Annotated in this window: 53 protein-coding genes and 3 pseudogenes (1 of these 56 cut by a window edge); 36 read left to right on the forward strand and 20 right to left on the reverse strand. The window is 71.9% G+C overall.

Features of this window, described 5'->3' with window-relative positions:
* The 3 genes from ABTX62_RS21345 to truA form a co-directional block, all read left to right on the forward strand.
* Window positions 1–476: DNA-directed RNA polymerase subunit alpha C-terminal domain-containing protein (locus ABTX62_RS21345; RefSeq protein WP_303049969.1), on the forward strand; the 476-nt coding region annotated here is incomplete at its 5' end.
* Between the two features lie 200 nt (window positions 477–676).
* Window positions 677–1,171: a 50S ribosomal protein L17 gene (gene rplQ, locus ABTX62_RS21350; protein ID WP_352117638.1), complete on the forward strand. Its 495-nt coding sequence runs from the start codon at window positions 677–679 to the stop codon at window positions 1,169–1,171.
* Window positions 1,172–1,313: 142 nt separating this feature from the next.
* Window positions 1,314–2,168: a tRNA pseudouridine(38-40) synthase TruA gene (gene truA, locus ABTX62_RS21355; protein ID WP_352117639.1), complete on the forward strand. Its 855-nt coding sequence runs from the start codon at window positions 1,314–1,316 to the stop codon at window positions 2,166–2,168.
* A 17-nt stretch (window positions 2,169–2,185) separates the two neighbouring features.
* Here truA and ABTX62_RS21360 read toward each other — a convergent pair whose 3' ends face one another.
* On the reverse strand, window positions 2,186–3,175 hold the full coding sequence (locus ABTX62_RS21360; protein WP_502997989.1) for a hypothetical protein: 990 nt from the start codon (window positions 3,173–3,175) through the stop codon (window positions 2,186–2,188).
* Window positions 3,176–3,216: 41 nt separating this feature from the next.
* Between ABTX62_RS21360 and ABTX62_RS21365 the strand changes: the two genes are divergently transcribed.
* The 5 genes from ABTX62_RS21365 (at window position 3,217) to ABTX62_RS21385 (ending at window position 10,016) form a co-directional block, all read left to right on the forward strand.
* Entirely contained in the window at window positions 3,217–4,374 is a 1,158-nt protein-coding gene (locus tag ABTX62_RS21365) for a CapA family protein (protein ID WP_352117641.1), read from the forward strand.
* 204 nt (window positions 4,375–4,578) lie between these two features.
* Window positions 4,579–6,825: a HAMP domain-containing protein gene (locus tag ABTX62_RS21370; RefSeq protein WP_352117727.1), complete on the forward strand. Its 2,247-nt coding sequence runs from the start codon at window positions 4,579–4,581 to the stop codon at window positions 6,823–6,825.
* Window positions 6,826–6,832: 7 nt separating this feature from the next.
* Window positions 6,833–8,320 carry a poly-gamma-glutamate synthase PgsB gene (gene pgsB, locus ABTX62_RS21375; RefSeq protein WP_352117642.1) on the forward strand — a complete coding sequence of 496 codons (1,488 nt, stop codon included), beginning with the start codon at window positions 6,833–6,835 and terminating at the stop codon, window positions 8,318–8,320.
* 87 nt (window positions 8,321–8,407) lie between these two features.
* Window positions 8,408–8,890 carry a poly-gamma-glutamate biosynthesis protein PgsC/CapC gene (locus ABTX62_RS21380; RefSeq protein ID WP_150482528.1) on the forward strand — a complete coding sequence of 161 codons (483 nt, stop codon included), beginning with the start codon at window positions 8,408–8,410 and terminating at the stop codon, window positions 8,888–8,890.
* A gap of 40 nt (window positions 8,891–8,930) precedes the next feature.
* Entirely contained in the window at window positions 8,931–10,016 is a 1,086-nt protein-coding gene (locus tag ABTX62_RS21385) for an NlpC/P60 family protein (RefSeq protein WP_352117643.1), read from the forward strand.
* A 22-nt stretch (window positions 10,017–10,038) separates the two neighbouring features.
* On the opposite strand, the gene ABTX62_RS21390 is transcribed toward ABTX62_RS21385, so the two are convergent.
* Entirely contained in the window at window positions 10,039–10,908 is an 870-nt protein-coding gene (locus ABTX62_RS21390; RefSeq protein ID WP_352117644.1) for a hypothetical protein, read from the reverse strand.
* 74 nt (window positions 10,909–10,982) lie between these two features.
* On the opposite strand from ABTX62_RS21390, the gene ABTX62_RS21395 reads away from it, so the two are divergent.
* From ABTX62_RS21395 to glmM, 4 genes are all read left to right on the forward strand, one after another.
* Window positions 10,983–11,294, forward strand: a complete 312-nt coding sequence (locus ABTX62_RS21395) for a hypothetical protein (protein ID WP_352117645.1) — start codon at window positions 10,983–10,985, stop codon at window positions 11,292–11,294.
* Window positions 11,295–11,511: 217 nt separating this feature from the next.
* The gene (rplM, locus tag ABTX62_RS21400; protein WP_010036634.1) at window positions 11,512–11,955 is read left to right on the forward strand and encodes a 50S ribosomal protein L13; all 444 of its coding nucleotides are present in this window, start codon (window positions 11,512–11,514) and stop codon (window positions 11,953–11,955) included.
* Between the two features lie 42 nt (window positions 11,956–11,997).
* On the forward strand, window positions 11,998–12,510 hold the full coding sequence (rpsI, locus tag ABTX62_RS21405) for a 30S ribosomal protein S9 (RefSeq protein ID WP_018564827.1): 513 nt from the start codon (window positions 11,998–12,000) through the stop codon (window positions 12,508–12,510).
* 165 nt (window positions 12,511–12,675) lie between these two features.
* Complete coding sequence (gene glmM, locus ABTX62_RS21410; RefSeq protein ID WP_352117728.1) at window positions 12,676–14,034, forward strand: phosphoglucosamine mutase; 1,359 nt, start codon at window positions 12,676–12,678, stop codon at window positions 14,032–14,034.
* Between the two features lie 132 nt (window positions 14,035–14,166).
* Here the strand turns inward: glmM and ABTX62_RS21415 are convergent.
* Window positions 14,167–14,262, reverse strand: a pseudogene (locus tag ABTX62_RS21415) (DUF389 domain-containing protein); the annotation flags it as partial.
* A gap of 32 nt (window positions 14,263–14,294) precedes the next feature.
* On the reverse strand, window positions 14,295–15,263 hold the full coding sequence (gene coaA / locus ABTX62_RS21420) for a type I pantothenate kinase (protein WP_352117729.1): 969 nt from the start codon (window positions 15,261–15,263) through the stop codon (window positions 14,295–14,297).
* 209 nt (window positions 15,264–15,472) lie between these two features.
* Here coaA and glmS point away from each other — a divergent pair, with 209 nt between their 5' ends.
* Window positions 15,473–17,320 carry a glutamine--fructose-6-phosphate transaminase (isomerizing) gene (gene glmS, locus ABTX62_RS21425; RefSeq protein WP_352117646.1) on the forward strand — a complete coding sequence of 616 codons (1,848 nt, stop codon included), beginning with the start codon at window positions 15,473–15,475 and terminating at the stop codon, window positions 17,318–17,320.
* On the opposite strand, the gene ABTX62_RS21430 is transcribed toward glmS, so the two are convergent.
* Window positions 17,281–17,502 (reverse strand): DUF397 domain-containing protein, encoded by a 222-nt coding sequence (locus ABTX62_RS21430; RefSeq protein WP_352117647.1) that lies wholly within the window; start codon window positions 17,500–17,502, stop codon window positions 17,281–17,283. The genes glmS and ABTX62_RS21430 overlap by 40 nt on opposite strands.
* A gap of 7 nt (window positions 17,503–17,509) precedes the next feature.
* Window positions 17,510–18,361: a helix-turn-helix domain-containing protein gene (locus ABTX62_RS21435; protein ID WP_352117648.1), complete on the reverse strand. Its 852-nt coding sequence runs from the start codon at window positions 18,359–18,361 to the stop codon at window positions 17,510–17,512.
* Window positions 18,362–18,582: 221 nt separating this feature from the next.
* Here ABTX62_RS21435 and ABTX62_RS21440 point away from each other — a divergent pair, with 221 nt between their 5' ends.
* The 4 genes from ABTX62_RS21440 to ABTX62_RS21455 all read left to right on the forward strand — a co-directional run bounded on the left by ABTX62_RS21440 (window position 18,583) and on the right by ABTX62_RS21455 (window position 20,853).
* Window positions 18,583–19,002 (forward strand): ATP-binding protein, encoded by a 420-nt coding sequence (locus ABTX62_RS21440; RefSeq protein ID WP_352117649.1) that lies wholly within the window; start codon window positions 18,583–18,585, stop codon window positions 19,000–19,002.
* Window positions 19,003–19,082: 80 nt separating this feature from the next.
* Entirely contained in the window at window positions 19,083–20,024 is a 942-nt protein-coding gene (locus tag ABTX62_RS21445; RefSeq protein WP_352117650.1) for a hypothetical protein, read from the forward strand.
* Window positions 20,025–20,027: 3 nt separating this feature from the next.
* Window positions 20,028–20,471 carry a hypothetical protein gene (locus ABTX62_RS21450; protein WP_352117651.1) on the forward strand — a complete coding sequence of 148 codons (444 nt, stop codon included), beginning with the start codon at window positions 20,028–20,030 and terminating at the stop codon, window positions 20,469–20,471.
* Between the two features lie 10 nt (window positions 20,472–20,481).
* Window positions 20,482–20,853: a holo-ACP synthase gene (locus ABTX62_RS21455; protein ID WP_352117652.1), complete on the forward strand. Its 372-nt coding sequence runs from the start codon at window positions 20,482–20,484 to the stop codon at window positions 20,851–20,853.
* A 91-nt stretch (window positions 20,854–20,944) separates the two neighbouring features.
* Here ABTX62_RS21455 and ABTX62_RS21460 read toward each other — a convergent pair whose 3' ends face one another.
* Complete coding sequence (locus tag ABTX62_RS21460) at window positions 20,945–21,217, reverse strand: hypothetical protein (RefSeq protein ID WP_352117653.1); 273 nt, start codon at window positions 21,215–21,217, stop codon at window positions 20,945–20,947.
* Between the two features lie 127 nt (window positions 21,218–21,344).
* The gene (locus tag ABTX62_RS21465) at window positions 21,345–22,499 is read right to left on the reverse strand and encodes a right-handed parallel beta-helix repeat-containing protein (protein WP_352117654.1); all 1,155 of its coding nucleotides are present in this window, start codon (window positions 22,497–22,499) and stop codon (window positions 21,345–21,347) included.
* Window positions 22,500–22,674: 175 nt separating this feature from the next.
* Here ABTX62_RS21465 and ABTX62_RS21470 point away from each other — a divergent pair, with 175 nt between their 5' ends.
* From ABTX62_RS21470 to ABTX62_RS21490, 5 genes are all read left to right on the forward strand, one after another.
* The gene (locus ABTX62_RS21470) at window positions 22,675–24,105 is read left to right on the forward strand and encodes an NAD(P)H-hydrate dehydratase (protein WP_352117655.1); all 1,431 of its coding nucleotides are present in this window, start codon (window positions 22,675–22,677) and stop codon (window positions 24,103–24,105) included.
* Between the two features lie 537 nt (window positions 24,106–24,642).
* Complete coding sequence (gene alr / locus ABTX62_RS21475; RefSeq protein ID WP_352117656.1) at window positions 24,643–25,812, forward strand: alanine racemase; 1,170 nt, start codon at window positions 24,643–24,645, stop codon at window positions 25,810–25,812.
* 108 nt (window positions 25,813–25,920) lie between these two features.
* Complete coding sequence (locus ABTX62_RS21480) at window positions 25,921–27,180, forward strand: alpha/beta fold hydrolase (RefSeq protein ID WP_352117657.1); 1,260 nt, start codon at window positions 25,921–25,923, stop codon at window positions 27,178–27,180.
* A complete protein-coding gene (gene tsaE, locus ABTX62_RS21485) occupies window positions 27,149–27,667 on the forward strand; it encodes a tRNA (adenosine(37)-N6)-threonylcarbamoyltransferase complex ATPase subunit type 1 TsaE (RefSeq protein WP_283969219.1) in 519 nt (172 codons plus the stop codon). The genes ABTX62_RS21480 and tsaE overlap by 32 nt, the downstream gene beginning before the upstream one ends.
* Before the next feature lie 151 nt (window positions 27,668–27,818).
* Window positions 27,819–27,986 (forward strand): hypothetical protein, encoded by a 168-nt coding sequence (locus tag ABTX62_RS21490; RefSeq protein ID WP_352117658.1) that lies wholly within the window; start codon window positions 27,819–27,821, stop codon window positions 27,984–27,986.
* Window positions 27,987–28,236: 250 nt separating this feature from the next.
* Here the strand turns inward: ABTX62_RS21490 and ABTX62_RS21495 are convergent, their stop codons facing one another.
* On the reverse strand, window positions 28,237–28,797 hold the full coding sequence (locus ABTX62_RS21495) for a hypothetical protein (RefSeq protein WP_352117659.1): 561 nt from the start codon (window positions 28,795–28,797) through the stop codon (window positions 28,237–28,239).
* A 112-nt stretch (window positions 28,798–28,909) separates the two neighbouring features.
* Here ABTX62_RS21495 and tsaB point away from each other — a divergent pair, with 112 nt between their 5' ends.
* Genes tsaB through ABTX62_RS21515 form a run of 4 tightly spaced genes read left to right on the forward strand, consistent with a single transcriptional unit; the run spans window position 28,910 to window position 31,398 of the window.
* Window positions 28,910–29,563, forward strand: a complete 654-nt coding sequence (gene tsaB, locus ABTX62_RS21500; protein ID WP_352117660.1) for a tRNA (adenosine(37)-N6)-threonylcarbamoyltransferase complex dimerization subunit type 1 TsaB — start codon at window positions 28,910–28,912, stop codon at window positions 29,561–29,563.
* Window positions 29,560–30,066, forward strand: coding sequence for a ribosomal protein S18-alanine N-acetyltransferase (rimI, locus tag ABTX62_RS21505; RefSeq protein WP_352117661.1), 507 nt, complete (start codon window positions 29,560–29,562; stop codon window positions 30,064–30,066). The genes tsaB and rimI overlap by 4 nt, the downstream gene beginning before the upstream one ends.
* A complete protein-coding gene (gene tsaD, locus ABTX62_RS21510; RefSeq protein ID WP_352117662.1) occupies window positions 30,059–31,144 on the forward strand; it encodes a tRNA (adenosine(37)-N6)-threonylcarbamoyltransferase complex transferase subunit TsaD in 1,086 nt (361 codons plus the stop codon). Before rimI ends, tsaD begins: the two co-directional genes overlap by 8 nt.
* Entirely contained in the window at window positions 31,141–31,398 is a 258-nt protein-coding gene (locus ABTX62_RS21515; RefSeq protein WP_283969225.1) for a hypothetical protein, read from the forward strand. The genes tsaD and ABTX62_RS21515 overlap by 4 nt, the downstream gene beginning before the upstream one ends.
* On the opposite strand, the gene ABTX62_RS21520 is transcribed toward ABTX62_RS21515, so the two are convergent.
* Together ABTX62_RS21520 and ABTX62_RS21525 are read right to left on the reverse strand one after the other, a co-directional pair.
* Window positions 31,349–31,738 carry a hypothetical protein gene (locus ABTX62_RS21520; protein ID WP_352117663.1) on the reverse strand — a complete coding sequence of 130 codons (390 nt, stop codon included), beginning with the start codon at window positions 31,736–31,738 and terminating at the stop codon, window positions 31,349–31,351. The two genes, ABTX62_RS21515 and ABTX62_RS21520, sit on opposite strands and share 50 nt — an antisense overlap.
* A gap of 307 nt (window positions 31,739–32,045) precedes the next feature.
* Window positions 32,046–34,364, reverse strand: a complete 2,319-nt coding sequence (locus ABTX62_RS21525; protein WP_352117664.1) for a beta-xylosidase/alpha-l-arabinosidase — start codon at window positions 34,362–34,364, stop codon at window positions 32,046–32,048.
* A 172-nt stretch (window positions 34,365–34,536) separates the two neighbouring features.
* Between ABTX62_RS21525 and ABTX62_RS21530 the strand changes: the two genes are divergently transcribed.
* The 4 genes and pseudogenes from ABTX62_RS21530 to ABTX62_RS21550 form a co-directional block, all read left to right on the forward strand.
* The gene (locus tag ABTX62_RS21530) at window positions 34,537–35,601 is read left to right on the forward strand and encodes a LacI family DNA-binding transcriptional regulator (RefSeq protein WP_352117665.1); all 1,065 of its coding nucleotides are present in this window, start codon (window positions 34,537–34,539) and stop codon (window positions 35,599–35,601) included.
* 429 nt (window positions 35,602–36,030) lie between these two features.
* Window positions 36,031–36,330: a cellulose binding domain-containing protein gene (locus ABTX62_RS21540; RefSeq protein ID WP_352117666.1), complete on the forward strand. Its 300-nt coding sequence runs from the start codon at window positions 36,031–36,033 to the stop codon at window positions 36,328–36,330.
* Window positions 36,331–36,383: 53 nt separating this feature from the next.
* Window positions 36,384–37,433, forward strand: coding sequence for an LCP family protein (locus ABTX62_RS21545; RefSeq protein ID WP_352117667.1), 1,050 nt, complete (start codon window positions 36,384–36,386; stop codon window positions 37,431–37,433).
* A gap of 146 nt (window positions 37,434–37,579) precedes the next feature.
* Window positions 37,580–37,804 (forward strand): annotated as a pseudogene (locus ABTX62_RS21550) (YciI family protein); the annotation flags it as partial.
* On the opposite strand, the gene ABTX62_RS21555 reads toward ABTX62_RS21550, so the two are convergent.
* Window positions 37,798–38,964, reverse strand: a complete 1,167-nt coding sequence (locus ABTX62_RS21555; RefSeq protein WP_352117668.1) for a THUMP-like domain-containing protein — start codon at window positions 38,962–38,964, stop codon at window positions 37,798–37,800. The pseudogene ABTX62_RS21550 and the gene ABTX62_RS21555 overlap by 7 nt on opposite strands.
* Before the next feature lie 119 nt (window positions 38,965–39,083).
* Between ABTX62_RS21555 and ABTX62_RS21560 the strand changes: the two genes are divergently transcribed.
* From ABTX62_RS21560 to groL, 4 genes are all read left to right on the forward strand, one after another.
* Window positions 39,084–40,022, forward strand: coding sequence for a polysaccharide deacetylase family protein (locus tag ABTX62_RS21560; protein WP_352117669.1), 939 nt, complete (start codon window positions 39,084–39,086; stop codon window positions 40,020–40,022).
* Window positions 40,019–40,762, forward strand: a complete 744-nt coding sequence (locus tag ABTX62_RS21565) for a polysaccharide deacetylase family protein (RefSeq protein ID WP_502997990.1) — start codon at window positions 40,019–40,021, stop codon at window positions 40,760–40,762. Before ABTX62_RS21560 ends, ABTX62_RS21565 begins: the two co-directional genes overlap by 4 nt.
* 169 nt (window positions 40,763–40,931) lie before the next feature.
* Complete coding sequence (gene groES / locus ABTX62_RS21570; RefSeq protein ID WP_003974211.1) at window positions 40,932–41,240, forward strand: co-chaperone GroES; 309 nt, start codon at window positions 40,932–40,934, stop codon at window positions 41,238–41,240.
* Window positions 41,241–41,356: 116 nt separating this feature from the next.
* A complete protein-coding gene (groL, locus tag ABTX62_RS21575; protein WP_352117670.1) occupies window positions 41,357–42,982 on the forward strand; it encodes a chaperonin GroEL in 1,626 nt (541 codons plus the stop codon).
* Between the two features lie 277 nt (window positions 42,983–43,259).
* Here groL and ABTX62_RS21580 read toward each other — a convergent pair whose 3' ends face one another.
* Genes ABTX62_RS21580 through ABTX62_RS21595 form a run of 4 tightly spaced genes read right to left on the reverse strand, consistent with a single transcriptional unit; the run spans window position 43,260 to window position 53,507 of the window.
* Window positions 43,260–45,404 (reverse strand): DEAD/DEAH box helicase, encoded by a 2,145-nt coding sequence (locus ABTX62_RS21580; RefSeq protein WP_352117671.1) that lies wholly within the window; start codon window positions 45,402–45,404, stop codon window positions 43,260–43,262.
* Window positions 45,401–46,753 (reverse strand): BREX system ATP-binding protein BrxD, encoded by a 1,353-nt coding sequence (gene brxD / locus ABTX62_RS21585; protein ID WP_352117672.1) that lies wholly within the window; start codon window positions 46,751–46,753, stop codon window positions 45,401–45,403. The genes ABTX62_RS21580 and brxD overlap by 4 nt, the downstream gene beginning before the upstream one ends.
* Window positions 46,750–49,482 (reverse strand): BREX-2 system phosphatase PglZ, encoded by a 2,733-nt coding sequence (pglZ, locus tag ABTX62_RS21590; protein ID WP_352117673.1) that lies wholly within the window; start codon window positions 49,480–49,482, stop codon window positions 46,750–46,752. Before pglZ ends, brxD begins: the two co-directional genes overlap by 4 nt.
* The gene (locus tag ABTX62_RS21595) at window positions 49,482–53,507 is read right to left on the reverse strand and encodes a DUF6079 family protein (protein ID WP_352117674.1); all 4,026 of its coding nucleotides are present in this window, start codon (window positions 53,505–53,507) and stop codon (window positions 49,482–49,484) included. Before ABTX62_RS21595 ends, pglZ begins: the two co-directional genes overlap by 1 nt.
* 216 nt (window positions 53,508–53,723) lie before the next feature.
* Between ABTX62_RS21595 and ABTX62_RS21600 the strand changes: the two genes are divergently transcribed.
* Together ABTX62_RS21600 and ABTX62_RS21605 are read left to right on the forward strand one after the other, a co-directional pair.
* The gene (locus ABTX62_RS21600) at window positions 53,724–54,002 is read left to right on the forward strand and encodes a type II toxin-antitoxin system Phd/YefM family antitoxin (protein WP_352117675.1); all 279 of its coding nucleotides are present in this window, start codon (window positions 53,724–53,726) and stop codon (window positions 54,000–54,002) included.
* The gene (locus tag ABTX62_RS21605) at window positions 53,999–54,256 is read left to right on the forward strand and encodes a Txe/YoeB family addiction module toxin (RefSeq protein ID WP_352117676.1); all 258 of its coding nucleotides are present in this window, start codon (window positions 53,999–54,001) and stop codon (window positions 54,254–54,256) included. Before ABTX62_RS21600 ends, ABTX62_RS21605 begins: the two co-directional genes overlap by 4 nt.
* Window positions 54,257–54,278: 22 nt before the next feature.
* Here ABTX62_RS21605 and ABTX62_RS21610 read toward each other — a convergent pair whose 3' ends face one another.
* From ABTX62_RS21610 to ABTX62_RS21625, 4 genes and pseudogenes are all read right to left on the reverse strand, one after another.
* Window positions 54,279–54,749 (reverse strand): ATP-binding protein, encoded by a 471-nt coding sequence (locus ABTX62_RS21610; RefSeq protein WP_352117677.1) that lies wholly within the window; start codon window positions 54,747–54,749, stop codon window positions 54,279–54,281.
* Window positions 54,750–54,890: 141 nt separating this feature from the next.
* Window positions 54,891–55,010, reverse strand: a pseudogene (locus tag ABTX62_RS21615) (prevent-host-death family protein); the annotation flags it as partial.
* A 20-nt stretch (window positions 55,011–55,030) separates the two neighbouring features.
* The gene (locus ABTX62_RS21620; RefSeq protein ID WP_352117678.1) at window positions 55,031–55,495 is read right to left on the reverse strand and encodes a type II toxin-antitoxin system VapC family toxin; all 465 of its coding nucleotides are present in this window, start codon (window positions 55,493–55,495) and stop codon (window positions 55,031–55,033) included.
* Window positions 55,482–56,083, reverse strand: the 3' portion of a protein-coding gene (locus tag ABTX62_RS21625) for a hypothetical protein (RefSeq protein ID WP_352117679.1). The gene runs 220 nt beyond the window's last position; the window shows 602 of its 822 coding nt (coding positions 221–822); the start codon falls outside the window, past its right edge — the gene reads right to left on this strand; it ends in the stop codon at window positions 55,482–55,484. Before ABTX62_RS21625 ends, ABTX62_RS21620 begins: the two co-directional genes overlap by 14 nt.

Genomic DNA, 56,083 nt, shown 5'->3' on the forward strand with positions numbered 1-56,083 from the left:
TCGAGCAGCGGACCGACTTCGACAAGCTGATCGTCGATGTCGAGACCAAGCAGGCCATGCGTCCGCGTGACGCCATGGCGTCGGCGGGCAAGACCTTGGTCGAGCTGTTCGGTCTGGCCCGTGAGCTGAACATCGACGCCGAGGGCATCGACATGGGCCCCTCGCCCACGGACGCCGCCCTGGCCGCCGATCTGGCCCTGCCGATCGAGGAGCTGGAGCTCACCGTTCGGTCGTACAACTGCCTCAAGCGTGAGGGCATCCACTCCGTGGGTGAGCTCGTCGCCCGTTCCGAGGCGGACCTGCTCGACATCCGCAACTTCGGTGCGAAGTCGATCGACGAGGTCAAGGCCAAGCTCGCGGGTATGGGGCTTGCGCTGAAGGACTCGCCCCCCGGCTTCGACCCGACCGCCGCGGCGGACGCGTTCGGCGCGGACGACGACGCGGACGCCGGTTTCGTGGAGACCGAGCAGTACTGAGCGCTCCGCGGGGAGGCCGTACTGTGTCTGCGGGCCGGTTGTGGCCGGTCGCGCCCACGCGACGGAGTCGCATGTCGATACCGTCCCGCGCCCCTTCCAGCTGCCCCTTCGGGGCGGCTGGATCTCCGACGGGCAACCGCTCGCTCGGATACTGACCCCGGTACCTGATACGGCCGGGGCAGACACCTAGGAGAAACACCATGCCGAAGCCCACCAAGGGTGCCCGTATGGGCGGCAGCGCCGCGCACGAGAAGCTCCTCCTCGCGAACCTCGCGAAGTCGCTCTTCGAGCACGGTCGTATCACCACCACGGAGGCGAAGGCCCGCAAGCTGCGGCCGTACGCCGAGCGTCTGGTCACCAAGGCGAAGAAGGGCGACCTTCACAACCGCCGTCAGGTGCTCCAGGTCATCACGGACAAGAGCATCGTGCACACGCTCTTCACCGAGATCGGCCCGCGCTACGAGAACCGCCCGGGTGGCTACACCCGCATCACCAAGATCGGTAACCGTCGTGGCGACAACGCGCCCATGGCGGTCATCGAGCTGGTCGAGGCGCTGACCGTGGCGCAGGAGGCGACGGGCGAGGCCGAGGCCGCGACCAAGCGTGCCGCCAAGGACACCGAGGCTGCCGAGGCTGCCGAGACCAAGGTCGACACGACCAAGGCCGAGGACGCCGAGGAGTCCAAGGACGCGTAAGCGTCTGCCGGGGACTGTGCGTCGCTCGCGGCCGCGGGTTCGTGGTGGCCTGTCGCGCGGTTCCCCGCGCCCCTGAGGGCGTTGGCGGGTCCGTTCCCTGTCGGGGACGGGCCCGCCTTTGTGCTGGTGAGAGGAGCCTGGGGTGAATGACGAAGTACAGGCCGACCGTGTCCGGGTCCGGCTCGATCTGTCGTACGACGGGAGCGAGTTCTCCGGGTGGGCCAAGCAGGCCGGGGGGCGGCGGACCGTACAGGGGGAGATCGAGGACGCCCTGCGGACCGTGACGCGGTCGCGGGAGACGTACGAGTTGACCGTCGCGGGGCGTACCGATGCGGGCGTGCACGCGCGGGGGCAGGTCGCCCATGTCGATCTGCCGCGTGAGGTGTGGGCCGAGCACCACCAGAAGCTGCTCAAGCGGCTCGCCGGGCGACTGCCCCGGGACGTGCGCGTCTGGGCCCTGAGGGAGGCGCCCAGTGGCTTCAACGCCCGCTTCTCGGCGATCTGGAGGCGCTACGCGTACCGGGTCACCGACAACCCCGGGGGCGTCGACCCGCTGCTGCGCGGGCATGTCCTGTGGCACGACTGGCCCCTCGACGTGGAGGCCATGAACGAGGCCGCCCGCGGGCTGCTGGGCGAGCACGACTTCGCCGCCTACTGCAAGAAGCGCGAGGGCGCCACCACCATCCGCACGCTCCAGGAGCTGAGCCTGGTGCGGGGCGACGACGGGATCATCACGGCCACCGTGCGGGCCGACGCCTTCTGCCACAACATGGTGCGCTCCCTCATCGGGGCGCTGCTGTTCGTGGGCGACGGCCACCGGCCGGCCGACTGGCCGGGGAAGGTGCTGGCGGCCGGCGTACGGGACTCGGCCGTGCACGTCGTACGGCCGCACGGTCTGACGCTGGAGGAGGTCGGCTACCCGGCCGACGCGCTGCTCGCCGCGCGCGGCAAGGAGGCGCGCAACAAGCGGTCGTTGCCGTCGGCGGGGTGCTGCTGACCGGCTTCCACCGTTCCTCACCGGCGGGCCGAGTTCCAGGTGGTCAGCAGCCCCGAGAGGGCCGTGGCGGCGGCGTCGGCGTCGGTGCCGTCGCCGCGTGCGTCAGGGGAGAGTTCCACGTGCAGGAACGTGGCGTGGTGGCGCTCCGCGGCCTTGCCCTGGACGTTCGTGGTGCCTTCCAGGGGGCAGCGGGCCGACCAGCCCCGGCAGACCCGCAGCCCGTCGGCCTGCATGCCGTCGGCCAGGGCGGCGGCCTCGGTGAGGGCGCTCCGCGCGGCTCCGGTGGAGAGGACGGCCTCGTAGGGGTGGTCCGAGTCCTTGCCGAAGCCGTGCAGTTGCAGGCCGGGGACGTCGCGTTTCTGGAGCTCCACGACGATGGCGTGGAAGAGGCTGTCCTTCCGGTGGGCGACGTCGGCGGCGTCGCCCCGGCCGGCTCTGCGGTGCGCGCCGGCCACGACCAGCGAGCCGCCGGGGTTTTCCTCCAGGAGCCGCACGCCGAGGTGTTCGGTGTCCCGGTCGGAGACCGGGTGCGGTACCTGGGCGTTCCAGCGGACGTCGGAGTCGGCGGTCAGGTAGAGGCGTCCCCAGCGTGCGGCGCGGCCCGGCCGGGCGGCGGCGATCTCGTCGTACCTGCGGCCGGACTCGGTGTCGGTGAGACGGGTCAGCTTGAGGCCGAGGGGAGTGAGCAGTCGTTCGGCCTGCGCGGTGTCGCCGTCCAGGAGGTGGCCGACGCCTTCGGCGACGCGTTCACGCTGGGTGTCGTCCGGCGGGGCGTACGCGGCGTCGGGTTTCAGGCCGGCCGTGTACGTGAGGATCCTGTCGCGGAGGTCCACCAGCTCCCGGGCGTGCGGGGTGGGGTCGTCCGTTGACCGGTCTGGTGCCGACTGACAGCCGAACAGGGCGAGAAAAAGTCCGAATTGGATCAGAATGCGCGTCAAGTGTGACTGTCTTGTGACGGTAACGGACGTGGTGCTTGTGTGCTTCATGTGAATATGATGCGGTGACATTTAGTGATCCTCTCCGGGTCGCCCGGACGGCAACCGCTTTCGTGGCCACCCTCGCCGTGGCGACCGCGTGCACCTCCGCGGCCTCGGCGCCGCAGGTGAAGCCGGGCGGGCGCTCGTTCACCGTCGCCGCCGCCGGTGACGTGCTGATCCACCCCGAGCTGGTCGACCAGGCTGCCAAGGATGCCAAGAAGACCGGTGAAGGAGAGGCCGGGCTGGACTTCGGGCCGCTGCTCGCCGGGGTGAAGCCGGTCGTCAGCAAGGCCGATCTGGCCATCTGCCACATGGAGACGCCCGTCGGAAAGCCGCAGGGTCCCTTCGAGGGATACCCGGAGTTCCTCGTCCCGCCGCAGATCCTGACGACGCTCAAGGACGTGGGTTACGACACTTGCTCGACGGCCTCCAATCACACCTACGACCACGGCCTGGGCGCGGTTCGGCGCACCCTGAACGCCATGGACAAGGCCGGCCTCGGGCACACCGGCTCCGCCCGCACGCCCGAGGAGGCGGAGCGGGTCAGCATCCGTGACGTCAACGGCGTCAAGGTCGCCCACCTCTCGTTCTCCTGGATGTCGTTCCTTAACCCGACGCCGGAGAAGGAGAAGTGGGCGCTCAACCAGCTCGACACGGACGCGATCAAGGACGCAGAGGCCCGGGCCCGCGAGAAGGGCGCCGAGGTGGTCATCCTCTCGGTCCACTGGGGGCTCGAGCACTACAACGAACCGAGTGTTCCCCAGCTGCGGTTGGCGGAGCGGCTCACCACGGAGACCGGGGTCGACCTGGTGATCGGGCACCACGCCCATGTGGTGCAGCCGATCCAGAAGGTGAACGGCACCTGGGTCGCCTACAGCCTGGGCAACCAGGTCGCCCGGCACTCCTCGCCCACCGGGCTCACCGAGGAGGGCGCGATCGGCTGGTTCGAGTTCCGCGAGGCGACCGACGGCTGGGACGTCTCGGCCCGCTACGCCACGACGCTGGTGGATATCCCGCCAGAGGTGGAGGCCGGTGAGAAGCCGCCCCCCGGCGCAGTCGAGGACCACCGGGTGGTGGACGTACGGCGGACGCTCGACGCGCCGGGCGACCTCTCCGAGGAGCGGCTGGCGCGCTACCGGCTGGCGGCCGACCGCACACGGGGCTTCCTGTACAACCGCGGGGCGCCGGGGGGCGACGGCCTGAAGGAGCTCGCGCTGGAGCGTGACTAGGGCCACAGCACACAGGGGGGCGAGCGGCACAACCTCGGCCCTCCCCGACAGTCTTGTATACGGCGGTTCGTGCCCCTCCCCCGGGAGCGGTGTTCTGTGCGGCCGTTCTTCACCCAGAGAGGCCGGAGGAGACCACCGGTGACACCCACCCGCGCCGTGCGCCCCGTGAAGGGAGGGCGGCGGCGCAGCCGGAGACGCGCGGACATGCCGCTGCTCGGCGGCGTCCGTCCCCCGATCGCTCTGCTGTGCGTGCTGGTGCTGGCCCTCGCGGGCCTCACCGCCCAGGTGCTCGGCCCCGCCGGCGAGCAGGCCGTACCGCAGGCGGTGCTCTCCTCGCAGCGGCACTTCGCGGAGGACGGCGCCATCGCGCTGCGCGCCTCGATCGACGAGCGGGTCACCGACCTGAACCGCACCGCCGCCGCGCTGAACGCGGGGGCACCGGTGAAGCCCGAGCGCGTTCTGTCCGACCTGGGGAAGACGTACCAGAAGTGGACGGGCACCACGGTCCTGGACCTGGAGAGCGGGAAGGTGCTGGCCGCCAGGGGTGAAACGATTCCCCTCGGGTGGCTGGACAAGGACGTCCTCACCGGGGACACGGCCCTCAAGCCCCGCATGGTGCGGCTGGAGACCGGCGACGTACGCCTGATGACCATGGCGGTCCTCGACTTCGAGGACCGGCCGCAGCAACTGCTGCTCGCCTCCAACAGCCTGTCCGTCCCCGCCATCAACCTGGGCCAGTTCCGCTCCATGGCAGTCGTCGCCACCGGCGGGGAGATCCTCGCCACGGCCGGCTTCGAACAGTCCGAGGCGCTCAACTCCGACCAGGAGCGCAAGGAGCTGGGCTTCCTCCAGAAGCAGATGAGCGGGTTGTCCGCGCAGGCGGCACGGGAGACCGAGCAGGACCCGGTCAGCGCCAGGGAACCGGGCTCCCGCGGCTACCCCGGTGTCAGCGGGTCCCTGGTCGGCGGGACCTACAACGGCCGGGTCGCCACGGCCGGTTACGCCTCCCTCTCCTCCGCCGACCCGGAGGAGAAGCAGAGCGTGGGCGCGGGCCTCGGGCTCACCGTCGTCGCCCTGCTGCCCGTGGTCCAGCAGCAGGCCACCGGTCCGGGCCGGGAGCTGTACGGGCTGCTGGCGGCCGGTGCGCTGGTGGTGCTCGGACTGCTCGCCGCGGGCGTGCTGTGGACGAACGTGCAACGGCCGCTGCTGCGGCTGTTCCTGGAGTCCCGCCGACTGGCCCGGGGCGACCTGACCCGCCCGGTGGCCGTGCCCCGCTGGGGTGAGGCGGCGCGCATCGGCTCCGCACTGGAGAGGCTGCGCACGCAGCTGGGCGGCCCGGCCGACGAACCAGGCGGGCGCCAGCGCGTCAAGGGCCGGTTCGGGGTGCGCGGACCGCTCGCGCTGACCGCCGTCCTGCTGCTGCTGTGGTGCGTGCCCGTCGGCCTCCTGCTGAACCGCACCGACGACTCCGTCAGCATCCCGGCCAGCATGGTCGCCGACCAGCGTGACCGCACCGACCTGGTCGCCGACCGGGTACGCCGGGCGCTCAACGAGGCGCAGGCGGACCTGGTCTCCACGTCCCGGCTGGTCGACCCGGACGACGCCGACGCCGGCCGGGTGCTGCTCGAGAAGACTCTGCGCGAGCACACCCGCTACCAGGCGCTGTACCTCCTCGACGAGGCCGGCGAGGTCGTCGCCCGCGCCGGCGAGGAGCCGCGCGCCGGATTCGCCGACGCGGACGAGCAGCCGCTGGTCCGGGTCGGCGGCAAGGGCGGCAAGAAGCCGGTCGTCCAGGCCGGGGCGCCCCTGCCCGACCACAAGGGCATGACCCTGGTCGGCGAGGTCCGGATCGAGTTCCTCAACTCGCTGCTGAAGCGGCCCGGACTCGGCGAGGTCCGCGTGGTGGACGCCAAGGCGGAGACCCTCGCCGCCAGCGACGGCTTCCTGGCCTTCGAGGAACTGCCGCGCGACGCGCTCGCCGACCTCGTCCGGGCCGGCAGCGTCCACGCCGGCGCCGGTCCCGTCGAGAACGGGCTGCTGATCCGCGAAGGCCGCGGGACCACGGTCGCCGCGGCAGCCCCGTTCTCCGGCGGCGGCGTGGCGGCCGACCTCGGCTGGACCGTGGTCAGCTGGCAGAACGCCAAGGACTTCCAGATCAGCGCCTACCAGCGCGAGGACCGCAGCGTCCTGGCCGGACTGCTCGGTCTGGCCCTGATCGTCGTCTGCCTCGGCTGGGTGCACCTGGTCGTGGCCCGGCCGATGCGGGCCCTCGCGGCCAATGCGGAGAAGCTGGCCGACGGCGACCTCAAGTCCGTGCTGTACCCCCGCTACCAGGACGAGGTCGGCGCGGTCGTGCGCAGCCTCGAACTGCTGCGCCAGCAACTCCAGGCCCGTAAGCAGACTCAGGCACGCCGGCTCGCGGAGCCGGAGGCCGGCGTTCGGGGAAGGTGACCCAGCCGTGCTCTATCTGTACGTCGTCCTGCTCACCGGCAGTGTGCTGCTGCTGGTGGCAGGCATCGTGGAACAGCGCCGGCACTACGCCGGCCTGCACAGCATCCCGTCGCGCGTGCTCGTGAACGGCATCCGCGGCAAGTCCTCCATCACCCGGCTGTGCGCCGGGGCGCTGCGCGGCGGCGACCTGGTCACCGTGGCGAAGACCACGGGCACGGCGGCCCGGTTCATCCACCCGGACGCCACCGAGGAACCGGTCTACCGCAAGTTCGGCATCGCCAACGTGGTGGAGCAGATCGGCATCGTGCGCCGGGCCGCCACCTACCGGCCCGACGCCCTCGTCATCGAGTGCATGGCCGTCATGCCGGCCCTGCAGGAGGTGAACCAGAGCAAGCTGATCCGCTCCACGATCGGCGTGCTGTGCAACGTCCGCGAGGACCACCTCGCCGAGATGGGACCCACCCTCGACGACGTGGCCCGCTCGCTGTGCCGTTCCATGCCGGAGGACGGCATCTGCGTCACCGCCGAGAAGGAGCGCTTCCACATCCTCCAGGAGGAGGCCGACGCCCGTAACTGCCAGCTGGTCTACGCCGACCCGGAGACCGTCACCGACGAGGAACTGCGCGGCTTCAGCTGGTTCACGTTCAAGGAGAACGTCGCGATCGCCCTGGTCGTGGCCGAGCTGCTCGGCGTGGAGCGGCGGGTCGCCCTGCAGGGCATGTACGACGCCCCGCCGGACCCGGGCGTGCTGTCCGTCGAGCGCTACGCGACGCCCGAGGGCAAGCGGCTCGCCTTCGCCAACGTCTTCGCGGCCAACGACCCCGAGTCGACGCTGATGAACATCAACCAGCTGCTCGACCTCGGAGCCATCCACCGGCCGCTGAACGTCGTGATCAACTGCCGGCCCGACCGCGTGGAGCGCAACGGCCAGATGGGCGAGATCATCCCCGACCTCCAGCCGGACCACGTCTTCGTCATCGGGCACCCGTCCAAGAGCGCGATCGACGCCATCCCCGCCGAGTGGCGCGACCGCGCGATCGACCTCGGGGGCGAACGGCGGTCGGCCGAGGAGTTCATGCCCGCCCTGCTGGATCGCCTGGCCGCCGACTCCTCTCTGGTCGCCATCGGCAACATCCACGGCCAGGGCGAGGAACTGCTGGAGTACCTGGCCGAACTCCCGGCGGACGAGTCCGCCCCCGCCGACGCCGCCCGGCCCTCGGACCCGGCCGCACCGGCCCAGCCGGCGCGCCTGGACCCCTACGCCTCGTACCCCATGGCCTATGAGGAGCGCTACCAGGCCTCCCGTACCCAGGAGATCCCGGTGGTCCGCGTCCCCGCCCAGCCGTCGGGGCCGTACCCCGGCGCCGGACACCCCGGCCCGGCTCCCCACCCGCAGGGACCGTACGCCGCTCCGGCCCGGCAGACGTGGCAGTACGCCGACGAGCCCGACGGGTACGCCCCGGCCGACGACGGAGGACGGCCTCCCCGTTCCTGACGTCCACGGGCGGGGCGGGCGCCGCCCGCAGGACCGCCGATCGCCCCGCACCGAACCCGCACCCGCATCCCGTGCCCGGAGACCTCGTTGACCACCGCAGCCCTGACCCCCGAGATGGCCGCCCTCGGCATCGCCATCGGCCTGTTCTTCTCGTTGCTGTGCTACCTGACCACCAACCTGTCGCCCGGCGGCATGATCACGCCGGGCTGGCTGGCCCTGACCCTCATCGAGGACCTCCAGCGGGCGGCCATGGTGGTCGGCGTCACCGCCCTCACCTACGCGGGCACCAAGGTCATGCAGCGACTGGTGATCCTCTACGGCAAGCGGCTGTTCGCCGCGGTGGTCCTGCTGGGCGTGCTGCTCCAGGCCACCGTGATGATCGTGCTCTCGATCGAGTTCCCGCTGCTGTACGGCAACCAGACCCTCGGCTTCATCGTGCCCGGCCTGATCGCGTACCAGATGGTCCGCCAGCCCAAGGGGCCGACGCTGCTGGCGACCGGCACCGTCTCGCTCATGGCCTACATCGTCGTCGCCGCCGGACTGCTGCTCGGCATCATGCCCACCGTCTGAGCACCGGTGTCCCGGCGACCGAGAACCCAGGAGACAACACATGGCAGGGAAGAAGAAATCGCGGCCGGTCCTCTCCGGCCTCGTGGTGCTGGCGCTCGTCGCGACCTCCGGCTACCTCACCGTCGAGCTCCGCAAGCAGGAGGACAAGGGCGTCCCGGAGATCACGAACGTCGGCGTGCTGGACGGCTCGGACCGGGCCGGCGGCGCGACGAAGGCCAGGGGCAAGGGCGCCGAGAGCTGGTCCCGGCTGGAGAACCCCGCCCGCTCCGTGCTGCGCGGATCCGACGGCCAGGTCAGGGCGGTGTTCACCGACGGGGCGCGCACCGCGACCCTGACCGGACCGGCCCGCACCTTCGCCGAGCCCTCGTCGACGAGCTCCAAGGTCTCCACGACCGACTGGGTCCGCCTCATGCCCGAGCCCTGGAAGAAGGGCGCGGAGAAGCAGAAGTGGTTCAAGGACTGGTACGCGGAGTACGAGACCGGCAAGGAGGACGACCTGCTGGCCATCGCCTTCCAGTACGTCGCGGGCGCCAAGCAGAAGAAGGACGGGCAGGGCACCGTCTACGCCGGTGACGCCAACTTCGGGCCTCTCAACACGAGCGGGGCCGAGGGCGGCGACCTGCGCCTGGAGCAGTCCGACTTCTACGACTACCTCGGCCTCCCGTACCCCTTCCGCGACGGCGTGATCGGGCAGCCGGAGACCGCGCGCGCCCGGTCGATCGACTGCTCGGGCTACATGCGGATGGTGTTCGGCTACCGCGCCCGCTACCCGCTCATGTCCTCGGACAAGTCGGGTGACGGCCTGCCGCGCACCGCCAACGGCATGGCCCGCTCCGAGGAGGGGGCCGACATCCTGCCGCTCACCGGCGTCTCGTCCGAGGACCGGCCCTCCGGCATCGACCAGCTCCAGCCCGGGGACCTCGTCTTCTTCAAGCTCGACGCCCGCACCGAGCAGCGTCTGGACCACGTGGGCATGGTGCTCGGCTACGACACCGAGGGCCACCTGCTCTTCGTCTCCAGCCGCGAGGAGGTCAACGGACCGACCATCGGCGATGTCGGTGGAGTGTCCCGGCTGGACGGCAACGGCTACTACGCCAAGACGCTGCGCAGCGCGAAGAGGCTGTGACCGGGCGCGCGGCGGCGGCAGGTCACCCGTTGGCCGCGGCCGAGGCCTGGGCTTCGCCGCGGCGGCGGATCTGGTTGAACGTGAACTGGCCCAGGTCGTTCCCGGTCTTGAAGACCGCGGTGTCCTTGGGCGTCACGTCCTTGCCGTCGGTGAAGCCGGCGTTGGTGAAGTAGGCGTAACGGCCGTAGGAGTTGCTGGTGGTGCGGCAGACGCCCGACTCGCAGAAGGGCTTGACGCCGCCGCCGGAGAGCGACTTGACGAAGCTCCTCTTGTCGGACTGGCCCTTGGCCTTGAGGGCCTGTGCCTCGGTGTCGAAGACGGCCACGCCGACCGTCACCGCGATGCCGTCCTTGACGTAGGTGGCGCGTATCAGGCGTGTGCAGTCGTTCGCGGTGAGGACCTCGGGGAGCGTGCCGCCGGCCGCCGAGGCGCAGTTCCTCGTGTCCGCCGTGGGGCCCTTCTCGTAGACCGTCTCGCCCATGGTGAGCTGGGTGCCCGGGAAGAGGGCGGCCGGGCTGAGCGGGGCCTTGTCCTTCTTCGCGCTGGCGATGAAGTCCTTCGGGTCCAGCGGGGGAGGGGCGCTGGTCGGGGCGAACGACGGGGCCGAGGCGGACTGACTCGGGATGTCGGCCGACGGCAGGGAGGTCGGGGTGCCCTTGCTGTCGCCGCCCGCCGAGACGACGGCCACCGCGACGGCGGTGCCGATCGCGACGGTGGCGAACGCGCCGCCGCCGATCAGCAGCAGCCGGCGTCGCCTGTTGCGGGCCTCGGAGGCCTCGGCGAGCGCCGCCCAGTCCGGAGCGTGGCCGCCCCCGCTGTTCCAGGGCTGCTGTGACGGTGGATTCCAGGGATCCCACTGAGACTGAGGTCCCCCCTGCTGCCCAAAGCTCATGGGCCGCATCTTAGACGGGACAAGGGGTGTGCTGGTCCGCCCGGATCGGCTCTCCAGCCCCTAGCGTTCCTCCCATGGGCACGGGCAAAGGCGACATCTCCGGGTGGTTGGGGCGACTGCTGCCGGCCGTGGTGCTGCTGGTGTTGCCGCTGTCGTGGCAGGGCCTCGCGGCCGGGGTGTGGCCGTCGGTCGTGGTGGGGGCGCTGCGGGGGTTCGGTCGTCCGCGCGGTGGCCGTTCCGCGGTGCGGTGGTGCGCCGCGGTCGCCGTCGACGTGCTGCTCTGCCCGGTCGTCCCCTGGGTCCGGCCGGTGCGGCGCGGGACGCTGCGGAGGGCCGTCACCTTCTGTGCCGTCCTGTATGTTTCGGTGACCGGGCGGCCGCGGTGATACCGCGTTTTGACCCTTGTGGTGTACCCCGGTATTCTGCTTGTTCGTTGTGTATTGGCTTGCTCATTCTCACGGGACGGGCCCTTACACCGGTCCACCGGGCCGATGACCAGCGACCCCACGTACGCGGTATGCGTCGCCGCAGTGCGGTCCAGGCTGTCGTGATCGTTTCGGTGACCAGTTATGGACCATTCACTCGAAGCGAAGGCTACGAACCGTGCGTACGTACAGCCCCAAGCCCGGCGATGTGACGCGCCAGTGGCACGTCATCGACGCTCAGGACGTTGTCCTGGGTCGTCTCGCCACCACTGCCGCGACGCTCCTCCGGGGCAAGCACAAGCCGATCTACGCGCCGCACGTCGACGCTGGTGACTTCGTCATCATCATCAACGCCGACAAGGTGCACCTCTCCGGCAACAAGCGGACCCAGAAGATGGCGTACCGCCACTCCGGCTACCCGGGTGGTCTGCGCTCCGTCCGTTACGACGAGCTGCTCGACAAGAACCCCGAGAAGGCCATCGAGAAGGCCGTCAAGGGCATGCTTCCCAAGAACACGCTGGGCCGTCAGATGCTCTCGAAGCTGAAGGTCTACAAGGGTGACCAGCACCCGCACGGCGCGCAGCAGCCGCAGCCGTACGAGATCACCCAGGTCGCGCAGTAAGTCCGGCCACCCCCTAAGACTGAACAGAATCTGAGGAGAATCGTGGCCGAGACCACTGCCGAGCAGCCGCTCGAAGAGCTTGACATCGACAGCTACACCACCGAGTCCGAGGTGCCCGTCGAGGGCGAGTACACCTCGGAGTCCATGGCCTCCCGCTTCGGCGAGCCCCAGCCGGCCGCCGGCCTGGGCCGTCGCAAGAACGCCATCGCCCGCGTCCGGATCGTCCCGGGCACCGGCAAGTGGAAGATCAACGGTCGCACCCTCGAGGACTACTTCCCGAACAAGGTGCACCAGCAGGAAGTCAACGAGCCGTTCAAGGTTCTCGAGCTCGAGGGCCGCTACGACGTCGTCGCCCGCATCTCCGGTGGCGGTGTCTCCGGTCAGGCCGGTGCGCTCCGTCTCGGTGTCGCCCGTGCGCTGAACGAGGCCGACGTCGACAACAACCGCGGTCCGCTGAAGAAGGCCGGCTTCCTCAAGCGCGACGACCGTGCGGTCGAGCGCAAGAAGGCCGGTCTGAAGAAGGCCCGCAAGGCTCCGCAGTACAGCAAGCGCTAATCGCGTCGCCTGTCCTTGCGACTGGCTTCGCAACGATCGCCCCGGCGGCACGGACGTGCTGCCGGGGCGGTTCGTTTACACAACCCCTACAGCTCCCGGACAGTCTCAGGGGGGTGTACTGGGGATGTGAGCCGCATTCTCTTCAGCAATTCGGAGGACACCACAGTGGGACGACTCTTCGGCACGGACGGCGTGCGCGGTGTCGCCAACGCGGATCTGACGGCGGAGATGGCCCTCGGCCTCTCCGTGGCCGCGGCACACGTACTGGCCGAGGCGGGCACGTTCGAAGGACACCGGCCGAGGGCCGTGGTCGGGCGTGACCCCCGTGCGTCCGGGGAGTTCCTGGAAGCCGCCGTCGTCGCGGGACTCGCCAGCGCGGGCCTGGACGTGCTGCGGGTCGGCGTGCTGCCGACGCCCGCCGTGGCGTACCTCACCGGAGAGCTCGGCGCCGACCTCGGTGTGATGCTCTCCGCGAGCCACAACGCCATGCCCGACAACGGCATCAAGTTCTTCGCCCGCGGTGGGCACAAGCTCGCCGACGAGCTGGAGGACCGGATCGAGTCCGTCTACGAGGAGCACCGCACCGGCGCCCCGTGGGACCGCCCGACCGGCTCCGGCGTGGGCCGCGTGCGCGACTACGACGAGGGCTTCGACCGGTACGTCGCGCATCTGCTGGGTGCCCTGCCGAACCGGCTCGACGGGCTGAAGATCGTCCTCGACGAGGCGCACGGCGCCGCCTCCCGGGTCTCGCCCGAGGCGTTCCAGCGGGCCGGTGCCGAGGTCGTCACCATCGGGGCCGAGCCGGACGGGCTCAACATCAACGACGGGTGCGGTTCGACGCACCTGGACAAGGTCAAGGCCGCCGTCGTGGAGCACGGAGCCGATCTGGGCATCGCGCACGACGGGGACGCCGACCGGTGCCTCGCCGTCGACCACACCGGCGAGGAGGTCGACGGGGACCAGATCCTCGCCGTGCTCGCGCTGGCGATGCGGGAGCACTCCGCGCTGCGGTCCGAGACGGTCGTGGCCACCGTGATGTCCAACCTCGGGTTCAAGCTGGCCATGGAGCGCGAGGGCATCCGGCTGGTGCAGACCGCCGTCGGCGACCGGTACGTGCTGGAGGAGATGAAGGAGCACGGGTTCGCCCTCGGGGGCGAGCAGTCCGGGCACGTCATCGTCCTCGACCACGCCACCACCGGCGACGGGACGCTGACCGGGCTGCTGCTGGCGGCCCGGGTCGCCGAGAGCGGACGTACGCTGCGCGAACTCGCCGCCGTCATGGAGCGGTTGCCGCAGGTGCTGATCAATGTGCCGGACGTCGACAGGTCGCGGGTGGGGATGTCCGCGGAGCTCGCGACGGCCGTCGCGGACGCGGAGCGGGAGCTGGGAGCGACCGGGCGGGTGCTGCTGCGGCCCTCCGGAACCGAGCCGTTGGTGCGCGTGATGGTCGAGGCGGCCGACATCGAGCAGGCCCGGTCCGTCGCGGGGCGGCTCGCCGACGCGGTGAAGTCCGCGCTGGGGTAGTCGGCCGCGCGGGCAGGGGGCGGGGGCGCTACGGTTCGCGGGCCGCGGCGCCCTCATGGCTTGTCGCGCGGTTCCCCGCGCCCCTGAGGCCGCTGCCCCCGGCCCCCTTCAGGAGCCGTCGGCGTTCTTTTGCAGCACGACGAGATGGGTGGTGCCGACCGTCTTCCCGATCAGCAGGACCACGTCGTCGGTCCGGTCGGACGGCGTGAGCAGACGCAGATGGAGCATGGCGCTCATCCAACCCGTCTTCCTTCCCGGCGTCACAGCTTGCGCAGGCTGAGCCGCTGCACCTTGTGGTCCGGGCCCTTGCGCACGACGAGGGTGGCGCGGCCCCGGGTGGGGGCGATGTTCTCCACCAGATTGGGGCGGTTGACGGTGTGCCACATCGTCCGGGCGTAGTCCAGGGCCTCCTCCTCGGAGACCTGGGTGTACTTGCGGAAGTACGAGGACGGGTTCTGGAAGGCGGTCGCGCGCAGCTTGCGGAAGCGGTTGAGGTACCAGGTCTCGATGTCCTCGACGCGGGCGTCGACGTACACGCTGAAGTCGAAGTAGTCGGCGAGACCCACGCGGGTGCGGCCGTCCTTGCCGGGCAGGGCCGGCTGGAGGACGTTCAGGCCCTCGACGATCAGGATGTCGGGGCGGCGGACCGTGAGCCTCTTGTCCGGGACGATGTCGTAGATCAGGTGGGAGTAGACGGGCGCGGTGACCTCGTCCTTGCCGGCCTTGATGTCGGCGACGAAACGGGTCAGGGCCCGGCGGTCGAAGGACTCCGGGAAGCCCTTGCGGGACATCAGGCCCCGGGCCTGGAGCTCCCGGGTGGGCAGCAGGAAGCCGTCGGTCGTGACCAGTTCGACGCGCGGGTGCTCGGGCCAGCGCGAGAGCAGGGCCTGAAGGAGGCGGGCGACCGTCGACTTGCCCACGGCGACCGAGCCGGCCACGCCTATGACGAACGGGGTGCCCGACTGGGAGCCCTTTTCGCCCAGGAAGGTGTTCAGCGCGCCTCTGAGGCCGTCGGTGGCGCCGACGTAGAGGTTGAGAAGCCGGGACAGCGGGAGGTAGATGTCCCGCACCTCGTCGAGGTCGATCACGTCGCCGAGACCGCGCAGCTTCTCGACCTCCTCGGCCGTCAGTGGCAGCGGCGTCTTGTCACGCAACGCGCTCCACTCGGCTCGGGTGAGGTCGACGTAGGGAGTCGCCTCCGGGCGGGGCCGGTGGGCGCTCCGGGGCATCGAGGAGACCGGAGAGATCACAGTCCATTGTTACGGGCGTACGAACGGATGGTGGGGTGGGATCCGTCACGCGGGCTCTTCCTCGTCCGACGGCGATGGAAACCGGCCGGGCGCCTCGCGGGCCGCGGGGTTCGTACCCCGGTGGGAATTTCCGATTTCGGGCACGCTGCGACCGGTTCGGCGCGTGAATCGACTCTAAGCTGCCGCCCATGTGTGGAATCGTGGGATACGTGGGGCCGCAGTCCGCGCTCGAGGTCGTGATGGCCGGGCTGAAGCGCCTGGAGTACCGGGGGTACGACTCGGCGGGCGTCGCCGTCCTGGCCGACGGCGGGCTGGCGACGGCCAAGAAGGCCGGCAAGCTCCTCAACCTGGAGAAGGAGCTGGACGGCAGGCCGCTGCCGGCCGGCGCGACGGGCATCGGGCACACCCGCTGGGCCACGCACGGCGGGCCGACGGACACCAACGCCCACCCGCACGTCGACAACGCGGGACGGGTGGCGGTGGTGCACAACGGCATCATCGAGAACTTCGCCCTGCTGCGGGCCGAGCTGGAGGAGCGCGGCCACGTGCTGACCTCCGAGACCGACACCGAGGTCGTGGCGCACCTGCTCGCCGAGGAGTTCTCGGCGTGTGCGGATCTCGCCGAGGCGATGCGGCTGGTGTGCCGTCGGCTGGAAGGCGCGTTCACGCTGGTCGCGGTGCACGCCGACGAACCGGACGTGGTGGTGGGTGCGCGGCGGAACTCGCCGCTGGTGGTGGGCGTCGGGGAGGGCGAGGCCTTCCTCGCCTCGGACGTCGCCGCGTTCATCGCCCACACGCGGTCCGCGATCGAGCTCGGGCAGGACCAGGTGGTGGAGCTGCGCCGGGACGGCGTGACGGTGACGGGCTTCGACGGCCGCCCCGCCGACGTGCGCTCGTACCACGTCGACTGGGACGCGTCGGCCGCGGAGAAGGGCGGCTACGACTACTTCATGCTCAAGGAGATCGCCGAGCAGCCCAAGGCGGTCGCCGACACGCTGCTGGGCCGGATCGACCGTTCCGGTTCGCTCACGCTGGACGAGGTGCGGATCCCTCCGCGGGTGCTGCGGGAGATCGGCAAGATCGTCATCGTCGCGTGCGGTACGGCCTTCCACGCCGGGATGATCGCCAAGTACGCGATCGAGCACTGGACGCGGCTGCCCTGCGAGGTGGAGCTGGCGAGCGAGTTCCGCTACCGGGACCCGATCCTGGACGCGCAGACGCTCGTCATCGCCATCTCCCAGTCCGGCGAGACCATGGACACGCTGATGGCGCTGCGGCACGCCCGCGAGCAGGGCTCCAGGGTGCTGGCGATCTGCAACACCAACGGTTCGACGATCCCTCGCGAGTCGGACGCGGTGCTGTACACGCACGCCGGGCCGGAGGTGGCCGTCGCCTCGACGAAGGCGTTCCTGACGCAGCTCGTGGCGTGTTACCTGGTCGCCCTGTATCTGGGCCAGGTGCGCGGCACCAAGTGGGGCGACGAGATCCGGGCGGTGGTCCGCGACCTGTCCTCGATCGCCGACGCGGTGGACCGGGTGCTGGGCACGATGGAGCCGGTACGGGAGCTGGCGCGCACGCTGGCCTCGAAGGACACGGTGCTGTTCCTGGGGCGGCATGTGGGCTACCCCGTGGCGCTGGAGGGCGCGCTGAAGCTGAAGGAACTGGCGTACATGCACGCCGAGGGCTTCGCCGCAGGGGAGTTGAAGCACGGGCCGATCGCGCTGATCGAGGAGGATCTGCCGGTCGTCGTGGTCGTGCCGTCGCCGCGCGGGCGGTCGGTGCTGCACGACAAGATCGTGTCCAACATCCAGGAGATCCGGGCCCGGGGCGCGCGGACGATCGTGATCGCGGAGGAGGGCGACGAGGCGGTCGTGCCCTACGCCGACCATCTGATCCGGATCCCGGTCACGCCGACGCTGCTCCAGCCGATGGTGGCGACCGTGCCGTTGCAGGTGTTCGCCTGTGAGCTGGCCACGGCCCGGGGCAACGAGGTGGATCAGCCCCGGAATCTGGCGAAGTCGGTGACGGTGGAGTAGTCGCCCTTGAGGGCGTCGACGAAGGCGGTGAAGGCTCCGGCCGGGACGGTGACAGTCGCTCTGGCAGGGGTCTTTGAGTCGCGGATGGCTATGTGGGTGGGGGTCGGGGCGATCTCCACGCAGGAGTCGCCGTCGCCAGGCCCTGAATAGGAAGATTTCTGCCACTTGCCGGTGGTGTCCATAGGCGCCTCACAGCTCCTTCGCCAACCTGTGGATGAATTCGCGGGACCGCTCGGCGTCGAGCGACACCGCCTCCACTTTACGGAAGAGCGTTCGAAAGGCGGCGAGCTGGGCTTCGGAGTCGATGAAGGTGGCACCCTGCGGCCCGTCACGTACGACTGTGTCGAGCTTGGGAACGGCGCCGCCTGCGTACGTCATGGCGCTCGCGGCTCCGGCGAAGTCCTCCAGGTCGAAGAGGATGACGCGCACGGTGACGTCGTCTGCTTCGGAGAGTTCGAGCAAGTGAACGAGTTGGGCTCGTGAGGTGGCGCGATCACTGACCATGATGCGCAAGGCCGCCTCGTGGATGACGGCTTCGTAAGGCTTGGGAGCAGGGCCTTCGAGGATCACCTTGCGCTGCATCCGGTGCCGGACGCGCAACTCCAGATCCTCCTCCGGAAGTTCAGGAACCCTGTAGGCGTAGACGGCGCGAGCGTAGGCCTCAGTCTGGAGTGGGCCTGGGATGTACAGGAACTGCGCCTCCCGTAGGAACGTGGCGTGGTGCTCCAACTCGGCGAGGGCGAGGAACGGTGTGGGCAGCAGCCCCCGATAGTCCTCCCACCAACCGCGTGTCCGATCGATTGCCACGGCAACCAGGGCGTCGATGAACACCTCGTCCGTGCACACGTAGTGGGCCGCCAGGCGGCGCAGGCGCTTCGCGCTCACCCCGGCGAGGCCGGCCTCGATCTGGCTGATCTGCGGGGCGCTGACCCCGAGTAGGGCTGCCGCCTCGCGGGCTGTGAGGCCCGCTGCGTCGCGGAGTCTTCGCAGTTCGAGGGCCAGACGCATCTGTCGCGCGGTTGGCTCGCTTCTCAATGCCATCGCTTGCCTCCCAATGTGCCTGCCAATGCGACTCGTTCGGGTGTCAGAGTAGGCGATCAGGTTGCAGAACTTAAACAGTAAGACCTACCGTCGGTGATGCGACGCACACGCTGCGAATTGCCCGGGGCTCCGGAAGCGCACCGCCCCGTCCTGCCATGACGGCTGCGGCAATGACACCGCCCTGTGACATCAACCCCTCACTGCAGAACGGGAGTTCACGCATGCTCGAATGCGAGTCCGACGAGCCCTGGGAATACACCCTGTACATCCCGAACGACCTGCGGGCCGTCACGGTCAGTCGTCGTACCCTCCGCCTGATCCTCACGATGCACGGGCTGATCCGCCTGGGCGATGTGGCCGAACTGCTGGCGGCCGAGCTGGTCTGCAACGCCGTACGTCACACCAAGGGGCCCGCCGCCCTGCGCGTGCGATGGTCGGCCGGGGTGCTGCGGATCGGAGCGTGGGACGCCGACCCGGAGCCGCCCGAGCCGCCGGGGTCGTTCGAGCAGGCCGGCGACTCGGAGGCGGGGCGGGGGCTCGCGCTGGTCCGGGCGTGTTCCGACCTGTGGGGCTGGCAGCCGCTGACGAGGGACGGCAACCGGGGCAAGTACGTGTGGTGCGAGCTGACCTCGGCGGCGTGAACGTTTTAGCGCCCCTCGAAAGGGTGAACGTACCGCCTTCACCCGGATAAATCACTCCTTGACCCAACTAGGTTGCACACATGGTCACATCAGCTCACGAGGGCATGCACCGCATCTTCCAGGAGCGGCCCGAGATCCTGGCTCCCGTGTTCGGGGTGCTGGGTGTCCCGTTATCCGCGAAGGCGACCGTGGACGCGGTCACGACCGACGTGACGGAGGCCCGGCCGCTGGAGCGGCGTGTGGACACGGTGCTGCGCGTCGGCCCGTCCGATGGCGAGGATTTCCTGCTCGCCATCGAGTCGCAGTCGGGCAAGGTCGCGGGCAAGGAGCGGAGCTGGGCGTACTACGTCGCCTTTCTCCAGGCGAAGTACAGCCTGCCCGTCCTGCTTCTCGTGGTCTGCCAGGACAGAGTCACAGCCAAGTGGGCGGCCGGTCCCTTCGACTGCGGCACGCGGGGCTGGACGGCGCAGCGGACCCACCCGCTGGTCGTCGGGCCGGAGAACCTGCCGGTGATCACCGACGCCCGGACCGCGGCGAAGAACCTCGCGCTGGCCGTGCTCTCCGCCCTGGCGCACGCCCGCAGTGCCGATTCCGACGCCATACTGAAGGCGCTGACAACCGCCCTTCATGAGACGCGCGCAACGGACCCTGAAACCGCCGACTACTTCTACGACTTCCTGGAAATCAGCCTGGGCAACAGCCCAGCCGGAAAGAAACTGAAGGAAATCATGTCGTTCGTCAACTACTTCCCCGGCCGGGGGACGGTCCGTGAGACGGCTTACCTCGAAGGCAAGGCAGAAGGCAAGGCAGAAGGCAAGGCCGAAGGGGAGGCCAAGGGCATCCTGTACGTGCTGGAGGTGCGCGGTATCCCCGTACCGGACTCCGTGCGCGAGCGCATCACGACCTGCACGGACCTGGAGCGTCTCGACGCGTGGCTGGAGCGTTCCCGCACCGTCGCGCGCGCGGAGGACCTGTTCGTCGCGGACCCGGAGGCCCCGGGGGCCGGGCCCGGACGGGCCTGAGCGTTGGCCGACGAGCAGGACGGTGAGCAGGACGAGCCGGCAGAGCTGCTCGACCTGTACAGGTTCACGGCTGTGTGCCTTGCGCTGGGCATTCCCCCGCACAAGGTGGCGGGGGATTTCCGGTTCGGGCTGGAAGGGCTCAGACAGCGCGGAGTCGTCCCCTTGGAGGACCTGGCCCTCGTGCACGCGCACGCGGCGGGGGAGGCCGAACACCCCGAGCGGTGGGCGGTGGGTTTCGCCGCCGGGTACCACTCGGCCTGGGCCGCAGCGGTCCTGCGTGTCCTGGAGGCGCGCGGTGTCGAGTTCTCGAAGCACCTCCACCGCGGTCTCCACCTCTGTTCCGACGCGGATATGCTCACCCGCTTTCTCGACCGTGCCGTCACCGCGACCCACGAAGCCGACGTGGTCGCCGGGGAGCCGAGCCCGCGGGCGCCGGACGGCCCGTAGGGTGCTGCGCATGAGCATCATCGGGGTCGGGATCGACGTCGCCGAGATCGATCGGTTCGCCGCGTCACTGGAGCGGACGCCCGCGCTGGCCGAGCGGCTGTTCGTGGAGCGGGAGTTGCTGCTGCCCAGCGGCGAGCGACGGGGAGTCGCCTCGCTCGCCGCGCGGTTCGCGGCCAAGGAGGCACTGGCCAAGGCGCTCGGTGCTCCGCCCGGGCTGCTCTGGACCGACGCCGAGGTGCGCGTCGAGGACAGTGGGCGGCCCTGGCTGCGGGTGACCGGGACGGTGGCCGCCCGGGCCGCCGAACTCGGCGTGCGGACCTGGCATGTGTCGCTGAGTCACGACGCGGGCATCGCCTCGGCCGTGGTCATCGCCGAGGCGTGAGCCACATCCCCGGAGGGTGTCCGCAACCCCGTGGGGCTTCTGATGGATCTTTACGGCTGTCCGCGCACGGTGTCACGGCGGCGGCACACCCCTAGACCAGGCTCCCTAGCAGCGTGATCGTGCCGATGAGGCCGATCGCGCCCAGGGTCGTACCGGCTGCCGCCGGCCACAGGCGGCCCGTGCCCCTGCGGGCGTAGTGGAGGCCCATCGCTCCGAACGTCACCGCGAGTGCTCCGGCCAGGACCGTCCACGGGAACAGGAACGCCCAGGTGCCCCCGGCCGAGAAGACGCCGAGGACCAGGGCCGTGGGGCCCAGGGCGGTGGCGGGGCTGTCCTGTTCTCCGGGTGCTGTCGAACTGGTCATGTCTCGCCACTCCCATTTTTTGAACGAGTTCAAAATACGGCTCGATCATACGCCTCGAGAGGGGCGACCCGCAGGAAGGACACCGAAGCCCTCGCCGCGTGGGGTGGCGAGGGCTTCGGGGGCCGAGTCAGCAGATCGACTGACTGCTGTTCACCCGTGTGATGTTGCGGAACGTCGTGTTCTCGCCGCAGGGGCTCTCCCTGATGGCCGAGTTGGTGACCGTCAGGTTCTGGACGGTGATGTCCTTGTTGTTGGGGAACTCCGAGCGGGCCGCCAGGCGTAGTTCGCCGCCGCCCGTGATCGTGCCGCTCCGCGCCGCGAGACTGACGTTGTAACAGTTCTCGATCAGGACCGAGTTGTTGCCCGTGTTCGAAAGCGTCACCCTGTCGATGACGGCCCCGCCGCTCTCCGAGACGCAGAACACCCCGCGCCCGCCGCCGCGCGCGATGACCTCGCCGACGCGGATGTTGGTGGGGTAGCCGCTGCCGATCCGGCCGTTGCGGTTGGCCATGCGGAAGGCGGCGTAGCCCGTGCCGGTGCCCGCGTTCTCCGCGTCGACCTTGGTGACGGTGGCGTTGACGGTCTGGTTGAGCAGCAGGCCGGACTCGCCGACGTTGCGGGCCGTCACCGTGCCGATGGTGAGGCCGTCGACGCCGTAGGTCTCCACCGCGTGGCTGGACGCGCCGGAGACGTAGACGTTGTCGATGCGGACGTTGCGCGTCCACTGGCTGGTGTCGCCCCGGTTGTCGATGCGGACGCCCAGGCCGCGCGAGAGACGCATGTCGATCTGACCCAGCACCACGTTCTGGACGTTGCGCAGGAAGATGCCGTACAGCGGGGTGCCGGTGAGCTTGAGGTTCTGGACCTCCACGTCGCGGGTGCCGCGCGAGTAGACCGGAGCCTGGTCGCCCGAGCCGCTGCCGGTGACGTTGATCGTGCCGCAGACGTCGAGGATCGTGTAGCTCGGCAGGGAGATGCGCGAGCCCGCCGAGACGGAACCCGAGCCGCGGACCACGACCCGTTCCTTCGAGGTGCGCCCGGCGGTGAGGCTGTTGACGGCCGCCTGGACGGCCGCGCGCATGTCGGTTCCGGTGTAGACCGTGCCGCCGCCGCGCCGGGCGGTCCAGTTGCCGCCGCTCTGCACGGCCTCGGCCTGATAGGAGCCGTCTCCGCAGGCCAGGGCGCGCGTGGGGGTGGCCGTGGCGGGGGCGGTCAGGGTGCCGGCCGCGGTGAGGAGGGCGGTGGCGCCGGCGGCTGCCAGTAATGCGGCTCTGCGTCCCATGGGGGCCTCGGTTTCGTCGGATGTGGGGGAGTGTGCAAGCGCTTTCTGCACGGCCGGGAGTCTGGCAAAGGGGCGGCAGAGCGTCAACGGATCCGACACGGTTCGCAGAGAGGGAAGACGCGGGAGGTGCGTGTGAGGGGGAGTGGCCCGGCGGTCGTACGGGAAACTCGACCGCATGCGTACTGCGTACAGCGTGGAGACGGTCCGGAACGCCGAACGGGAGCTGATGGCGCGGCTGCCGGAGGGGGCATTGATGCAACGCGCCGCCGCCGGACTCGCCGCGGCCTGCGCCGACCTGCTGGGGCGGGTGTACGGGAGCAGGGTCGTGCTGCTGGTCGGCAGTGGCGACAACGGGGGCGACGCCCTGTACGCGGGGGCCCGGCTGGCCCGTCGGGGGGCCGGGGTCACGGCGGTGCTGCTCGCGCCGGACCGGGCGCACACGGCGGGGCTCGCGGCGCTGCGGCGGGCCGGGGGGCGGGCCGTCGGGGCCGGTGAGGGCGAGCCGCTGGCCGAGGGCGCGGACCTCGTCGTCGACGGGATCGTCGGGATCGGCGGGAAGGGCGGGCTGCGGCCGGACGCCGTGCCGTTGGCCGCTGCCGCCGGGCGGTCACGGGGAGCGGTGGTCGCCGTCGATCTTCCGAGCGGCGTCGACGCCGACACCGGGGAGGTCCACGGCATCGCCGTGCGGGCCGACCTGACCGTCACCTTCGGGACGCACAAGCCCGGGCTCCTGATCGATCCCGCACGCGAGTACGCCGGGTCGGTGCGCCTGGTCGACATCGGGCTGGAGCTGCCGGCCGAGGCGGACCTGGAGGCGTTGCAGCACCGCGACGTGGCCCGGTTGCTGCCGGTGCCGCGGGCGGAGAGCGACAAGTACCGGCGGGGCGTGGTCGGCATCGCCGCCGGGTCGGCGCGCTACCCGGGAGCCGCCGTGCTGGCCGTCGCGGGCGCGCTGCGGGGTGGGGCCGGGGCGGTGCGGTACGTCGGACCGGCCGGGGACGCGGTCATCGCGCGGTTCCCCGAGACGCTCGTGTCGGATCAGGGGCCGAAGCACGCCGGGCGGGTGCAGGCGTGGGTCGTCGGACCGGGGGCGGGGGACGACGCGGCGACGGTGGCGGAGGTACTGGCCGCGGAGGTGCCGGTGCTGATCGACGCGGACGGGCTGCGGCTGGCGGACGCGGAGGTCGTGCGGGGCCGGCGGGCGCCGACGCTCATGACGCCGCACGCGGGTGAGGCGGCGGCCCTGCTGGGAGTGGAGCGGGGGGAGGTCGAGGGTGGCCGGCTGGCGGCGGTTCGGGAACTGGCGCGACGGTACGGGGCGACCGTGTTGCTGAAGGGGTCGACGACGCTGGTGGCCGACTCGGAGGGTGGGGCGGTGCGGGTGAACCCGACGGGCACGGGGTGGCTGGCCACGGCCGGGAGCGGAGACGTGCTGTCGGGGCTGGCCGGGTCGTTGCTGGCGGCGGGGCTGTCCGCGAGGGACGCCGGGAGTGCGGGGGCGTATGTGCACGGGCTGGCCGGACGGCTGGCGGCGGAGGGGGCGCCGGTGGGGGCGCACGATGTGGCGGGTGCGGTTCCGGAGGCCTGGCGGAATGTCCTGGGCTGAGGGACGGGGCTGAGGGATGGGGGAGCTGGTCGGGCTGAGGGATGGGGGTGCGAGTCGGGCTGAGGGATGGCGGTGGGGGCCGGGCTGAGGGATGAAGACGGAGGGATGAGGGGGCGGACGGGGGGATGCGGGCCGGTGGGGTCGCCGGGGTGGGTAGCCTCCTCCACCCCCTCCCGTCCCGCCTACGGGGGTTGCCGCCCCCGGCCCCCGCTTCGGCCTGAACGGCCTCGTCCTCCTCAAGCGCCGGACCGGCTGGCAGTGGCCGAGCGGCGTGGTCGGGCCCGCTCAGCCCTGGGCGCTCGACACGCCCGACCAGGCCCTGCCGCCCGTGGTGTACCCGCCGTCCGCGGCGGAAGAGGCCGTCGGGCCGCGCAGCGCTCCGGCGGGACGTACGCGCTCGTCGAGTATGTGCCGTTCGGGGAGGCGGTCGCGCGGAGGTTGTGGGGTGCTCAGGAAGGGTGACCGGGTGTTCATGTGGGGGCGGCGGCCCGGGACGTAGCAGAACCGTCGGCGGAGCCCTCTGAGACACTGGGCGCGATGAGCGAGAGAACAGCCCCGCGGACCGCGTTCCTGAGGGCCCGTGCCGAGATCGACCTGGCCGCCCTGCGGGCCAATGTGCGGGCCCTGCGTGCCCATGCGCCGGGCGCGGCCATGATGGCCGTGGTGAAGTCCGAGGCGTACGGGCACGGGGCTGTGCCGTGTGCCCGGGCGGCCGTCGCCGCGGGGGCGACCTGGCTGGGCACGGCCACGCCCGAGGAGGCCCTGGCCCTGCGGGCCGCCGGGCTGCCGGGCCGCATCATGTGCTGGCTGTGGACGCCGGGCGGGCCGTGGCGCGAGGCGATCGAGGCCGAGCTGGACGTGTCCGTCAGCGGCATGTGGGCCCTGCAGGAGGTCGTCGAGGCGGCCAGGGGGGCCGACCGACCGGCCAGGGTGCAGTTGAAGGCGGACACGGGGCTGGGGCGCAACGGGTGCCAGCCGGGGGACGACTGGGCGGCGCTGGTGCGTCGGGCGCTGCGGGCCGAGGCGGAGGGGCTGCTGCGCGTCACGGGCCTGTGGTCGCACTTCGCCTGCGCGGACGAGCCCGGGCATCCCTCCATCGCCGCCCAGCTGGCGGTCTTCCGCGAGATGGTCGCGTACGCCGAGGAGCGGGGCGTGCGGCCCGAGGTCCGGCACATCGCCAACTCGCCGGCCACCCTCACGCTCCCCGAGAGCCACTTCGACCTGGTCCGCACCGGCATCGCCACCTACGGCATCTCGCCCAGCCCCGAGCTCGGCGCCCCGGCCGACTTCGGGCTGCGCCCCGTCATGACGCTGTCCGCCTCGCTGGCCCTGGTCAAGCGTGTACCGGGCGGGCACGGCGTCAGCTACGGACATCGGTACGTGACCCCCGGCGACACCACGGTCGGTCTGGTTCCGCTGGGCTACGCGGACGGCATCCCGCGGCACGCCTCCTCGGCCGGGCCGGTTCTGGTCGAGGGCAAGTGGCGCACCGTCGCCGGGCGGGTCGCCATGGACCAGTTCGTGGTGGATCTGGGCGGCGACGAGCCCGCCGCGGGGGCCGAGGCGGTCCTCTTCGGCCCCGGGGACCGCGGCGAGCCCACCGCCGAGGACTGGGCCCAGGCGGCCGGAACCATCGCCTACGAGATCGTGACCCGGATCGGTACGCGTGTTCCTCGCGTCTATGTGAATGAGGAACAGGACGGGTAACTCGCACAGAGAGCCTGTCACGCGAGGAACGGCAGTCACTCAGGCGACACCGGCATCACCCGACCCGACGAGTCACCCGATCGGCAGCCCGGCGAAGAGGAGCGGTACGTGAGCGAGAGCAGTGCGGAGGTCGTCGTCGACGTCGCCTCCGCGGCCGTCGCGGCCTCCGCCGCGGGGGCGGCGGGAGGCTGGCGCCGGGCGACCGGTCTCGCCGGCGTGGCGATAGGCGTGGTGGCCACGGGCGCGGCCGCCGGTGTCGCCCTGGAGCGGATGACGGTCGGCCGGGGCATGCGCCAGAAGGCCCGGCTCGCCTTGGACTCGGCGGGACCGTACGGCTCGCTGCGGGGCATGCCCGGCAAGGCGTTCGCGGACGACGGCACCGAGCTGTACTACGAGGTCGACGACGTCGACCAGGAGGCCGCCCCGGCGGCCATCGGACCTCGCCGCCGCAGGCTCTTCGGCCGCAAGTTCCCCGCGCCGGTCACGGTGGTCTTCAGCCACGGCTACTGCCTGAGCCAGGACTCCTGGCACTTCCAGCGGGCGGCGCTGCGGGGCGTCGTACGGACCGTGCACTGGGACCAGCGCAGCCACGGCCGGTCCGGCCGTGGCGTGGCGCAGACGCGGGACGACGAGCCGATCACCATCGAGCAGCTGGGCCGGGACCTGAAGGCCGTCATAGACGCGGCGGCACCCGAGGGCCCGCTGGTGCTGGTCGGGCACTCCATGGGCGGCATGACGGTGATGGCGCTGGCCGACCAGTACCCGGAGCTGATCCGCGAGCGGGTCGTCGGGGTCGCCTTCGTGGGGACGTCGTCGGGGCGGCTCGGCGAGGTCAACTACGGCCTGCCCGTCGCCGGGGTCAACGTGGTGCGGCGGGTGCTGCCCGGGGTGCTGAAGGTGCTGGGACAGCGGGCCGAGCTGGTGGAGAAGGGGCGCCGGGCGACGGCCGACCTGTTCGCCGGGATCATCAAGCGGTACTCGTTCGCGTCCCGGGACGTCGACCCGGCCGTCGCCCGGTTCGCCGAGCGGATGATCGAGAGCACGCCGATCGACGTGGTCGCCGAGTACTACCCGGCGTTCAACGACCACGACAAGACCGAGGCGCTCGTCCACTTCGCGGACCTGCCGGTGCTCGTCCTGGCCGGGGTGCAGGACCTCGTCACGCCGAGTGAGCACAGCGAGGCCATCGCCGACCTGCTCCCCGACGCCGAACTGGTGCTGGTGCCGGACGCGGGGCATCTGGTGATGCTGGAACACCCGGAAGTGGTCACCGACCGCCTCGCCGACCTGCTCACCCGCACGGGTGCCGTGCCCGCAGGGGCTACCGTGAAGAGCTATGGAAGCAGCAGCACCGCACAGCCCGGCTGAGCCCGGATCCGTCCAGATCGTCGTCACGTCCCCCGAGCAGATGCGGGAGCTGGGCCGCCGGCTCGCGAAACTGCTCCGCGCGGGTGACCTGGTGATGCTCAGCGGGGAGCTCGGCGCGGGCAAGACGACGCTGACCCGCGGCCTGGGCGAGGGGCTCGGCGTGCGCGGAGCCGTCACCTCGCCGACCTTCGTGATCGCCCGGGTGCATCCCTCCCTGGGGGACGGGCCGCCGCTCGTCCATGTCGACGCCTACCGGCTCTCCGGTGGTCTCGACGAGATGGAGGACCTGGACCTCGATGTCTCGTTGCCCGATTCCGTGGTCGTCGTGGAGTGGGGCGAGGGCAAGGTCGAGGAGCTGACCGAGGACCGGCTCCAGGTCGTGATCCACCGGGCGGTGGGTGACACGACCGACGAGGTCCGGCACATGACGGTCACCGGTGTGGGCGAACGCTGGGCCGCGGCGGACCTGAGCGTGCTCGCCGCCTGAGTGCTCACCGCGCACGCCGCGGCCATCCGGTGAACCTTCCGACAAGACGTCGGCAAGATGTTGCGCTCGGCCTCTTGTGCGTGGTCACATGGTATCCAGTCCGTAGTTAGGTCTACCTAACTATGTTGCCCCGATCCTTCGGGAGGCGTCCATGTCGGCTACAGAGAGCAACGGGCAGCCGCAGCGGTTCGCGGTCGCCGGGGTGTCCATGCATGACCTGCTGACGGCCGGCGAGGCGGCGGCCCTGATCTCCACGCCGCCGCGCGCTCCCGAGCCGGAGCTGTCCGAGCGGGCCCCCGTGCACCGGGAAGCGGCCTAACGCCGTCGCGGGGCAGGCCCAGCCAGGCCCCTTCTGATGGATCTCCGCGGCGTCGCGACGCCCGGCACGCTCCCCCGCTCTCGGCTTCGCTCGAACGGGAGGGGCCCCACCGCCGCACCGCGCGAAAGCCCAGGTAGCTCCGCTACGAGGGCTTCCCCACGGCACTCCCCCAAGCTCTTCGAGCAGGGGGGACCCCCAGAGCACGCACCGAACGCCGCTCCGCCTCCCACGGAGATTCATCAGAAGGGGCCTAGCGGACGACCACGACCTTGCGGCCGATCGTCGCGAACGTCCACATCGCGTCCCCGTCCGCGCGGGACTCGCGGATGCCACCCGTACGGACCTTCGGGTCGGGAGCGGGAGTGGTGGGGCCGCCCACGGCCGCGCTGAAGCCGATGACCACGCCGTTCACGGAGGCGAAGCGCACCACGTGCTCGACGGGGACGCCGTCGGAGCCGGTGACCGCCTTCGAGCGGGACGTCACCGAGTAACTGCCCGGCACCGGGTCCACCGCGCTCGGCACGACCTTGAACGTGCGGCTGACCGCCTCGTCCCCGGCGACCAGCCACACCCGGTCACCGCGCAGCGAGTACACGACCCGGGCGCCCTTGCCGGAGCCGCCGGGCAGCGCGGCGGGGTCCTCGCCGGCCCGGGGCGCCTTCGACGCGCCGGCCGCCGGCGTGGCGCTCGCCTGCGCCGCCCGTCCCAGCCCGGCCGGGACGGTCTCGGCCGCCTGGTGGGCGAGGTAGCCGATCGCGGCGAGGGCCGCGGCGGTGAGCCCGGCCACGATTCCCGTACTGCTGGCTGCCACTGGGTCCACCTCACGTCGCACATCCCTGCCGTGACGGTAGGTGACGGTAGCAGCACGTGACGACCCGACCGCCGCGACCGTGCCGGGCCCCGGGGAGCCGTAGGCTGTTTGCGTGCTCTTGCTCGCTCTGGATACCGCCACGCCCGCCGTCACCGTCGCGCTGCACGACGGACGCGATGTCATCGCCTCGTCCAGTCAGGTGGACGCGCGGCGGCACGGGGAACTGCTGCTGCCGGCGATCGACCGGGTGCTCGCCGAGGCCGGTGTGCGGCTCGACGCCGTCACCGGGGTCGTCGCCGGGATCGGTCCGGGACCGTACACCGGGCTGCGCGTCGGACTGATGACCGCGGACACCTTCGGGCTCGCGCTCGGTGTCCCCGTGCACGGCGTGTGCACGCTGGACGGCCTCGCCTACGCCACCGACCTGGACAGTCCGTTCGTCGTCGCGACCGACGCCCGCCGCAAAGAGGTGTACTGGGCCCGCTACGCCGACTCCCGCACCCGGGTCACCGACCCGGCCGTGGACCGGCCCGCCGACATCGCCGAGCAGGTCGCGGGGCTGCCCGCGGTCGGCGCGGGCGCGCTGCTGTACCCCGACACCTTCCCCAAGGCGCACGAGCCGGAGCACGTGTCCGCCGCCGCCCTGGCCCGGCTGGCCGCCGAGAAGCTGGCCGCCGGGGAGGAACTCCCCGCGCCCCGGCCGCTGTACCTGCGCCGCCCGGACGCCCAGGTCCCCAAGAACTACAAGGTGGTCACCCCCAAGTGACCGAGCCCGTGACGTGCACGCTGCGCGAGATGCGCTGGTGGGACATCGACTCCGTGCTGGAACTGGAGCGGGACCTGTTCCCCGAGGACGCCTGGTCCCGGGGCATGTTCTGGTCCGAACTCGCCCATGCGCGGGGGCCCGGGGCCAACCGGCGGTACGTGGTCGCCGAGGCCGGCTCCCGGATCGTCGGCTACGCCGGTCTGGTCGCCACCGGTGAGCAGGCCGACGTCCAGACCATCGCCGTGTCCCGCGAGCTGTGGGGCACCGGTCTCGGCGGACGGCTGCTGGCCGAACTGCTGCGGGCGGCCACCACCTTCGAGTGCGCCGAGGTGATGCTGGAGTGCCGGGTCGACAACGTCCGCGCACAGAAGCTGTACGAGCGCTTCGGCTTCGAGCCCATCGGCTTCCGGCGCGGCTACTACCAGCCGGGCAACGTGGACGCCCTGGTGATGCGTCTGACCGCCCCCGAGAACTCCGTACAAGGAACCGAGATCAATGGCTGACGAACCCCTCGTACTGGGAATCGAGACCTCCTGCGACGAGACCGGCGTCGGCATCGTGCGGGGCACCACCCTGCTGGCCGACGCCGTCGCCTCCAGCGTCGACGAGCACGCCCGCTTCGGCGGTGTCGTACCGGAGGTGGCGAGCCGCGCTCACCTGGAGGCGATGGTCCCCACCATCGACCGCGCCCTGAAGGAAGCGGGCGTCAGCGCCCGCGACCTCGACGGCATCGCCGTCACCGCCGGCCCCGGTCTCGCCGGTGCCCTGCTGGTCGGCGTCTCCGCGGCGAAGGCCTACGCGTACGCGCTCGGCAAGCCCCTCTACGGCGTCAACCACCTCGCCTCGCACATCTGCGTGGACCAGCTGGAGCACGGCGCGCTGCCCGAGCCGACCATGGCCCTGCTGGTCTCCGGCGGGCACTCCTCGCTGCTGCTGTCCTCGGACATCACCTCCGACGTCCGCCCGATGGGCGCCACCATCGACGACGCGGCCGGTGAGGCCTTCGACAAGATCGCCCGCGTGCTGAACCTCGGCTTCCCCGGCGGGCCGGTCATCGACCGGTACGCCAAGGAGGGCGACCCGAACGCGATCTCCTTCCCCCGCGGTCTGACCGGCCCGCGCGACCCGGTCTACGACTTCTCCTTCTCGGGGCTGAAGACCGCCGTGGCGCGCTGGATCGAGGCCAGGCGGGCGGCGGGGGAGGACGTGCCGGTGCGGGACGTGGCGGCCTCCTTCCAGGAGGCGGTCGTGGACGTGCTGACCCGCAAGGCCGTCCGGGCCTGCAAGGACGAGGGCGTCGACCACCTGATGATCGGCGGCGGCGTGGCCGCCAACTCCCGCCTGCGCGTCCTCGCCCAGGAGCGCTGCGAGGCCGCGGGGATCCGGCTGCGGGTGCCGCGGCCCAAGTTGTGCACGGACAACGGCGCGATGGTCGCCGCCCTCGGCGCGGAGATGGTCGCCCGGGGCCGGGCGGCGTCGTCCTGGGACCTGTCGGCGGACTCGTCCCTGCCGGTCACCGAACCGCACGTGCCCGGGCACGACCACGTGCACGAGATCGGCGAGGAGAACCTCTACTCGTGACGGTCGCGTTGATGTGGGAGGCCCGGGCGTCCGAGGGGCGGGGCGAGGAGCTGCTGGCCTGGGCACGCGCCCAGGAACTCCCCGGCAGACCGCTGCGCCGGGAGACCTTCCGGGCGCCCCAGGACCGGGTCCTCGTCATCACCTGGTGGGACGCCCCGTACGACGCCGACCTGCCCGAACTGCCGGACCCGGAGGGGGGACTGGTCACACGGGCCGTGCACCGGTGGCGGTTCGAGTCGGCGGACGCCGGCTGACCGAGAGCTTCCGGGGCCTGCTCTCGACCCGTCCCCGCCACACCGGCATGCCGTGCCCGCGCTCCCGGTGGGCGGCGACCGCGGCCTGGCCCAGCCAGTCGACGGCCGACCACAGGGGCAGCACGGCCGCCCACGGTTCCCACAGGGACAAGGGCACCGTGAACAGCAGATACAGCACGAAGAGCCGCGGGCTGAAGGGCTTGTCGCGCAGGAAGCGCGCGGCCGGCGGGGCCGGGCCGGTCTCCTCGAGCCGGACCGCCGTCTCGAAGTCCCGTACCCCGCCGATCCACTTGAGCCCGGTCGCCTTGACGAGCGTCCACAGCAGCAGGAAGGCGAGCACACCGCCGATGTACAGGCCGAGCCGGCCGGGTGCGGACGGCGCGGAGAAGCCCTCGACCAGGCCCGGGGTCGTCAGGGCGACGGCCGTGGCGGCCAGGACCGATACCGCGTTCCCCGACGGTGATGGTGCCGGAGTCGGGTTCGCAGAGCCCGGCGATCATCATCAGCGTCGTGGTCCCGTCTTGCCGCCCTTGCCACCACTCCCACCGGCTGTCCGGCTGGATCCGGTGCCGCAGGCGGCGAGGGACCGCAGTTCGTGGTGCACCAGCCGGTCCATCGCGACCCCCCGTCATGCCCCGCACGGAGGATCAGCCCACCCCCGACACCTCCGTCTCGCACCGCAGCCGCCGGTCGGCTCCCGCCTCGCGGACCGGGCCCGTGAGTGTGAGGTGCGCCCTGTGGCGTACGTCCGCGCTGGACGCCGCCAACCGTAGTTCCAGGGCGCCCGGTTCGACCACCCTTCGGCCCGAACGGTCGGTGAACGCCGAAAGGTCCGTGTGGAAACGGAACGTGACCCGGGCCGCCTCGCCCGGCGCCAGCTCCACGCGCTGGTAGCCGATCAGCCGGACGTCGGGGCGGGTCACCGAGGCCACCGGGTCGTGCAGGTACAGCTGCACGACCTCCGCACCCTCGCGTCCGCCCGTGTTCCGGACGGTCACCGACACGTCGTGGGAGCCGTCCGTGCCGAGCTCGGCCGGTTCGGTCGCGGAGCAGTCCTCCCAGGTGAACGCCGTGTACGAACGGCCGTGCCCGAAGGCGTACAGGGGGGTCGGGTCGAGGTTGCTGACCTCGCCCGCGAGGCCCAGGGGCGGCTGGAGGTACGTCCAGGGCTGGCCGCCCGGGACCCGGGGGACGCTCACGGGCAGGCGGCCCGAGGGGTTGACGCGGCCCGACAGGACACCCGCGACGGCCGGGCCGCCCTCCTCGCCGGGGAAGAACGCCTGGACGACCGCGCCGAGCCGGTGGTGCCAGCGGCCCAGGGCGTAGGGGCGGCCGGTCAGCAGCACCAGCACCACGGGGACGCCCGTGGCGACCAGCGCGTCCAGCAGGTCGCCCTGGGCGCCCGGCAGACCGAGGTCCGTCGCGTCGCAGCCCTCGCCCGAGGTGCCGCGGCCGAACAGGCCCGCCCGGTCGCCGAGGACCGCCACGCACACATCCGCCTCGGCGGTGCGGGCGATCGCCTCGTCGAAGCCCGCGGTGTCCGGGTCCGTCACGTCACAGCCCTGCGCGAACGTCACCTTGGCGTCGGGCAGTTCGCCGCGCAGGGCGTCCAGGACCGTCGGGATCTCGATGCCGGCCGGCACCTCGGGGTGGTGGGTGAGGACATGGGAGGGGAAGGAGTAGCAGCCCAGCATGGCCAGGGCGTCGGCCGCCCGGGGCCCGACGACCGCGATCCGGGTGTCGGGGGCCAGCGGCAGCAGGCCGTCGGGGTTGTCGAGCAGGACCACGGACTCCTCGGCCAGGCGGCGGGCCAGGATGCGGTTGCCCGTGGAGTCGAGGCTGATCTCGGTGGCCGGCTCGGGGGTCCAGTCCTCGTCCAGCAGGCCCAGTTCGCACTTCTGGAGCAGGACGTGGCGGGCCGCCCGGTCGACGAGTTCCTCGGGGACCTCGCCCGCGCGGACCGCCTCCAGCAGCGGCGGGCCGTAGCAGCTGACGGTGGGGAGTTCGACGTCGATGCCGGCGGTGAGAGCCGCGTGGGCCGCCTCGGCGGGGGTGCCCGCGACCCGGTGGAGGGTCTGCAGGAAGCCGATGCCGAAGTAGTCGGCCACGACCGTGCCGGTGAAGCCCCACTCCTCGCGCAGGAGACGGGTCAGCAGCCCGGGGTCCGCGGAGGCCGGGACGCCGTCCGTCTCGGTGTAGGCGGCCATCACCGAGCGGGCGCCGCCCTCGCGCAGGGCCATCTCGAAGGGCGGGAGGGTGACGTCGGCGAACTCGCGGACGCCGGCCCGGACCGGAGCGAGGTTGCGGGCACCGGCCGAGGAGGCGTACCCGGCGAAGTGCTTGAGCGTGGCGATGACTCCGGCCGACTCCAGGCCCCGCACATACGCGGTGCCGACCGTGCCGACCAGGTAGGGGTCCTCGCCGATCGTCTCCTCCACCCGGCCCCAGCGCGGATCGCGGACGACGTCCAGTACGGGTGCGAGACCCTGGTGGACACCGGCCGAGCGCAGGTCGGCGCCGATGCGCCGGGCCATCTCCTCGACCAGCGGCGGATCCCAGGTCGCTCCCCAGGCGAGCGGGACCGGGTAGGCCGTGGCCTGCCAGGCGGTGAAGCCGGCCAGGCACTCCTCGTGCGCGATCGCCGGGATGCCGAAGCGGCCGGCCGCGGTGATACGGCGCTGAGCGCGGGCCAGTGCCTGCGCGCCCAGCGCCGGGTCCACGGGCGAGGTGCCGAAGGAGCGGGTGAGCTGGCCCAGGCCGTGGGTGATCAGCTCGTCCCATTCCTCGTCGGAGCGCTCGACGGTCATGTCGTGCTGGTGCGGAGCGACCCCGCCGCCGTCCGTCGCGGCGCCCACCCACACGCCGTACAACTGGGCGGTCTTCTCCTCCAGGGTCATCCGCGCGAGCAGGTCGTCGACGCGGGCGGCGGCGGGCAGCGCGGGATCACGCCAGGGGGCGGTGGTCATGAAGCTCCTGTCGGGTGGACGGGACGGCCCTCTCACGAGCGCGTGGAGGCTCCTGACGGTCGTTTCCCGCGCCCGCTTCTACGAATGTTTCGATGTGTATGCCGAATGTTCCGGGAACCTATGGCGCCCTGGGGACTTCGTCAAGGGGGCCCGCAGGGTTACGATCGCCGCCATGACATCCCCGGAGCCCGTTGAAAGCCGGACGCAGATCCGGACGCAGGGGCGCACCGCGCAGACCGCGACGCTCGCCGAGATCGCCCGTGAGGCGGGCGTGTCGGCGCCGACTGTTTCGAAGGTCCTGAACGGCCGGGCCGACGTCGCCCCGGCCACCCGGTCCCGCGTCGAGGGCCTGCTGCGCGCCCACGGCTACCGGCGCCGCCGCGCCGAGGCGACCCGCTCGCCCCTGATCGACCTGGTCTTCCACGAGCTGGAGAGCGCCTGGGCGATGGAGGTCATCCGGGGCGTGGAGAACGTGGCGCGGGACGCCGGGCTCAGTGTCGTGCTGTCCGAGAGCGCGGGGCGGCTCACCCCCGGCCGGACCTGGGCCGACCAGGTCGCCGCACGCCGGCCGCACGGTGTGATCCTGGTCCTGTCCGGTCTCGACGAGTCGCAGCGGGCCCTGCTGACCAGCCGCTCCATCCCGTTCGTGGTGATGGACCCGGCCGGCGACCCCGGCGCCGACGTGCCGTCGATCGGCGCGACCAACTGGCAGGGCGGTCTCGCGGCCACCCGGCATCTGGTCGAGCTGGGGCACCGCAGGATCGGCGCGATCAGCGGGCCCTCGCAGATGATGTGCAGCCGGGCCAGGATCGACGGCTACCGGGCCGCGCTGGAGACGGCCGGGCTGCCGGTGGATCCCGAGCTGATCGCGACCGGCGACTTCCACCACGAGACCGGCTACCGGCGGGGCCTGGAACTGCTGCGCCGCCCGGACCGGCCGACCGCCGTCTTCGCCGGGAACGACCTGCAGGCGCTCGGGCTGTACGAGGCCGCGCGCGAGCTGGGGCTGCGCGTCCCCGAGGACCTGAGCGTGGTCGGGTTCGACGATCTGCCGGTGGCGCCCTGGGTCGGGCCGCCGCTGACGACCGTGCGGCAGCCGCTGACGGAGATGGCCGAGGCCGCGGCCAAGCTGGTCCTCGACCTCGGGCGGGACGAGGGGACCCCGGCGACCCGGGTCGAGCTGGCGACGAGCCTGGTGGTGCGCAGCAGCACGGCGGGGCCGCCCGCGGAGGCGTAGGCGCTGCGTCGACGGGTCTTTCGCATGCCTCCCACACCGCACCGAAGCCAATCGGCTACCTCACCGAAACTTTCGTAGCCCTCGCGATGAGCTCCCCGAGATCGGGCTCACCGGGATCCCCTGCCCGCCGGAGTGGCCGCCGCCGGCGAGTTTGACCTGGTCGCCGTCGGCCGCCCTGCTCCAGGACCCCGAGTGGGTCCGCAAGGTCCTCGACGGCCGCTTCGAGGACCTCGCCCCGTACCACCCGGCGTCACTCAAGACCCTCAGCTGACCCCGCCCGCCCGGCAGGGCCCTGGCCGGCTCCCCGCCGCTCGCGACCGCCGCGCCGCACGCCGCCGGCGCGCCCCCGCGCGGAGTCGGTGACGCCCCGCAGGAGAGGCGCCGGGCGGGGACGCGACGACCCCGCCACCGACGGGCGCCTGTACGGCGATGTACGGCGTCACGGGCCAGCGGAGCAACGGCTGCGCGGACCGGGCGTGGATCGCCCGCTCGGACGCCGCGCCGTCGTCGTGGAGGGCGAACCGGAGGTCCGGTGCCGGACCGCGGATCACCCGGTCCCGGAACGCGAACCGCGCACAGACCGGCGCGGCGGCCGGTCGCGCGAACGCCCCCGGCAACGGACCGGTACCGGACGGCGGTTCGGTGACGTTCGGCCTCAACGGCTCGTGGAGCGGGAGCAATCCGGTGCCGGTGGTGGCACTGAGGGTGAGTCCGGGCCCCGAAATCTGAGAATTTCCGAAGAAAGGACGCCCTGAAGTCCCTGCCCGTCATAATTCGGACTTATGTTCCTGCTTGTGACGGGACACCACGGGGACGAGGGCACGGCAGCGGGCCGGCGGTCGAGAGCGCTGAAGATCGTCGGCCTCACCCTGGCGGGTGCACTGGTGCTGGGCGCGGGAGCGGCGGTCTGGGCCTACTGGCACCTCAGCGGCAACATCACCGGCGTCGACATCGACAGCGCGCTGGGCGACGACCGGCCACCGAAGCCGCTGAGCACACCGTCGCCCTCGGCCCCGGCCCTGCCGAGCGAACCCCTCAACATCCTGGTGCTCGGCTCGGACTCGCGCAGCGGCGAGGAGAACCGCAGGCTCGGCGGCGGCGACAGCTCCGGCGCCCGCTCCGACACGGCGATGGTCGTCCATCTCGACGCCGGGCGGACGAGCGCTACGGTGGTGAGCATCCCGCGCGACACCCTGGTCACCCGCCCGTCCTGCCCGCGCGCGTCCGGCGGCTCCACGGCGGTCGCCCACCGCTCCATGTTCAACAGCGCGTACGAGGTGGGCGGCCCGGTCTGCGCGGTGAAGACGGTCGAATCGCTCACCGGCATCCGCATGGACCACTACCTGGAGATCGACTTCTCCGGATTCACCGAGCTCGTGGACGCGCTCGGCGGTGTCACCGTCACCACGGACGAGGACATCGCCGACGAGGACAGCCACCTGCGGCTGAAGGCGGGCACCCATCACCTGGACGGCACCCGGGCCCTCGCCCTGGCCCGCACCCGGCACGGCATAGGCGACGGCAGCGACCTCGGCCGCATAGGCCTCCAGCAGAAGCTGGTGAAGGCGCTGCTGGAGCAGATCGCCTCCGAGAACCTGCTGACCGACCCGGCCAAGCTGTACCGCGTCGCGGACGCGGTGACCGCCGGCCTCACCACCGACACGGGCCTGGACTCCCTCGCCGAACTGACCCGGCTCGGACGGAGCCTGCGGGGCCTCTCGGCGAGCGGGGTGCGGACGGTGATGATGCCCGTGGTGCGGGCGCCGTCGGACCCCAACCGGGTGGTGGCCGAGGAACCCGAGGCGGGCAAGCTGTGGGAATCACTGCGGTGACCTGCGCCGACGCGACCCGGAAGAAATCTTCGAAGAAATCCGGCGGGCATGTCGATCCGGCGGTCTCCCGGTCGGCGCGGGGGTGAGAGCGGGGAGATGCCCCGCTCCGCGCAAGACGAGGAGTCACCAGGCCGCGCTTTCTCACCCTGATCCGCGTCGACGAGAAGAACGCCCCCGCCGAGGGTCCGAGCCCCGAACTCAGGGAGCGGATGGGCAAACGGCTGGAGGAGATCACCGAGGCCGGGGTCGTGCTCGACACGGCCGGGCTCACGCCCACCTCGGACGGCAGCCGGGTGACCTGGGAGGGCGGGCAGCTGTCCGTCACCGACGGGCCGTTCACCGAGTCCAAGGAGGTCATCGGCGGCTACTCGGCGGGATGCCCGATGAGCATCGCCGGTGCCCCCGCGACCCGGGTCAGGAACACCGTGGCCGCGTGCGGGCCCTGCGGCTTGACCTTCCTGCGGAGCTCCTCCGGCTCCACCGCCGAGCCCCGTTTCTTGACGGTCAGCGTGCCCACCCGCCGCTCCCGCAGCAGCGCCTTCAGCTTCTTGAGGTTGAAGGGCAGATGGTCGGTGATCTCGTAGGCCGTGGCGTACGGGGTGGGATGCAGGGCGTCGGCCGTGACATACGCGATGGTCGCGTCGAGCAGCCCTCCGCCCACCTGTTCGGCCACCTCGGCGACCAGGTGGGCGCGGATGACGGCGCCGTCGGGCTCGTACAGGTAGCGGCCGGGCGGGCGGACCTCCGGGTCGGGCAGGCCGCGGGAGAGCAGGGTGCGGGGGCCCGGCAGGAGGGTGGCCCGGACCGCCGCCGGTTCGGTGCCGAACCACAGCACCGCCTCCTTGACGTCTCCGCCGTCGGAGATCCACTCGGCCTCCGCGTCCTCCGGAACCGCCTCGTGCGGGATGCCGGGGGCGACCTTGAGCGCGGCGGCCCGGGGGGCCCGGCGGGCGGCGGAGACCGCCCAGGACAGGGGCGGTGAGTAGGCCTCGGGGTCGAAGATCCGGCCCCGTCCGCCGCGCCGGGCGGGGTCGACGAACACGGCGTCGAAACGGGCCGTGTCCACGTCCGTGACGTCCGCCTCGCGCACCTCGATGAGGCCGGCCAGTCCCAGCGCGTCGGCGTTGGCCCGGGCCGCCGCGGCCGTCTGCGGGTCCCGGTCCACGGCCAGCACCCGGATCCCGGCGCGGGCCAGCGCGATCGCGTCACCGCCGATGCCGCAGCACAGGTCGGCGACCGAGGTGACGCCCAGCTCGGCCATGCGCCGGGCCCGGTAGGCCGCCACGCTCGCCCGGGTCGACTGCTCGACCCCGTTCGGCGTGAAGAACATCCGGCCCGCGTCCTGCGCCCCGAACTTCACCGCCGCCCGCTGCCGCAGCCGCGCCTGGCCCAGCGCCGCCGACACCAGCTCGGCGGGATGCTCGCGGCGCAGCCGGGTCGCGACGGCCAGCTCCCGCGCCGGGTCGGTGTCCCGCACCTCGTCGAGGAGGGCGCGGCCTTCGGGGCTGAGGAGGGGAGCGAGGTCGTTCACCGGATCATTGTCGGCCACGGCGGCGGCCGCGGGGCGTGTGGGCCAGTCGGTGGATGGTGGGCCACCGGCCGCGGTGTCGGGGCGGGATCGGCCGGAGAGGGCTGCGAGGATCCGGCACCATGCGAGCAGTCGTACAAAGTGACAAAAGCCGGGCATCGGGGCGGACGTCCGCCGGTGCGCGGATCGTCCTGGCCGTGCTCGTCCTCGCCGCCATCGCCTCCGGCTGCGCCGAGGGCGGCGGCAGCGACCGGGTCCCCCCGGCCGGCGGGCAGCAGCCCCTCGACGCGCCCCCGGCCCGCGCGCTCGACTCCTACGCCACCAGGCTGCGCGCCGCGCACGCCGCCCGGGTCGCCGCCGCACACCGCTGGAACCTGCGCAAGGTCCCCCTGGCCGCCCCGCCGCCTCCCACGACGAAGCCCGGGATCAGGACCCGCAAGGGCTTCGAGGTGGACGGCCACCGGGAGCTGGACCTCCCGCCCGTCTTCACCACGATCCCCACCCGGGACAAGGTCGTCTTCCTCACCATCGACGACGGCGCCGAGAAGGACCCGGCGTTCCTGCGGATGATGAGCGACCTGGACGTCCCGTACACGGCCTTCCTCAGCGGCTACCTCATCAAGGACGACCCCCGCTACTTCCGGAGGATGCAGTCGCGGGGCGTGGTCCTGAACAACCACACGCTGCACCACCCCGACCTGCGGGGCATGTCGTACCGCGCGCAGAAGCGCGAGATCTGCGGCATGCAGAGCTACATGGAGCGGCGGTTCGGCAAACGGCCCGCCCTCTTCCGTCCGCCCTTCGGCAGCTACGACCGGACGACCCTGCGCGCCGCCAAGGCCTGCGGCATCGCCTACGCGCCCCTGTGGAACGAGGAGGTCTTCGCCGACCACTGGGAGTACCGCGAGGCGGACCGGAAGCTGCGCCCGGGCGACATCGTCCTCACCCACTTCCGGGGCCGCGACCAGTGGAAGGGCACGATGACCGACATGGTCCGCCGTTTCCTCGACAAGGTCACGGCCCAGGGCTACGCGGTCGGGCGGCTGGAGGACTACCTGTGAGGCGGCCGGCCGCCGCGCTGCTGTGCGCCGTCGTGCTGGCCGGCTGCGCCGGGGCGGGGCAGGGGCCGGGCACCGCCGACGGGCGGGCCCAGGACCCGGGTGCGGTGAGCGGCACCCGCCGGCTGCCGCCCGTCGTGGACCACGTCGCCACCCGCGACCCGGTCGTCTTCCTCACCTACGACGACGGCGCCGAACGCGACCCCCGCTTCATCGGCCTCGTGCGTGAACGGCGGCTCCCGGTCAGCATGTTCCTCACGGACAGCGTCGTGGGGCCCGGCTACGGCCACTTCGCCCGGCTGCGCGCGGTCGGCGCGTCCATCCAGAACCACACGCTCGACCACCCCGCCCTGCGCGGCCTGCCCTACGCCGGCCAGCGCGCCGAGATCTGCGGCCAGCAGCACAAACTGCGCTCCCGCTTCGGCATCAGCCCCCGCCTGTTCCGCCCGCCCTACGGCACCTACGACACGACGACCCTGCGCGCCGCGGCCGACTGCGGCATCACGGCGGTCGTCCTGTGGCGGGCGTCCGCGAACGCCGAGGGCGAGCTGACCTACACCCGCGGCCACTTTGGGCTGCGACCCGGCGACATCGTCTCGGTGCCGTCGGGCGAGACGGCCTCCCCGACCCTGACGGAACGGACCGAGCGGCTGTTGCGGGAGATCGAGCGGAGGGGGCTTCGGGTGGGGCGGCTGGAGGACTACCTGGAGGGAACACCTGGCCGACGCGCCGCGGCGAATTAGCAGTCCGCTTGACCGAGTGCTAATCACAGTCATAGTCTCGGCTCTGGCACTCCCCCTAGGAGAGTGCCAACACAGCGACGGGCAGGTCCGGCACCCGCGACGACGGATCCACCTGGTCGCCACCTCAGACAGTTAACCCCGTGAGATCTCCGAAGGGGGAGGTCGGATCGTGACGACCACCAGCTCCAAGGTTGCCATCAAGCCGCTCGAGGACCGCATTGTGGTCCAGCCGCTCGACGCCGAGCAGACCACCGCCTCTGGCCTGGTCATCCCGGACACCGCTAAGGAGAAGCCCCAGGAGGGCGTCGTCCTGGCCGTGGGCCCGGGCCGCTTCGAGGACGGTAACCGTCTTCCGCTCGACGTCTCCGTCGGCGACGTCGTGCTCTACAGCAAGTACGGCGGCACCGAGGTGAAGTACAACGGCGAGGAGTACCTCGTCCTCTCGGCCCGCGACGTGCTCGCGATCGTCGAGAAGTAATTCACCCCAAGCACATTGCTTTGAACTGCGCCCCTGGCCCCCGCGATCGATAAGAAGCCGGGCGCCCGGGGCGCAGTGTCGTTCACCCCAGATTCCGGAAGAGGGCTCACGCTCCCATGGCGAAGATCCTGAAGTTCGACGAGGACGCCCGTCGCGCCCTCGAGCGCGGCGTCAACAAGCTTGCCGACACGGTCAAGGTGACGATCGGCCCCAAGGGCCGCAACGTCGTCATCGACAAGAAGTTCGGCGCTCCCACCATCACCAACGACGGTGTCACGATCGCCCGCGAGGTCGAGATCGAGGACCCGTACGAGAACCTCGGTGCCCAGCTGGTCAAGGAGGTGGCGACCAAGACCAACGACATCGCGGGTGACGGTACGACCACCGCGACCGTGCTCGCCCAGGCGCTCGTACGCGAGGGCCTGAAGAACGTCGCCGCCGGTGCCTCCCCGGCCGCCCTGAAGAAGGGCATCGACGCCGCCGTCGCCGCTGTCTCCGAGGAACTGCTCGCGTCGGCCCGCCCGATCGACGAGAAGTCCGACATCGCCGCCGTCGCCGCCCTGTCCGCCCAGGACAGCCAGGTCGGCGAGCTCATCGCCGAGGCGATGGACAAGGTCGGCAAGGACGGTGTCATCACCGTCGAGGAGTCCAACACCTTCGGTCTGGAGCTGGACTTCACCGAGGGCATGGCCTTCGACAAGGGCTACCTGTCGCCGTACTTCGTGACGGACCAGGAGCGCATGGAAGCCGTCCTGGACGACCCGTACATCCTCATCACGCAGGGCAAGATCTCCGCCATCGCGGACCTCCTGCCGCTGCTGGAGAAGGTCATCCAGTCCAACGCCTCCAAGCCGCTGCTGATCATCGCCGAGGACGTCGAGGGCGAGGCCCTGTCGACGCTCGTCGTGAACAAGATCCGCGGCACGTTCAACGCCGTCGCCGTGAAGGCCCCCGGCTTCGGCGACCGCCGCAAGGCGATGCTGCAGGACCTGGCCGTCCTCACCGGCGCCACGGTCGTCTCCGAGGAGGTCGGCCTCAAGCTCGACCAGGTCGGCCTGGACGTGCTCGGCTCCGCCCGCCGCGTCACCGTCACCAAGGACGACACCACGGTCGTCGACGGCGCCGGCAACAAGGACGACGTGCAGGGCCGCGTCGCCCAGATCAAGGCCGAGATCGAGTCCACCGACTCCGACTGGGACCGCGAGAAGCTTCAGGAGCGCCTCGCGAAGCTGGCCGGCGGCGTGTGCGTCATCCGTGTGGGTGCCGCCACCGAGGTCGAGCTCAAGGAGCGCAAGCACCGTCTGGAGGACGCCATCTCCGCGACCCGCGCCGCGGTCGAGGAGGGCATCGTCTCCGGTGGTGGCTCCGCGCTGGTCCACGCCGTCAAGGTCCTCGAGGGCAACCTCGGCAAGACCGGCGACGAGGCCACGGGTGTCGCGGTCGTCCGCAAGGCCGCCGTCGAGCCGCTGCGCTGGATCGCCGAGAACGCCGGCCTGGAGGGCTACGTCATCACCTCCAAGGTCGCCGAGCTCGACAAGGGCCAGGGCTTCAACGCCGCCACCGGCGAGTACGGCGACCTGGTCAAGGCCGGCGTCATCGACCCGGTCAAGGTCACCCGCTCCGCCCTGGAGAACGCCGCCTCCATCGCCTCCCTCCTCCTCACGACCGAGACCCTGGTCGTCGAGAAGAAGGAAGAGGAGGAGCCGGCCGCCGGCGGTCACAGCCACGGCCACTCCCACTGAGGCATGACGGCTGAGGGCTGACGACGTCATCCCGCCCGAGCCCGAACGAAGGCCCGGCACCCCGGAGACGGGGCTGCCGGGCCTTCGCCGTGCCGTCCGCCGGTCGGGGAACCGGCGCACCGGTCAGCGCCCTCCTACACACCGGAGCAGAAGGGGGTGGCGATGAGCCGGGCGCTCTACGAGGAACGGTCCAGGAGCCCACTGGCGCGCACCGCGGAACTCACCGAGGACCGGCTGCGCAGAGGCGGCCGGACCACACCGCTGGACGAGCTGAACCTCAGCCGTCCGAACGCAGGAGGAATCGGACCGGCTCCGCCAACACCGCACGTGACCCGGCAGCATCCCCCAGCCGTGCGGCGAGCGTGGCCTCCGCGAGCCGCACGGGCAGTGCCTCCGCGAACTTCAGGCCTCGCACGGCGTGCGGGTCCACGTCCGGCAGTGTCAGGCCCGCGGCGGCATCCGCCACCGCCGTCCGCCACGACTGCGGGGTGACGTCGTCGCGCAGCCGGATGAAGCGGTCGTCGAGGAGCCGGTGACGCAGGGCGACCGACGGAAGCGACGCGGCCAGGGTCGCGTTGGCCCGGTGCCCGGCCCAGGTCCACCAGCGCACGTCGCCGTCGCCCCGGCGGGTGATGACCGGGCCGGCCGGGTGCACCACCTCCAGGTACTTCTCCCGGGCCGCCGCCAGCCGCGCCTCCGCCCTGCGCGTCAGGGACACGGGCGGGTCCCCGCCGAGCAGCACGTCACGCGCGGCACGGGCCAGGGTGAAGGACCGGACGCGCTGCGCCCCGAAGCCGCTCCACTTGGCGCGTCCGCCCTCGTCCACGGGTTCCACGAAGCAGCGTCTACGCCGCCAGTCGATGTACGTCACCAGCCAGCTGCGGCCCGCCAGCAGCAGCTTGCGCGGGCCGTCGGACTCCTCGGTGAGCAGGTCCGGGTCGGTGCGGCCGATCTCGGTCCGTCCGCTCAGCACGGTGAACTCGGGCGGCGCGGTGAACGAGGCCGTCAAGTTCATGAAGTGCCGCTGGCCGAAGCGGCGTTCGGCCTCCGGCCCGATGAACAGGGTGCCCGAATCCCGCTCCAGATAGCCCTGTTCCACCAGGTGCCGTACGACGGGTTCGGCGGAGGTGCCGAACACGCCGAGGCCACCCCACCACTCCTGCCACAGGTTTTCCCCGACCCGGTGCTCCTGGAGGCACAGGGCGAGCAGCTGCTGGGCCACGAGGTGGCGCGGTTCGGGAGGCGGTGTCACCGGCTCCACCCAGCCGTGTGACCAGGCCAGCAGCAGGGCGGCGCAGGCCAGGAAGCCCTCGTCGTCCAGGGCGAGGAAGAGGCAGTTGCGCCGGGTGCCGGGGCGGCGTCCGGTGCGGCCGAGGCGTTGCAGGAACGAGGCGACCGTCGCCGGGGCGTCGAGCTGGATCACCCGGTCCAGGTCGCCGACGTCGATGCCGAGTTCGAGGGTGCTGGTGGAGACGATGACGCAGTCCCGGGCCTCGGCGAACGCCGCCTCGGCACGGCGTCGTTCGTCGGTGGAGAGGGAGGCGTGCGAGAGGAAGGTGGTCACGCCCCGCAGCCGGAGCTGCTCGCCCAACTCCTCGACGGTGCGCCGGCTCTCGCAGAAGACGAGGCGCTTCTCACCTCTGTGCAGGGCCGAGATGACGGTGGCGGCATTGGCGACGGAGCCGACGTAGTCCAGCTCCACGTCGCCCGGGGGCGGGGACGAGGGCGTGACGCGGATGCCGGTGTCCGGCACCTCCACTCCCGGAGCGACGACCCGCCCCGGCCGCCGTCCCAGACCCGAACCCTGCAACCAGTCCAGCAGCTCACGCGGGTTTCCCACGGTGGCCGACAGGCCGATGCGCTGTACCGGCCGCCCGATGACGCGTTGGAGACGTTCCAGCACGGCGAGCAGGTGCCACCCACGGTCGTCACCGGCGAACGCGTGCACCTCGTCGACGACCACGCTGTGCAGTCCGGAGAAGAAGACCCGGTGATCCACGTGGGGGCTCACCAGCATCGCCTCCAGTGATTCAGGCGTGGTGAGCAGGACGTCGGGGCGGTTCGCCAGGATGCGGCGGCGTCGGGTGGAGGCGATGTCGCCGTGCCACAGCTCCGCGGTGCGCCCCACCCATCCGCTGTAGGTCTCGACACGCGGATGCAGGTTGTTGAGAAGGGCCTTCAGCGGTGTGACGTACAGGATGCCGGTGCCCTTCCAGCCCTGCCGTTGCGCGCGGGTGAGCAAGGGGAACACGGCGGCTTCGGTCTTCCCGCCGGCGGTTGGTGCCAGCAGGACGGCGTCGTGTCCGGCGAGCACCGGCTCGATCGACTCCTGCTGCAACGGCCGCAGCGAGCGCCAGCCGAGGGAGTTGACGATGTGATGGGTGAGGATCGGGTCGAGCAGGTCCAGCGCCTCGCCGCTCACGGCAGCTCCAGCTCCACGTCGCCCGCACGTGCGGCCGCGTTGCGCTCCACCTCGTCGAGTTCCGCGCTGTTGACCGTGAGCGTGTAATGCCGCCGGGGGTCGAAGTCGTCGAAGGCGTCGACCCGGTCGAGGACATCGGCCACCAGCTTGCGCAGATAGAGCCTGGGGGCGATGCCCGCCTTTCCGCCCAGCGAACCGGTCACCGCCCGTGCCAGTTCGCCGAGGTAGGCGTCGTCCGCGCGCGAGGCGACGCGCTCGGGATGGCTGGCCGTCACCGTGTACACCTCCCGCACCTTGCGGCCCAGTTCGCCGAGGGACGCGAGATCGAAGCCGGTCAGCCGGAGCTGTACGGCGCGTGGGGAGTCGAAGCGCGGGTCGGTGGTGAAGTCGGTCGCCAGCCGCTGGGCGAGCGGTGCGAGACGCTGTACGCCCTGCTGGCCGTCGTAGAAGGCGGGGGTGCCGGTGATGACGAGGAAGAGTCCGGGGAACCGGCCCGCGTCGATCTCGTCGAGGAACTGGCGCAGCGCGTTGAGCGACTTCTCCCGTACATCGCCGCGCACGCGCTGCAGGGTCTCCACCTCGTCGAGCACGAGCAGAAGTCCGGGGTGACCGCAGTCCCGCAGGACGGTCAGCAGTCCCTGGAGGAAGCCGAGGGCACCGAAGTGGTCCAGGTCGCCGCGCACCCCGGCCGCACGCTTGGCCGCGGCGGCGACGGACTTCTGCCCGCCGAGCCACGCGATCAGAGCCTCGGCCCGGGCCCCGTCCCCGGCCGCCACGGCGTCGCGGTAGCCGCGCAGCGCGGCGGAGAAGGCGGGGGTCGTTCGGGCGACGTCGGCGAGCCTGCGCTCCAACAGCTCGTCCACGGCGCGGCCGAGCCCGGTCTCGTCGTCCTCCTCGGCCGCCCCGGAGTCGAGGACCTCCTCCTCCAGCGCGTAGAACCACGAGTCGACGACGGCGCGCAGCGCGGACGGCGGGTGGGTGGCGGTGGTGAGGCGCTCGGTGAGCCGCCGGTAGACGGTCTCCAGGCGATGCAGGGGTGTCTCCGTCTCGGAGATCTGCACCTCGCTGACGGCCAGGCCGCGGCGCTTGGCCCGCTCGGCGAGCCAGCGGGCGAAGAACGTCTTGCCGGAACCGTACTCCCCGCGCAGGGCGTGGAAGGCGGAGCCGCCGCGGGCGACGGTGGCCAGGTCGTCGTCGAGGGCTTCAGCGAACCGGTCGAGCCCGACGGCGAACAGCCCGAGCCCCTGGTGCGGCACGGTGCCGCGACGCAGCGCGTCGACGACGTCACGGGCGCGTGCGGCGCTGACACCGGGCCGTCCGTCGGACGCGTCCCCCTGGATGCTGCTCATGAAGTGGTGCCTCCGGTGAACTGCTGCCGCAGCAACTCCCTGTCCAGGTGGACGGTGCGGCCCGACTCCAGCAGTTGGAGTACGGGGTAGCCGTCGATGTTCAGAAGCCGCTCCAGCACGGTGACGAACCGCTCGGGGTTGCGCTGCGACTTGCCCGTCGCGGTCTGTGCCGCTGCCGCGACGGCGGCCGGGGAGAGCTTGCCGCCGGCGGTGAGCAGCGCGTCGAGCGCGGCGGCCACGGCGGTGTCGGAGGGCGGCAGTCGCACGAACTCGCGCTGCGACCGGTACGCCGCGCTGCGCACCGTCTCCTCGCCGAGGGTGCCCTGGCCGGGCTGCGGGAAGAGGCTCTCCTCCTGAGGGGCGGTCTGTTTGCGTCCGCGCCCCTGCACCCTCGGTTCGGGTGCGGACTCGGCGACCGGCTCCGTGCCGCCCCGCCACCAGTCGGGCACCGTGTCCTCGGCCGGAAGCGCCGTCCATCCGGTGGGGATACGGCTGTCGGACGGGACGAAGGCGAGCACGGGCACGGTGACCTCGGCCAGGGACGCGCCGCCGTGGTAACCGGCCTGGCGGGCGGTGTAGCGCAGGTCGTCGCGCCACGCCGCCGTGATCCGCCCGTCGGCCGCCCGCACTCTGGGCCCGGCCAGGTGGACCTCGCCGGGCCCGGCGTCCCCGGTGCGCCAGCGGGCTCCCTGCACGCCCTCGGCGGTGCTGGGGCCCGCGTCACGGGGGCCGCGGTCCAGCACGTGTCCGTGGTCGGAGACGAGCAGGACCGGCCGACCGCTGCCGCGGGCCGCGTCGAGGAGGTCGGTCAGTCTGGCGACGTCCGCGGTGCGCCACCGGGCCCGTCCGTTCTCCCGTCCGTCGGCGAGGGCGTCGTCGATGGTGTTCACGACCACCCCGACGATCCGCTCATCGTGGGCGAGTTCCTCCAGCAGCGCGGGTGCGAGCCGGTGGCCGGCCGTTCCCTCGTACCCGCCCTTGTGGAAGAGCACGGCGCTGCGCCTGCGCTTCTTCCAGAAGGCGGTGAACCCGGCGCGCTCCACGTCCTGCCCGCCGTCGGCGGCGGTGCCGCAGAGCAGGGAGGCGCGGCTGACACGCGTCACGGTGGGCAGCATCGCCACGGCGGCGAACCGGCCGGGCCGGCGTCCGGCGTCCACGGCAGGGCAGATCTCCGTCCATGCGCGCGGGTCCAGCCCCGCCGCGAGGTCCACGGCCACGTCGGCGCTCATCCCGTCGAGGACGAGGACCAGGGGCCGTCCACCGTCGCGGGCGAGGGGCGCGGCGACCTCCGCGAGCACGTCCTCGATCAGCAGGGCCCCGTTCGGCGCCTGCTGGGAGGCGGCCTCGGTCCAGGTGGCCAGGAGCTGCGCGAACTGTTCGTCGAGTTGCCGCCGCCGGTCCCGAACCCGGCTGATGAGCCGGTGGTACGCCTCCCCGAGCACCCCGTCCCGGGAGGCGTCGCCTTCGGCCAGGATGCCGGTGGCCAGGTCGACCCGGCCGGTGGACCGCAGGTGCTGCCGTACGGCCTGTCCCACCGAGGAGACGGCGGGTTCCGGGGCGTCGAGCCACCGCACCAGGCGTACGGCGGTCCGCGCGCGTTCGGTGGACTCGCCGTACAGCGCGGCGAGCTGGTGGTCGGCGAGCCGGCGCAGCGCGTCCTGTGCGGCCCCCGGACGTCCGTCGAGGGTGGTGGCGAGGTCGCGCAGCCGGGTCCGGTACCCGGAGGGCAGGAGCCGGTCCTCGGTGAGCAGCGGTGTCAGCCGTGCGGTGCCGGCGAGCTGGTCGGCTCGCTCCAGTACGGCGACGACGCGGGCGCGGGCGTCCGCCCCGGCGGGGCCGCCCGCCTCCGCCTGGGCGATCCACCGGGTGAGCACACCGGTGGCGGCGGCGGCGAAGGGCGTGAGCGCGTCGAGCGAGCCGAGCGCACTGCCGAAGAGGGTGCCGAGGGCGAACCCCGCGTCGGCCGCGGCCGGGCAGCCGAGGGCCGCCGCGGCGAGCGCGCCGAGCGGCAGCGCGTCCGCTCCGCGGCCGTCGGCTGCCAGGGCGAGCAGGGTGGGCGCGGCGGGCCCCGTCACTTGAGCCAGCCACTCGGTGAGCCCGGCACGTTCCGGTTCGGCCAGTTCGGCGAACCGGCGGGGTCCGGCCGGGCCCCGGCTCCAGTCGAAGAGGGTGTCGGCGTCCAGGTCGAGGGAGTCGGCGCCGGTGTCCCCGAGGCCGGTCCGGGCGGCCAGCAGGGCCCGCAGAGCCCGGTCGCGGGTGAGGACGCCACCGACGCGTGGCCAGCCGCCGGACGGCTCGGCGTCGAGGAGGGCGTCCAGCAGCCACTCCTCCCGGACCATCCGGGTGTCGAGGTTCTCCGCGCCGAAGAGCTGGGTGACGATGCCGGCCCGGTCCACGGCCAGCGGGCGGCGGCGCACCGCGTGGCCGCGCAGGTCCCAGCCGAGCTGGTCGGCGGGCACCCTGCCGGTGACCACGAGGATGCCGTCCCCGTCGGGGCCGGTGCCGGTGAGGTGGCGCTGCCAGGCCTCGGTGATGCCGAGCGGCGAGTCCTGGTCGGTGACGTGCACGGGGCGTGCGGTGCCGTCGATCTGGACGGTGAAGTCCCGCTCCTTGTCGCCGTCCGCCCACACGGCGTCGACCAGCACCAGCCGCCGCCCCTCGGCGCGCGGCAGCTCCGCCTCCAGCAGCACTTCGATGGCACGCCGCCCGGCGGCGGGCCGCGTGGGCATCAGCGCACCTCCCCGGAGTCTCCGGGCGCGCGGGGGCCGTCGGCCTGCTCGGTGTCCTCAGCCGTGCGGGTGCGGTAGGCCGCCCTCGGGTCCTCGGCCGTTCCCGGGGTATGGGCCGCCCAGGAGTTTCCCGCCTCCCGGTCCGCGCCCGCCTTCTCGGCCGGCCGCCACACGATCTCGACGTCGGCGTCCGGGTGCGCGGCCCGGAAGGTGCGGATCTCCTCCTGGACGGCCGCCAGCTGCGCCGCGAGCCGCTGCTCCAGCGCGGTCGCGTCACCCCCGGCGGGGATCAGCCGGCGCCCGGAGCGGCGCGGCGGCGTACCGTCCCCGTCCCCGGCCGTGTCCGTGTCAGTGGACGAGTCCGAGGGGGTGTCCGGGCCCGCCTTCGGCTGCGGCGGTACGACGGGGTGGGAGGTGGCCACCTCCGGCTCGCTGACCCGCACGTCCTGGGCGGCGGGCTGCGGCGGCCGGTCGGTGACGACGCTCTCCACCTTCAGCGCCGCGTTGATGATGGCGTTGGCCTGCTCCCGGACCCCCGGGAGCACCTGCACCAGGGACCGTTCGAACTCGGAGGCACGCGCGGTCTGCGCGATCTCGGTGAACAGCCGCCGGGCGCGGTCGCCGACGCCGTCCTCGCGGCCGGTCAGCCCGTGCACGTTGCGCAGCGCGGGCCAGTCCGTGGCGTCCAGCGCCGCCAGCACCTCGCCCGCGCTGCCCATGGCGGTGTTGAGATCCCGCTCGCCGGTGGCCGGGGAGAAGGCGGCCAGCTCGCGCACCAGCGCGGTGGCGTCGCCGCCGTGCCGGGAGAGCCGGGCCAGCAGCCCGGCCGCCTCGCGCAGGATCGCGGTACGGGGAGCGGCCTCACCGGGGGCGTCGAGTCCGAGCAGCGCGGCGTGCCGCTCCAGCGAGGACCGCACCCCGGCGACGTCCCGCTCCCACGCCTCGGCACGGGCGCGCAGGTCCTCGGCGAGCCGGTTGACGTTGCGCGCGTACAGCGCGGGTTTGGCGGACACCCCGAACAGCCGGGCGGCCCGCTCCCGGGCCGCCGCGTACTCCTCGTCGCTCGGCAGCGGCTGCGCTCGCAGCGACCAGCCGGGGCCGATCTCCTGGAGCGCGGGCGCCTCCCGCTCCGGGCCGCCCCGCAGCACCCAGGCACGGTCGTCGAGCAGTGCGTAGGCGGCGATGAGGAGGTTGCCGGTGAGCTTGTCGAGTCCGGCGTACCCGAGATCCTTGGTGATCCAGGTCCGGATGTCCTCGACGTCGAGGTCGCCGCGCTGCCGGTGCCCGGCCGCGACCTGGTTGACGCGGGTGCGCCAGTCGCTCCGCATCACCAGCGGCCCGTCGTGCACGGTGCCGAGTTCCAGCGGTTCCACGATTCGTTTGACGGTCTTCAGGTGGTGGCTGTCGACGTTGTTGGCCCGTCCGCCCTCGTCCATCGCGCGGGTGATCCACTCCAGCGTGGTCCGCAGTTCGGCCGGGGTGACCGCCTTGCGCTGCCCGGTGCGGTCGGTCCCGAAGTCCGGGTGCTTCGGGTACAGCGCGGAGAACATGCCGTCGGAGAGGTGCAAAACGTTGGCCTCGAAGCCCTTGCCGCCCTCCTCCCTGGGCTGCGCGAACTCCGGCTGGAGCGACAGCACATGGCGCCCGTCCGGCACCTCGGGCCCGGGGTTGGAGTCGGTCGGCCGGGCCAGGCCGTAGACCTCGGCGAGCGCACCGGTCAGCTGGTCGGTGAGGGTGTCGCGGGCCACCTCGAGCTGTCGCCGCACCTTGGCCCGGTCGTCGGGCGGGAAGGTGCCGGTGTAGTCGGCGAGCCGGTCCCGCTCCAGCAGGAAGGTGATGCGCATCAGCCGGCCGAGCTGGGCGCGGCGCTGGTCGGAGAAGAAGTCGGTGAGCCACACCAGCGTCGGTGCGGCACCGGCCTTCTTCAGCTCCTCGACGCGGTGGTAGTCGTCGCTGGGGTAGTGGTCGCCGTCGTCGAAGGGGTAGTCGACGACGAACCGCACGTTGCCCGCGGTCGCCGGGGTGAACTGCTCGTCGGGCAGGTCGGCCCGGTCGCGCACGTTGCCGAAGACGAACTCGGCGATGCGCCGGGTGCCCCGCCAGACGATCTCCTTCTCGGCGACGAACTGCCCGTCGCGGACACCGATCGCCTCCCACAGCCGGTCCCGCAGCCACACCCGGCGCACACCCGCCTTGTCCTCCTCGGCGACGGCCTCGAGCAGCGGCTCGATGTCGAGGTCGGACAGGTGCAGCGAGAACACCGGGTCGGCCTCGCCGTCGGAGCGCACCTCGGACGGGAACGCGGCCTGGAGGTCCCGCATCCGCCGCACGACGACGTCCCCGGCGGGCACGGTCCGCGAGCGCACCGAGCCGTGGTTGAGGGCGGCGAGCCGCGCCCCGGTCAGCCGCCGCAGCGCGGGCACGTCGGGGGCGAGCGCGCCGAGCAGCATCGTCTTCACGAACCGCTCGTCGGCCTGGAAGTCGGCGTGTGTGTCCGAGCCGTACTTCTCCAGCAGGTGGGCGCGCGCCTTCGCGGCGAACTTCACCGCCGCCTCCGACTCGCGCTTCAGCTTGTCGGTGAAGGCGGCCCCGCTGCCGTCCACGAGGACGTCCCACAGGTCGCCCAGCGGGATGAGCCGGCCGACGGCGGCGTCGGCGTTCCGTTCCAGCAGCTGCTGCACGAGTTTCAGACCGGTCCGCTCCCGCTGGAGCGCGCCGGACAGCGCGACCAGCACGTTCAGCAGCGCCGGGGAGAGCGGGTACACGGCCCGGAAGTCCGTCCAGTCGGCCTGGGTGGCGCCGCTGCCGTCGAGCAGGATGTCCTTGACCTGCTGCCCGGTCCGGTCGATCTTCGCGAACTCGGCCTCCAGGACCGCGTCCTTGCCGGGCAGCGGCTTCAGCACCCGTTCCTTGATGATCTCCGGCAGGTTGCGGTCCTCCAGGTCGACCGTGTCGAACCGCTCGTTGAGGTATTCGAGTGCCTGTTCCATCGCCTTGACGTCGGCGCCGAGCACGTCGGAGCCGACGAGCTGGGACAGGTCGCGCTGACGCGAGATGAACGACACGATCGGCACCGGCCGGTCCGCGTCGCCGGACTCGATCAGCTTCACCAGCTTCTGGATCTCGCTGTTGACGAAGGTCCGGTCCCGCATGTGCGCCTGGAGCCACAGGACCAGCTCGTCGAGGAAGAGCACCACGCCGTCGTACTCCAGTGAGCGGGCGTGCCGGCTGATCGCGGCCAGTCCGTTCTCCAGCGGCACGTACTTCGCGGCGTCACCGCGCGCGCTCTCCGCGTACGACCGCATCGGCCCGGTGAGCAGGGCGGACTCCAGCCGCTCCCGGCGCGCGTCACCGGCGGGCGCGGTGAAAGCCTCGTCCAGCTCGGCCGCGGTCCAGGCGCCGCCCGCGCCGATGACCTGGAGCTCGTCGTCGTCCTCGTCCGCCCCGCCGCCACCGCTGTCGGCGGGCAGCAGCCGCACGAAGGCGTCGTCGCCGAGCTGCTCCCGCATCCGGCGGGCGTCGGCCAGCATGGCGTCGGAGCGGAACACGGTCGGCGTCGGCGCGTCCGGGTGCTGTTCCCGTACGGCCCGTACGTACCCGCCGAGCAGCGCCTCGTCGAGGTTGGCCGCGCCCACCAGGTGGTAAGGCACCATGAGGAACCGCCGCCCGCGCAGCCACTCGTCGTGCTCGGCGATGACCTCCCGAAGACGCGGCTTGGCACGCGCGGCGGGTTCGCCGTTGAGCACGGCGTGCAGCACGGTCAGGAAGTGGGACTTACCGGCGCCGAACGATCCGTGCAGGTAGGCGGCGTACGAGGCGTTCTTGCGGACGGCGCCGCGGATCAGCTTCAGCGCCTTGCCGAACTGCTCCTGGAGCTGCGGCGTGACCACGTACTCCTCGACCCGCCCCGCGGACCGGCCGCTGAACCCCTGGGACAGCTCGACCTTGAAGTCGCCGGCGTAGACGTCCTCCTTGATGTCGAGAACGTCCCTCAGTACGACCGTCTCGCCCGCGCCCCTGGCCATCAGCCGCTCCCACTCCCCACAGCACACGCCCGGCCACCCCCGCGGCCGGGCCTCGTTCCGGGCCCCACGGTGAAACCGGGGCCCCTTACAGCTCTCCTTATCCTGCCAGCCGGGGCGGGAATCCCGGTCGGGAAGGCCGAGGCCGTGCGACTTGTACCGGGTCCCTGTACCATTCGATTGGTACGAGATTTCGGTACCAGTCTGAGGAGGAGCGGCATGTCCATCACCGCCAGTGAGGCCCGGGCCAGGCTTTTCCCGCTGATCCAGCAGGTCAACGACGACCATGAGCCCGTGGAGATCACCTCCAGGGGTGGCAACGCCATACTGATGTCGGCCGACGACTTCCGTTCCTGGCAGGAGACCGTCTACCTGCTGCGCTCGCCCGCCAATGCCGCCCACCTCATGGCGGCCGTCGCCGCGGACAAGGCCGCCGACACCCCGGTGATCACCAGCAGCATGGCGGAGCTGGAGGCCATGGCGGAGGACGGCGAGTGAGGGACGTCCGGTTCCGTCCCACCGGCTGGGAGGACCTGTTGTACTGGCAGGCCGCCGACAGGAAGCTCTTCCGCAAGCTCGTCCGCCTGATCGCCGAGATCCAGCGGGACCCCTTCACGGGTATCGGCAAGCCGGAGCCGTTGAAGGGCGACCTGTCGGGCTACTGGTCGCGCCGGATCGACGACGAGCACCGCCTTGTCTACCGGGCCACCGAGAAGGAAGTCGTGATCATCAAGGCCCGGTACCGCTACTGACGGTGCGGGGACCGTCCCCGGCTCACCCGAGGACCGGCCCGGCGGCTACCACGGCCCAAACGGTCTTGCCGGGGGCACCTGGGCGTGGGGCCGTTCCCCACTCCTCAGCCAGGGCCGCCACCAGGACCAGCCCCCGCCCGCCGTCCTCCCCGCTTCCGGCGGCCCGCATCTCGGGCAGCCGCTCGCCCCGCACATCGCTCACCTCGATGCGTACGTGCCCGCCGTCCTCCCGGCTGAGTCGCAGCTTGGCGTCCCGGCCGGGGACCCGGCCGTGGGTCGCGGCGTTGGCGGCCAGTTCGGCCACGATCAGCTCGACGGAGTCGTGCGCCGGGGTGCCGTACCGCCAGCCCCAGGCGTCCATCTGGCATGAGGAGAGCCGGCGGGCGAGCCGGGCGCCGCGGGGCGAGGCGGTGAAGCGGAATGAGAACACCGTCTGATCGGCGAGCGGGAGCGGCAGCGCGGACCGCCGCTCCGTGCGGGGGGAAGTGGTCATGCCCCGAAGATCCCGCGCCTGTCCCCCCGCTCACCAGGTACGACGCCCCCACGGCGGCCGTCTGTCGGGGCGGCGGGCGACGGTGTCGGGCCTGTCGGGGGTGACCTTGACCTCCGGGCAGGCCGGTGGGGGCCGTGCGCGTCAGGGCTGCCGGCTGCGGAGCAGAACGGCCATCTCTTCGAGGGAAACCGAGCCCTCAGTGCCTTCGGACTCCGCTTCGTCGGCCAGCCGGTTGAGCCATGTCTCTTCGGCGTCCTCGGCTGAGCGCTCGCAGGGCGAGCTCAATCGGTGTCCGAGGCGGAGAAGAGTCCCGGGCCGCCGTACTCGAAGGGTGTGCGCAACAGAACCCCCTTGCACATGTCCCCGGGCGTGAAGTCGCGGAAGTTGCGTGATACGTAGACGTCGGCTCCGGCGAAGATCGCGCTTGCCAGATGGATGGCGTCCAGTCCCCGGATCTTCGGTTTCTCCGCCGTGATGTCGTTGGCGATGAGACCGACTCGGCGTGTCACCTCCACCAGCGTGATGTAGGGCTCCTGGAGCAGGGTGCGAATACGTAGCCGATGGGCGCTCGCGGAGGTACCGCGTGCTTCGGCCAGGGTCACGGTGGACGTGTAGAGGCGTAGGTGCCCGGCTTTGGCGGCCCGCAACAGGCTCTCGGCTTCGCGCGGGCAGCCCGTGCCCTGGGCCCAGTCGATGAAGCAGTTGCTGTCCAGGTAGACCGACTCGGGGCGGTCAGTTTCCCTCACGCAGAGCCTCCACGTAGTCCACCGAGTCCTGGCCGTCGGTCATGTCCGCCCAGAAGCCGGCCCGCAGCTCGTCGTCCGAGAGTTGCGGCTCCGTCGGAAGGAGTGCGATCTCTCGCGCCCGCATCCGCACCACCTGCCCGTAGGCGTTCTCGGTGATCTCCCCCGTGATCTCCACCCGGTCGCGTCGCCATGCCCGCCGCAGGTCGGTGTCCAGATCGTCGTCGAAGTAGACGGGAACCACTTCGCCACCGACCTCGGTTCGCAGCACGGCCCGGGGGCGGTGACGCCTCTCCTCCACAAGCCCGCTGAGGCGTCCACGTCGTGAACCGAACGTGCGCAGCCTCGCACGGGTGGCGGCCTGGAGATGAAGCGCTGTCCGCTGGGTGACCTCAGCTGTCCGCAGCGCGACTCCGTCAGCACGTACCGCGATGAACATACCGATATCGGGTGAGGCTCCGAGAGAGCGGGCGATCCGCTGCCCCATCGATGCCGCACGGGTGGTCCAGCCGGTCGGAATCCGTTCCGCGGTCTCGGCTTCCGCCAGCCCTGACACGGCTGTGTGCAGCACCCGCTCCACGACCCGGTAAT

This window comes from Streptomyces sp. NPDC096046 (assembly GCF_040303285.1).
Lineage (GTDB): Bacteria > Actinomycetota > Actinomycetes > Streptomycetales > Streptomycetaceae > Streptomyces.

Coding starts and splice junctions, on each gene's coding strand:
- rplQ (WP_352117638.1), top strand. CDS start 677: ATGCCGAAGCCCACCAAGGGTGCCCGTATGGGCGGCAGCGCCGCGCAC.
- ABTX62_RS21360 (WP_502997989.1), bottom strand. CDS start 3,175: ATGTCACCGCATCATATTCACATGAAGCACACAAGCACCACGTCCGTT.
- ABTX62_RS21370 (WP_352117727.1), top strand. CDS start 4,579: ATGCCGCTGCTCGGCGGCGTCCGTCCCCCGATCGCTCTGCTGTGCGTG.
- ABTX62_RS21385 (WP_352117643.1), top strand. CDS start 8,931: ATGGCAGGGAAGAAGAAATCGCGGCCGGTCCTCTCCGGCCTCGTGGTG.
- ABTX62_RS21390 (WP_352117644.1), bottom strand. CDS start 10,908: ATGAGCTTTGGGCAGCAGGGGGGACCTCAGTCTCAGTGGGATCCCTGG.
- ABTX62_RS21395 (WP_352117645.1), top strand. CDS start 10,983: ATGGGCACGGGCAAAGGCGACATCTCCGGGTGGTTGGGGCGACTGCTG.
- coaA (WP_352117729.1), bottom strand. CDS start 15,263: ATGCCCCGGAGCGCCCACCGGCCCCGCCCGGAGGCGACTCCCTACGTC.
- glmS (WP_352117646.1), top strand. CDS start 15,473: ATGTGTGGAATCGTGGGATACGTGGGGCCGCAGTCCGCGCTCGAGGTC.
- ABTX62_RS21430 (WP_352117647.1), bottom strand. CDS start 17,502: ATGGACACCACCGGCAAGTGGCAGAAATCTTCCTATTCAGGGCCTGGC.
- ABTX62_RS21435 (WP_352117648.1), bottom strand. CDS start 18,361: ATGGCATTGAGAAGCGAGCCAACCGCGCGACAGATGCGTCTGGCCCTC.
- ABTX62_RS21440 (WP_352117649.1), top strand. CDS start 18,583: ATGCTCGAATGCGAGTCCGACGAGCCCTGGGAATACACCCTGTACATC.
- ABTX62_RS21445 (WP_352117650.1), top strand. CDS start 19,083: ATGGTCACATCAGCTCACGAGGGCATGCACCGCATCTTCCAGGAGCGG.
- ABTX62_RS21455 (WP_352117652.1), top strand. CDS start 20,482: ATGAGCATCATCGGGGTCGGGATCGACGTCGCCGAGATCGATCGGTTC.
- ABTX62_RS21460 (WP_352117653.1), bottom strand. CDS start 21,217: ATGACCAGTTCGACAGCACCCGGAGAACAGGACAGCCCCGCCACCGCC.
- ABTX62_RS21465 (WP_352117654.1), bottom strand. CDS start 22,499: ATGGGACGCAGAGCCGCATTACTGGCAGCCGCCGGCGCCACCGCCCTC.
- ABTX62_RS21470 (WP_352117655.1), top strand. CDS start 22,675: ATGCGTACTGCGTACAGCGTGGAGACGGTCCGGAACGCCGAACGGGAG.
- alr (WP_352117656.1), top strand. CDS start 24,643: ATGAGCGAGAGAACAGCCCCGCGGACCGCGTTCCTGAGGGCCCGTGCC.
- tsaE (WP_283969219.1), top strand. CDS start 27,149: ATGGAAGCAGCAGCACCGCACAGCCCGGCTGAGCCCGGATCCGTCCAG.
- ABTX62_RS21490 (WP_352117658.1), top strand. CDS start 27,819: ATGTCGGCTACAGAGAGCAACGGGCAGCCGCAGCGGTTCGCGGTCGCC.
- tsaD (WP_352117662.1), top strand. CDS start 30,059: ATGGCTGACGAACCCCTCGTACTGGGAATCGAGACCTCCTGCGACGAG.
- ABTX62_RS21525 (WP_352117664.1), bottom strand. CDS start 34,364: ATGACCACCGCCCCCTGGCGTGATCCCGCGCTGCCCGCCGCCGCCCGC.
- ABTX62_RS21530 (WP_352117665.1), top strand. CDS start 34,537: ATGACATCCCCGGAGCCCGTTGAAAGCCGGACGCAGATCCGGACGCAG.
- ABTX62_RS21540 (WP_352117666.1), top strand. CDS start 36,031: ATGTACGGCGTCACGGGCCAGCGGAGCAACGGCTGCGCGGACCGGGCG.
- ABTX62_RS21545 (WP_352117667.1), top strand. CDS start 36,384: ATGTTCCTGCTTGTGACGGGACACCACGGGGACGAGGGCACGGCAGCG.
- ABTX62_RS21560 (WP_352117669.1), top strand. CDS start 39,084: ATGCGAGCAGTCGTACAAAGTGACAAAAGCCGGGCATCGGGGCGGACG.
- groL (WP_352117670.1), top strand. CDS start 41,357: ATGGCGAAGATCCTGAAGTTCGACGAGGACGCCCGTCGCGCCCTCGAG.
- brxD (WP_352117672.1), bottom strand. CDS start 46,753: ATGAGCAGCATCCAGGGGGACGCGTCCGACGGACGGCCCGGTGTCAGC.
- pglZ (WP_352117673.1), bottom strand. CDS start 49,482: ATGCCCACGCGGCCCGCCGCCGGGCGGCGTGCCATCGAAGTGCTGCTG.
- ABTX62_RS21595 (WP_352117674.1), bottom strand. CDS start 53,507: ATGGCCAGGGGCGCGGGCGAGACGGTCGTACTGAGGGACGTTCTCGAC.
- ABTX62_RS21600 (WP_352117675.1), top strand. CDS start 53,724: ATGTCCATCACCGCCAGTGAGGCCCGGGCCAGGCTTTTCCCGCTGATC.
- ABTX62_RS21610 (WP_352117677.1), bottom strand. CDS start 54,749: ATGACCACTTCCCCCCGCACGGAGCGGCGGTCCGCGCTGCCGCTCCCG.